The 57,671-nt window shown below is 63.8% G+C and carries 42 protein-coding genes and 1 pseudogene (1 of these 43 running past the window's edge); 32 read left to right on the forward strand and 11 right to left on the reverse strand.

The window, feature by feature from the left end:
* Positions 1 to 135 precede the first annotated feature (135 nt).
* Complete coding sequence (locus JS541_RS02200) at positions 136 to 1,866, reverse strand: aryl-sulfate sulfotransferase (RefSeq protein WP_214372788.1); 1,731 nt, start codon at positions 1,864 to 1,866, stop codon at positions 136 to 138.
* A 276-nt stretch (positions 1,867 to 2,142) separates the two neighbouring features.
* Positions 2,143 to 4,407 carry a glycosyltransferase gene (locus JS541_RS02205; protein WP_338023524.1) on the reverse strand — a complete coding sequence of 755 codons (2,265 nt, stop codon included), beginning with the start codon at positions 4,405 to 4,407 and terminating at the stop codon, positions 2,143 to 2,145.
* A 200-nt stretch (positions 4,408 to 4,607) separates the two neighbouring features.
* Here JS541_RS02205 and JS541_RS02210 point away from each other — a divergent pair, with 200 nt between their 5' ends.
* Complete coding sequence (locus JS541_RS02210; protein WP_236036769.1) at positions 4,608 to 8,111, forward strand: tetratricopeptide repeat protein; 3,504 nt, start codon at positions 4,608 to 4,610, stop codon at positions 8,109 to 8,111.
* 41 nt (positions 8,112 to 8,152) lie between these two features.
* Here the strand turns inward: JS541_RS02210 and JS541_RS02215 are convergent, their stop codons facing one another.
* Positions 8,153 to 8,377 (reverse strand): DUF6199 family natural product biosynthesis protein, encoded by a 225-nt coding sequence (locus tag JS541_RS02215; RefSeq protein ID WP_214372792.1) that lies wholly within the window; start codon positions 8,375 to 8,377, stop codon positions 8,153 to 8,155.
* Positions 8,378 to 8,543: 166 nt separating this feature from the next.
* Here JS541_RS02215 and ligA point away from each other — a divergent pair, with 166 nt between their 5' ends.
* From ligA to JS541_RS02230, 3 genes are all read left to right on the forward strand, one after another.
* Positions 8,544 to 11,243 carry an NAD-dependent DNA ligase LigA gene (gene ligA / locus JS541_RS02220; protein WP_214372794.1) on the forward strand — a complete coding sequence of 900 codons (2,700 nt, stop codon included), beginning with the start codon at positions 8,544 to 8,546 and terminating at the stop codon, positions 11,241 to 11,243.
* Between the two features lie 144 nt (positions 11,244 to 11,387).
* On the forward strand, positions 11,388 to 12,746 hold the full coding sequence (locus JS541_RS02225) for an RNA-binding domain-containing protein (protein ID WP_214372795.1): 1,359 nt from the start codon (positions 11,388 to 11,390) through the stop codon (positions 12,744 to 12,746).
* Between the two features lie 197 nt (positions 12,747 to 12,943).
* Entirely contained in the window at positions 12,944 to 14,086 is a 1,143-nt protein-coding gene (locus JS541_RS02230; protein ID WP_214372796.1) for a P-loop NTPase, read from the forward strand.
* Positions 14,087 to 14,092: 6 nt separating this feature from the next.
* On the opposite strand, the gene JS541_RS02235 is transcribed toward JS541_RS02230, so the two are convergent.
* A complete protein-coding gene (locus tag JS541_RS02235) occupies positions 14,093 to 15,481 on the reverse strand; it encodes an FAD-dependent oxidoreductase (protein WP_214372797.1) in 1,389 nt (462 codons plus the stop codon).
* Positions 15,482 to 15,713: 232 nt separating this feature from the next.
* Between JS541_RS02235 and JS541_RS02240 the strand changes: the two genes are divergently transcribed.
* The 13 genes and pseudogenes from JS541_RS02240 to JS541_RS02300 all read left to right on the forward strand — a co-directional run.
* Positions 15,714 to 17,003 (forward strand): PLP-dependent transferase, encoded by a 1,290-nt coding sequence (locus tag JS541_RS02240; protein WP_214372798.1) that lies wholly within the window; start codon positions 15,714 to 15,716, stop codon positions 17,001 to 17,003.
* A 92-nt stretch (positions 17,004 to 17,095) separates the two neighbouring features.
* Positions 17,096 to 17,980 carry an RNA methyltransferase gene (locus JS541_RS02245; RefSeq protein WP_214372799.1) on the forward strand — a complete coding sequence of 295 codons (885 nt, stop codon included), beginning with the start codon at positions 17,096 to 17,098 and terminating at the stop codon, positions 17,978 to 17,980.
* Between the two features lie 113 nt (positions 17,981 to 18,093).
* Positions 18,094 to 19,173, forward strand: a complete 1,080-nt coding sequence (gene pheS / locus JS541_RS02250) for a phenylalanine--tRNA ligase subunit alpha (protein ID WP_214373127.1) — start codon at positions 18,094 to 18,096, stop codon at positions 19,171 to 19,173.
* 8 nt (positions 19,174 to 19,181) lie between these two features.
* Positions 19,182 to 21,788 carry a phenylalanine--tRNA ligase subunit beta gene (gene pheT / locus JS541_RS02255; RefSeq protein ID WP_214372800.1) on the forward strand — a complete coding sequence of 869 codons (2,607 nt, stop codon included), beginning with the start codon at positions 19,182 to 19,184 and terminating at the stop codon, positions 21,786 to 21,788.
* A gap of 75 nt (positions 21,789 to 21,863) precedes the next feature.
* On the forward strand, positions 21,864 to 22,553 hold the full coding sequence (locus tag JS541_RS02260; protein ID WP_214372802.1) for a hypothetical protein: 690 nt from the start codon (positions 21,864 to 21,866) through the stop codon (positions 22,551 to 22,553).
* 204 nt (positions 22,554 to 22,757) lie between these two features.
* The gene (gene argC, locus JS541_RS02265) at positions 22,758 to 23,852 is read left to right on the forward strand and encodes an N-acetyl-gamma-glutamyl-phosphate reductase (RefSeq protein WP_214372804.1); all 1,095 of its coding nucleotides are present in this window, start codon (positions 22,758 to 22,760) and stop codon (positions 23,850 to 23,852) included.
* Entirely contained in the window at positions 23,849 to 25,021 is a 1,173-nt protein-coding gene (argJ, locus tag JS541_RS02270; protein WP_214372806.1) for a bifunctional glutamate N-acetyltransferase/amino-acid acetyltransferase ArgJ, read from the forward strand. The genes argC and argJ overlap by 4 nt, the downstream gene beginning before the upstream one ends.
* Positions 25,022 to 25,033: 12 nt before the next feature.
* On the forward strand, positions 25,034 to 25,987 hold the full coding sequence (argB, locus tag JS541_RS02275; protein WP_214372807.1) for an acetylglutamate kinase: 954 nt from the start codon (positions 25,034 to 25,036) through the stop codon (positions 25,985 to 25,987).
* A complete protein-coding gene (locus JS541_RS02280; RefSeq protein ID WP_214372809.1) occupies positions 25,977 to 27,272 on the forward strand; it encodes an acetylornithine transaminase in 1,296 nt (431 codons plus the stop codon). Before argB ends, JS541_RS02280 begins: the two co-directional genes overlap by 11 nt.
* A gap of 21 nt (positions 27,273 to 27,293) precedes the next feature.
* The gene (gene argF / locus JS541_RS02285; protein WP_214372810.1) at positions 27,294 to 28,259 is read left to right on the forward strand and encodes an ornithine carbamoyltransferase; all 966 of its coding nucleotides are present in this window, start codon (positions 27,294 to 27,296) and stop codon (positions 28,257 to 28,259) included.
* On the forward strand, positions 28,256 to 28,768 hold the full coding sequence (argR, locus tag JS541_RS02290) for an arginine repressor (protein WP_214372811.1): 513 nt from the start codon (positions 28,256 to 28,258) through the stop codon (positions 28,766 to 28,768). The genes argF and argR overlap by 4 nt, the downstream gene beginning before the upstream one ends.
* Positions 28,769 to 28,847: 79 nt before the next feature.
* Positions 28,848 to 30,086 (forward strand): argininosuccinate synthase, encoded by a 1,239-nt coding sequence (locus JS541_RS02295; RefSeq protein WP_214372812.1) that lies wholly within the window; start codon positions 28,848 to 28,850, stop codon positions 30,084 to 30,086.
* A gap of 104 nt (positions 30,087 to 30,190) precedes the next feature.
* Positions 30,191 to 30,757: pseudogene (locus JS541_RS02300) on the forward strand (restriction endonuclease subunit S); the annotation flags it as partial.
* On the opposite strand, the gene JS541_RS02305 reads toward JS541_RS02300, so the two are convergent.
* Positions 30,714 to 31,958 carry an ATP-binding protein gene (locus JS541_RS02305; RefSeq protein WP_214372814.1) on the reverse strand — a complete coding sequence of 415 codons (1,245 nt, stop codon included), beginning with the start codon at positions 31,956 to 31,958 and terminating at the stop codon, positions 30,714 to 30,716. The pseudogene JS541_RS02300 and the gene JS541_RS02305 overlap by 44 nt on opposite strands.
* 167 nt (positions 31,959 to 32,125) lie before the next feature.
* On the opposite strand from JS541_RS02305, the gene JS541_RS02310 reads away from it, so the two are divergent.
* Complete coding sequence (locus JS541_RS02310; protein WP_214372815.1) at positions 32,126 to 33,055, forward strand: site-specific integrase; 930 nt, start codon at positions 32,126 to 32,128, stop codon at positions 33,053 to 33,055.
* Here the strand turns inward: JS541_RS02310 and JS541_RS02315 are convergent.
* The gene (locus tag JS541_RS02315; RefSeq protein WP_214372817.1) at positions 33,038 to 33,796 is read right to left on the reverse strand and encodes a restriction endonuclease subunit S; all 759 of its coding nucleotides are present in this window, start codon (positions 33,794 to 33,796) and stop codon (positions 33,038 to 33,040) included. The genes JS541_RS02310 and JS541_RS02315 overlap by 18 nt on opposite strands.
* On the opposite strand from JS541_RS02315, the gene JS541_RS02320 reads away from it, so the two are divergent.
* The 13 genes from JS541_RS02320 to JS541_RS02380 all read left to right on the forward strand — a co-directional run bounded on the left by JS541_RS02320 (position 33,784) and on the right by JS541_RS02380 (position 51,599).
* Positions 33,784 to 33,993, forward strand: coding sequence for a hypothetical protein (locus JS541_RS02320; RefSeq protein WP_214372819.1), 210 nt, complete (start codon positions 33,784 to 33,786; stop codon positions 33,991 to 33,993). The genes JS541_RS02315 and JS541_RS02320 overlap by 13 nt on opposite strands.
* Positions 33,990 to 34,829 (forward strand): GIY-YIG nuclease family protein, encoded by an 840-nt coding sequence (locus JS541_RS02325; RefSeq protein WP_214372821.1) that lies wholly within the window; start codon positions 33,990 to 33,992, stop codon positions 34,827 to 34,829. The genes JS541_RS02320 and JS541_RS02325 overlap by 4 nt, the downstream gene beginning before the upstream one ends.
* Positions 34,822 to 37,383: a type I restriction-modification system subunit M gene (locus JS541_RS02330; RefSeq protein WP_214372823.1), complete on the forward strand. Its 2,562-nt coding sequence runs from the start codon at positions 34,822 to 34,824 to the stop codon at positions 37,381 to 37,383. Before JS541_RS02325 ends, JS541_RS02330 begins: the two co-directional genes overlap by 8 nt.
* 1 nt (position 37,384) lies before the next feature.
* Complete coding sequence (locus JS541_RS02335) at positions 37,385 to 38,614, forward strand: restriction endonuclease subunit S (protein ID WP_214372825.1); 1,230 nt, start codon at positions 37,385 to 37,387, stop codon at positions 38,612 to 38,614.
* Between the two features lie 14 nt (positions 38,615 to 38,628).
* Positions 38,629 to 38,820, forward strand: a complete 192-nt coding sequence (locus JS541_RS02340) for an antitoxin VbhA family protein (RefSeq protein ID WP_214372827.1) — start codon at positions 38,629 to 38,631, stop codon at positions 38,818 to 38,820.
* A complete protein-coding gene (locus tag JS541_RS02345; RefSeq protein ID WP_214372829.1) occupies positions 38,813 to 39,478 on the forward strand; it encodes a Fic family protein in 666 nt (221 codons plus the stop codon). The genes JS541_RS02340 and JS541_RS02345 overlap by 8 nt, the downstream gene beginning before the upstream one ends.
* 23 nt (positions 39,479 to 39,501) lie before the next feature.
* Complete coding sequence (locus JS541_RS02350) at positions 39,502 to 42,696, forward strand: HsdR family type I site-specific deoxyribonuclease (RefSeq protein ID WP_214372831.1); 3,195 nt, start codon at positions 39,502 to 39,504, stop codon at positions 42,694 to 42,696.
* Between the two features lie 124 nt (positions 42,697 to 42,820).
* The gene (gene argH, locus JS541_RS02355; RefSeq protein WP_214372833.1) at positions 42,821 to 44,314 is read left to right on the forward strand and encodes an argininosuccinate lyase; all 1,494 of its coding nucleotides are present in this window, start codon (positions 42,821 to 42,823) and stop codon (positions 44,312 to 44,314) included.
* 47 nt (positions 44,315 to 44,361) lie between these two features.
* On the forward strand, positions 44,362 to 45,171 hold the full coding sequence (gene thiF / locus JS541_RS02360; protein WP_214372834.1) for a thiazole biosynthesis adenylyltransferase ThiF: 810 nt from the start codon (positions 44,362 to 44,364) through the stop codon (positions 45,169 to 45,171).
* A gap of 35 nt (positions 45,172 to 45,206) precedes the next feature.
* Complete coding sequence (locus tag JS541_RS02365; RefSeq protein ID WP_214372835.1) at positions 45,207 to 46,379, forward strand: DsrE/DsrF/DrsH-like family protein; 1,173 nt, start codon at positions 45,207 to 45,209, stop codon at positions 46,377 to 46,379.
* A gap of 92 nt (positions 46,380 to 46,471) precedes the next feature.
* A complete protein-coding gene (gene dnaE, locus JS541_RS02370; protein WP_214372836.1) occupies positions 46,472 to 50,029 on the forward strand; it encodes a DNA polymerase III subunit alpha in 3,558 nt (1,185 codons plus the stop codon).
* 138 nt (positions 50,030 to 50,167) lie between these two features.
* On the forward strand, positions 50,168 to 50,599 hold the full coding sequence (locus tag JS541_RS02375; protein ID WP_214373128.1) for a DUF4186 domain-containing protein: 432 nt from the start codon (positions 50,168 to 50,170) through the stop codon (positions 50,597 to 50,599).
* Positions 50,600 to 50,705: 106 nt separating this feature from the next.
* Positions 50,706 to 51,599: an aldo/keto reductase gene (locus JS541_RS02380; RefSeq protein ID WP_214372837.1), complete on the forward strand. Its 894-nt coding sequence runs from the start codon at positions 50,706 to 50,708 to the stop codon at positions 51,597 to 51,599.
* Between the two features lie 87 nt (positions 51,600 to 51,686).
* Here the strand turns inward: JS541_RS02380 and JS541_RS02385 are convergent, their stop codons facing one another.
* On the reverse strand, positions 51,687 to 53,030 hold the full coding sequence (locus JS541_RS02385) for an amidohydrolase family protein (RefSeq protein WP_214372838.1): 1,344 nt from the start codon (positions 53,028 to 53,030) through the stop codon (positions 51,687 to 51,689).
* Between the two features lie 97 nt (positions 53,031 to 53,127).
* Positions 53,128 to 53,433, reverse strand: coding sequence for a YhbY family RNA-binding protein (locus JS541_RS02390; protein ID WP_214372839.1), 306 nt, complete (start codon positions 53,431 to 53,433; stop codon positions 53,128 to 53,130).
* Positions 53,434 to 53,632: 199 nt separating this feature from the next.
* On the opposite strand from JS541_RS02390, the gene JS541_RS02395 reads away from it, so the two are divergent.
* Positions 53,633 to 55,510 carry an oleate hydratase gene (locus JS541_RS02395; RefSeq protein WP_214372841.1) on the forward strand — a complete coding sequence of 626 codons (1,878 nt, stop codon included), beginning with the start codon at positions 53,633 to 53,635 and terminating at the stop codon, positions 55,508 to 55,510.
* Between the two features lie 146 nt (positions 55,511 to 55,656).
* Here JS541_RS02395 and ybaK read toward each other — a convergent pair whose 3' ends face one another.
* From ybaK to JS541_RS02410, 3 genes are all read right to left on the reverse strand, one after another.
* Positions 55,657 to 56,166: a Cys-tRNA(Pro) deacylase gene (gene ybaK / locus JS541_RS02400; RefSeq protein ID WP_214372843.1), complete on the reverse strand. Its 510-nt coding sequence runs from the start codon at positions 56,164 to 56,166 to the stop codon at positions 55,657 to 55,659.
* Positions 56,167 to 56,330: 164 nt separating this feature from the next.
* Positions 56,331 to 57,389, reverse strand: a complete 1,059-nt coding sequence (gene gap / locus JS541_RS02405; RefSeq protein ID WP_214372845.1) for a type I glyceraldehyde-3-phosphate dehydrogenase — start codon at positions 57,387 to 57,389, stop codon at positions 56,331 to 56,333.
* A gap of 188 nt (positions 57,390 to 57,577) precedes the next feature.
* Positions 57,578 to 57,671: the 3' end of a thiamine diphosphokinase gene (locus tag JS541_RS02410; protein ID WP_214372847.1), read on the reverse strand. It continues 632 nt past the right edge of the window; the window shows 94 of its 726 coding nt (coding positions 633–726); the start codon falls outside the window, past its right edge; it ends in the stop codon at positions 57,578 to 57,580.

Below are 57,671 nucleotides of genomic sequence, written 5' to 3' on the forward strand. Positions count from 1 at the left end.
CGGGGTGCACCAGGCGCGCGCCGGGGCGCGCTCGGGGGCGGGAAGGGGGGGAGGGCGGGGGGGGGGGGGGGGGGGGGGGGGCGGGGGGAGATGGGGAAGGGGGGGGGGGGCGGTGTGGCGGGGCGCTGGCGCGCGTTACGCGAAGTAGAAGCCCTTGAAGCTGTACTGGTACACGCGGTAGATGTACGCCGTGTTGAGCTCCATCCTGTACTGTGCGAGCAGCTCGCCGTCGGCCGTGTACGTGCCGAACAGGCCCTGCATGCCCGTGTCGATCAGGATGTTCCCGTTGCCCAGCTCTTGCGCCGAGCTCACATACGGCGAGTACGGTACGTCGAACGAGGCGACCTCGGCGTACGTGCCCGCGTTCTCATCCACCAGATAGCGGCGGTACTGCGAGCGCGAGTCCTTGTCCTTGGACGATCCGGCGGTACTGATGCCGTCGATCACGGTCCAGTCGTAGTCGGGGCGGGTCATCGCGTAGCCGTAGTTGTTGTCGAACATGTACAGGTAGTACTGGACGTCCGCCAGCGAGTCGTCGGCCACGTACGTGATGGAATGCTGACCGCCGGTGTCGCCGAAGTCGCCGTCCTTGGTGAGGAACAGGTCGGCGTATTCGGTGCCGTCCCACACGCTCTGCTCGCCGATCATGTACGCGAGCGTGGGCGTGCCCTCAAGGTCGTTGACCTTGATGATCGTGGACGTCTCGCGTGCGGAGAACAGCGCGGAGCCGTCGGGCAGCAACTGGATGGTGTTGCAGTGCAGCCAGTCCCAACGGTTCGTGGCGGTCGGGTCGGATTCGTCGATGCCGGAGTGGTCGGTGGTGGACTTGTAGTCGGCGAACATGGTGCCGAAGTCGAGCAGCAGCGTGGTTTTGCCGGTATCGGTGTCGAGTTTGACGACCTGATCCTGCACGGCGTGGTCGTCGCGGCTCAAGTCGGTGGCGAGCAGCACGATGTTGCCGTCCGAATCGAGCGCGTAGTCGTGGTGGAGGATGAAGTCGCCGCCGAGATCGTAGATCTTCTCGAGCTTGCCGAGCCGGTTCATGCCGACCATCGTGTGCGTGGACGCGGAGAACCACATGAGCCCGTCGTCGTCGAACAGCAGGCGGTGCGAACGGTAGTACTTGACCGGCACTTCGCCGCGCAGCACGCCGTACGCGTCGTAGTAGTACATGAAGTCCTGCTCGTCGCTGTCGTTGCCGAGGATCGCGTACAGGCCGTTGCCGAGCTGTTGCGTGATCGCGGATGCGGCGGCGGTGGACGACGAGCCGGCCGACGTGAACGCGGCGGTCGGCTCGAGGCTGCCGTCGGTCTGTTCGAGGCGCACGGCCTCGGTGCCGAGCAGCGACGGGCCCTGATGTGTGATCGTGTATTCGGTGCTCACGCCGCCCGAATCGGTGAGCGTGAACGTGATCGTGTTCTCCACGTCGGGGATGAGGCCGAGCACGAGGAACTCGTGTTCAGTGGTGTAGTCCTCGCCCTGGTTGGCGGTGGCGGTGAAGTCGGGGTAGCCGGCGGCGGAGACGGTGTACGTGACGGCGGTCTCGTAACGCGAGTTGAAGTAGACGTACAGCGACGTGGTGTTCGTGCCGTACGGATTGTCGGCGACGAAGATGTTGTCGACGTCGTGGGTCTCCTTGTCGCGCGCCTTGGCGAGGTTTTCGTCGGCCATCTGCTGGTAGTCGGCGGTGTATACGTTGGCGATCTGCGCGTTGAGCCGTTCGATGCGGTTCTGTTTGATCGTGGCGCTCACGTTGTCCTGCGTGAGCAGACACAGCACGACGGTGACGATGACGGCGACGGTGGCCGCGACGCCGCGGATGACATTGGTTCTGACGGTCGGATTGAGCCGGATGACGTTCTTCATGGGGACGGGTCTTCGTTTCGTAACAGATGATCGGATGATGCGCTATCGTCCATTAGTATGACTCGAGTCTTGGAAAACTTCCGGTGAACCGCAGGGAAACCGCCGGTGGTTTGCTGATGGTTCGCTGGATGCGTCGGTTTTTGGTTGTCTGCCTCTGCGTGTCATTTCGAGCGAGGCGGAGCCGAGTCGAGAAATCTTTCGGAACGGTTGCGGGAAAAGATTTCTCCGCTCGCTGCGCTCGGTCGAAATGACACGTCTTACTCAGGATATGTGACGTCAGTTCAGGCCGAGGAGCGTGAACCAGGAGCGGATGTCATAAAAGAAGCCCGGATTGTTGTGGTCGAGCGAATCGTCGCGCCCCGGCACGAAGCATGAGAGCACCGTCACGGCCAGCATCGCCGCGAGCACGAGCATAACCAGCAGACGGATGCCATGCCGCCAGATCGGCGTGCGGCTGTACGGCGAATCATCCAGATCGTCGTACAGCCACGGTTCGAACACGGCCCGGCCCTCCACCACGCGCAGCAACGCCGGCATCGCCGCGATCGCGATCAGCCAACCGAAATCGCACATGTACCGCCATCCCATGCCGCCCTCGACGATATCGACCACGACCAGCAGCAGTCCGATCACCAGCGCGCACATCAGCGTCGCCCAATACGGTCGGGCGACGCGCCGACGCATCCGCGGCAGCGCGAACGCCAGCAATGCCAGCGGACAGGTGATGAACAGGCCGCCGACCATCGCCTCGGTGAACCCCCATTCGGGCAGCGGCGTCGGCTGGATTGCCAGATACGGGAACACGCCGGTGAACCGCAACGGCAGGAACAGATAGTAGACGATCATGTACGGGATATCGGCTGCCGGCAGACGGAAGCTCGTCATGTCGGTGACCGTCATCTGATACGCGCTGCCGAAATCGAACAGACTGCCGAACCGCGCCTTGTTATAGGCCATAAGCGGGAGCACAACGATAATCGCCGGTGCGACGACCGCAAGCGGCGCGGCCAGCGCGTGGCGCAGCGTGATCGTGCGGCGACGCAGACCATCGGCCAGAGCGCGGATCTGCGGCCAGAACAGCGGGATCGCCAGCAATGCGGCAAGCGAGAACGGCGGCCGGCATCCGAAGTTGAGCGCGATGCACAGTGCGCCGCCGGCCAGATGCGGCAGCGACAGGGGAGCGGAGCCGCCGATCCGCCACAGCGTGCGACCGTCGCGCGGGCTTCGGCCCGTGCCCGTGTGCCGTTGCGGCCGGATCGCGCCCATCCACAGCCACAGACCGAGACAGGTGAACATCATCGACGCGGCGATCGGCACCGAGTAGAAATTCGTGCGGAACCACAGATAGCAGGCGTTCGAACACACCAGGAACAGGGCCATCGCCATCGACGTGCTCGCCACCGAGGCGCGCGGTGCGATCCGGTGCACGAGACGGACGACCATCAGGCATGCGAACACGAGGAACCCATACATGAGCAGCAGGTCGGCCGCGCCGGTCGGCAGCATCCGGCCGTTGACGCCCAGCGGATCGCCGTCCGCCATCCACGCGGTGACCATCTGGTACGGCACGAACAGCAGCAGCGCCGGCACCACGCCGAAATACGAATACCAGTGGCCGTCGTAGTACGCGTAGTCCCAGTAGATCGGCGTCACGCCGTCGGCCATGAGACGGCTGCGTGTGACGATGCTGTGCGGCGCGTCGGCGACTGCCAGCTCGGCCGGCACTTTGAGATCAAGCCAGATCCGGCCGTGCAGCAGCGCGTCGGCCACATGCGCGTACTGGTCGTAGTCGTACGTGTAGCCGTTCTCGTTGTGGAACACCATCGGCCCGAACACCGACACCATCCACACCACCGCGCTCATCGTCGGTATGGCCACCGCCGCCAATACCACGGCGAGCGCGATGCGCTGTCTGCGGTCGGACGGGTCGAGCGGCGTGCGCCACAGGCGCGAGCCTGGCCGCCACAGCAGCAACAGGAGCACTGCGGCGGCGAGCACGACCACGCGCGTCCAGCTCCACTGGAACGGCACGCGCACGTTCGCGCGCACCGCGTCGATCGGCACGAGCGTGCCCTTCGGCTCCTGCACCCATACGCGGATCGTGCCGCTCGCCTCGGTGCGCGGGTACAGGGAGCGCGGCGACCACAATGACATCGCCTGCGTGCGGCCGGCCGTGCCGTTCGCGTCGAACCGCAGGTGGAAGACGGCGGCCGGTTTGGCATCGTCGGTGAGCGTCTTGCTGTTCATGAGCCGCATCGTCTCGTCGGCCAGATCGACGCGCGCGTAGTGCGACGTGCCGTCGGACTTGACCTCGAGCCATGCGCCGGTCGGGTCGGTGACGCGCAGCAGGCCGTTCTCGGTGCGTTCGAGACCGGGGCCGAGCGTGTTCGCGGCGGCCGACGTGTCGGTGCTGGCGGACAGGGTGGCCCAGAACGGCAGGTTGAACGCGAAGCATTCGAGCAGCGCGATCAGCAGCATCGCCACGATGGTGACGAGCAGCGTGCGCGGACGGACGATGGGGCGGCGGAATGTTGAAGGCACTCCATTATTCTATAGGCTTCATGTCGGGCTGGATTGGAAGAATGTGGGTCATGTTCCAACGCACACCACACCACAGTCATGGCCGCGGCGTGCCGGCCGCGATCGGCAGGCTGGTGCGCTCGCTCGGCGACGCCGCATTCGGCGGCAGGACGCCGCTCGCGCCGTTCTCCGCGACGCATACGGCCGACGCGGGCAAGGATATGCCCAAAGTGCTGGCCGGCCATGCCGTCGAACTCGGTCCGCTCGTCAAACGGCACGTGTTCGACGAGCTGGTCTGGCAGGAGGAGGATTCGCTGCGGTTCGGCTGGGTGCAGCTGCCCGGCCGGCAGGGCAGCGTGCTTGCGCTCGGCGCGTTCAGCGACCGGGACCATTTCGCGCAGGTCGCGATAGCGGACGACAAGGGACGCGTGTTCGCCGGCGAGGATCCGGCGATGGACACGTACAACATGCAGGCGCGGTTCCAGTTCGGCAAGGAAGGATCGATCCGACTGCCGGACGGTCCGCGGTTCGGCCATCACGCGGCGGCGCGCGCGGAGTCCGGACACGGCTCGCACGGCTCGCACGGCGAGTCCGGCCCGCGCATGCTCGACTGCGTGCAGGGAGGCATCATCGGCCGCGACGACGCCGGCCGTATGAACTGGCTCGCCTCCTGGCTCAAGACCGGCAACCGGTACACGCTCGAACAGGTGCGCGCCGAACTGCCCGGCTCGATGCGCTACGATCTCGAATACCGCGACGCGATCGCGATCGCATTCTTCGCCACGTACTTCCTGCCGGCCATGAACGGTCTGCTCATCGGATTCGGTTCGGGCAACATCTTCCGCAGGCTCAACCGCGAGGCGCCGATCGGCGCGATCCGCCGCTGCCTGCGCGACACGCTCGACGCCCGCGCGCACGGCATGCGCGCATCCGGACTCGAGGATCACTTCTCCGACCTCATGCACGAGGCCGGCGCGCTCGACCCGGCCACCGGGCTCGACGCGGTGCACGGCGCGGAACCACTGCACCTGTACACGTCCACGTATTCGGGCAGCTACTTCCTGACCTGGAACGGCAACCTGCAGTTCCCCGCGATCCTGCAGACGCTGCGCATCGAAGGCAACCTCAACCGGTTCGCGAACGTGAGCGCATGGCTCGAACGCAACGCCCGGCAGGGGCTCACGCCGATCGAGGATACCGTCACGCGCGCGCAGGCCGCGCAGATCGACCGCATGCTGCTCGACAATCCGGCATTGGGCGTGCTCCAACCCGACCCGGCGTTCATCTTCGACGCGAACGGCAACGGCAACGTCGGCGGGCCGGGTCCTGCCGGAACGGCGGCCAGCGTTCAGGCCAGCGTGGGAGACCTCGACCTGAACGCCGTCGACCCGGCATCCGGCATGGGCGACGACCGCCACGCGGTGCTGCGGCTGGCCGACGAAGCGCGCGCGGTCAGCAAACGCCTCGCCGAACAGCATCCCGACCCGCTCGCCCGTACCGGCGAACCTTCCGAATGGCTGTACCGGCAGACCGTGTCGACGCTGCTGCGCCGCCTGCGACTGCCGTTCCGCTTCGACGTGGAATTCCGCTCGAACCTTGCGGACGGCCAGGCCGCGATCGGATTCACGACCTCCGGCCCGTCGATGATGCCGAGCAGCCGCTACGACGCGCAACGGCACATGTGGGTACCGCTCGACGAACATGACCGCGCGGCGATGAGCGCCGACTACAACCTGCGCGTCGGCCTGATGATGGCGACGCTGCTGTTCGGAGCGGACGAGCGTATCCGCCGCGTCTCGCTGCACATCGACTCGATCGGCCTCGAGGAGGCCGTGGCCGAACAGGACTCCGCCATCTCCGGCATGGTCGGCAAGATGCTGCGCACGTTCGAGCGCGTGCGCCGCGGCGACATCGGACTGGGCGGCACGAAGGCAGACCCCAAGGACGGCGACTTCCATGGAGACCCGTCGCTCAGCCTGCCCCGCCCCGTCGAGGACTCGCACGACGACGCGACCCCCGATCCCGCCTCGCAGGCCGCGACCGGCGCGACCTCGCAGGCCGACGGCGCCACTGACCGCATCGCGTCCGGCGACGGCATGGCCGAACAGACCCCGGCCGATGCGGATCGGACCGACCAGACCGGTCAGACCGGTCAGACAGGCCAGACCGGGCGCGACGACCAGTCAAGCGTCGACAGCCAGTTCGAGGATCTCATGCGCGGCATCGACCTCGACGAAGTGTCCTTCGCCATGCCGTCGACCAACACCGACGACACCGACTCTGCCGCGATCGCGGACGACTACAATCCCGACGATCCGATGGGCGCGTTCAACGACCTCGGCGGCGACACGTCCGGCAGTGCATCCGACGAATCATCCGACCCACTCAACGCGCTGCGCACCAGCCCGACCGTGCGCACGATGGTTACCGTCGAATTCGACCGCGACGACCTGCTGGCCCGGCTCTACGAGGACGGTCTGGAACACCCGGTCGACACGTACCGCGCGTTCGGTGCGAACCTGCGCTTCGACGAGCATGGTGCGCTCGCGCCTACCGAAGCCGGGTTCGACCTGCGCGACAGCCGGTTCGCGCCAGCCGGATCGCAGGAGGAGCCGGAACTGTCCGATGCCGCGTTCAGCCCCGAAGTCGCCCGCGTGTTCGGCACCGCGGACGAAACCGGACTGTCGATCCAGCGAGCCGACCTGCTGCAGCGCGGCGTCGCCGAATTCCACCGTCTGGCCGCCGACGCCGCCATGCCGTCCGTCGAGAAGGCGCAGCGCGCGATGCGCCTCATCGACCGCATCGGCGACCCCGAGCTGAGTTCGCTCGCCCCGCAGGTCACCAGCGCGCTCATCGACGGACGTGACACGCCCGACATCACCTTCCAGCTGGGAGCCGGCATCGACCGTGAACGCAACAAGGCGCACGACCTGCTGTTCTCCGGCCAGATGGACCGGGCGATGGACGTGATGGAGGCCGAGATCGAACGGCTCGACCTCATGTACGCGAACAATCCCGGCGTGCCGCGCTATTTCAACTCATATGCGGAACGCGTCGTCTACAACCGGCTGTTCGCCACGCCGGGCGAGCAGACCGTGCTCATCCCCGACGACCTGTTCTACGCGCACATGGAGGTCGCCGACATCCTCGCCCAGATCAAGGGCGCGAAGGCCGCCCTGCCGCATCTGAACGCGATGGTTTCGTACGCGCCGTCATACCCGTTGTCGCACCTGAAACTTGCCGTGCAGCTCGCACGGCTCGAAGACTGGGATTCGGCGCGCGCCGCCTGCCTGAACGCCCTGCGGGTGGCGCTCGACCGGGACGATGCGGCATTCGCCTACTACCGGTTCGCCTACTGCGAGTGGATGCACGACCAGTTCGCGACCGCGGCCGCCGCATACATCATGAGCGACCACATCAGCCCCGGGCAGATCGGCGCGCTCGAAGGCGAACTGCGCGAACTCATGGCGCGCGCCGACTCGCAATGCGTGCCCGTTCCCGACAGCGTCGAGGCGGCCAAATCCGTGCTCGCCGCACACGACCTGCCGGTCTGGCCGCGCACCGAGGTCGGCGGCATCATCCGCGACGCGGCGCGTGTGAGCGTGGACGAGGGCATGTTCGTGCCGGCCCGCACCCTGTCGGTGGCGTGGGCGCGCATGGCCGACGACGACGCGGACGGCATCGACGTGATCCAGGCCCAGTTCCTGCGCTCGCTCAACGCGTGAACGGCGGTGCGGCTGGCTCGGCGGCCGCACCGCCAAGGCCGTCAGTGAAGGATCATCGGCAGGAACGGCAGGATGACGGCGGCGGCCAACGCCACGACGCCGCCGATCCTGGTCATCGTGATATAGAAGTCGGTCGGCTCTCCGCCGCGCACGCTCAGGACATGTTCGATGCGCCACATCGTATTCGGTGCGAACAGGCAGACGATGCCGATCGCGATCAGCACGATCTCCAGCAGCACGAACAGCAGCATGGTGAAGATATCCATAAGAGCCTCCTTTGGCCGGTGATGTCAGTCTAGCCGATCTTTAAGGGGGCACACCGAGCGATTCCGTCGAACAGGACGCCCGCGAGTCCTGCGCTGACGGGCTCAGCGCAGCCACCGGTAGACTCCACCGGTAGACTGGTGTGCGATCGATCATTATGGAGGGTGCATGACGGACGAACAACTGGCATGGGATTTCGACACGCCCGCGGACGGCAACGGCGATACCGCCGCTGCCCCGGCCGTGGTGGAGGATACCGGTCTGAACCGGTTCGCGCCCGGCAGCGAGCCATGGATCGCCGCGTTGCAGCCGACCGACGACGACGCGATGCGACTCGACCGGCTCGATGTCGCCGCGATGTCGTCCGAGGCCGCCGCACGATTGTGGGCGCGAGTGGCCGCATGGGTCGAATCCGACCAGATCGCCTACTATATCGACGATGCGCCCGTCTCATCCGACGCCGCCTACGATGCTCGCCTGCGCTGCCTGCAACGGCTCGAAGCCGAATTCCCGTCGCTTGACTCGCCGCAGAGCCCCACGCATCGCGTCGGCGGCACGTTCTCCAACGACTTCGCATCCGTGCGTCATCCGTCGCGCATGATGAGCCTCGACGACGTGTTCTCGATCGAGGAGTTACGCGACTGGTACGATTCAGTTATCCGCGACCTCGACTGGCCCGAATCCAAGCCGCTGCCGATGAGCTGCGAGGTCAAAATCGACGGTCTCGCGTTGAACCTCATCTACCGCAACGGCGTGCTCGAACAGGGACTCACGCGCGGCGACGGCGTGACCGGCGAGGACATCACCCTGAACGTGCGCACCATCGGCTCCATCCCCGCGAACCTCGGAGGCCCGGCCGAGGACATCCCCGAATTCGTGGAGATCCGCGGCGAAGTGTTCATGCGCTGGGACGACTTCCGCACGTTGAACGACGAACAGGAGGACGCCGGCCGCGCCCCGTTCGCCAATCCGCGCAACGCGGCCGCCGGCTCCCTGCGTCAGAAGGATCCGCGCATCACCGCGACCCGGCGACTCAGCTTCTACGCGCACGGCATCGGTACGCTGCGCTGGGGCGCGGGGCGCGCGGCCGGCTCGCACGACGTGGTCAACGACCAGTCCGAGGCATATGAGCTGTACACCAAGTGGGGCGTGCCGGTCTCGCCGCACAACCGCACCGTCACGAACTTCCAGCAGATCCTCGACATGATCGACTACTACGGCGAGCATCGCGGCGACATCGAGCACGCGCTCGACGGCATCGTCGTCAAGGTCGACGATCTTGGCCTCCAACGTGCGCTCGGCGCGACCTCGCGCGCACCACGCTGGGCGATCGCGTACAAGTACCCGCCCGAGGAGGTCAACACCGAACTGCTCGACATCACCGTGCAGGTCGGCCGCACCGGCCGCGTCACGCCGGTCGCCGTATTGAAACCCGTGTACGTGGCCGGCTCGACCGTCGCGCGCACCACGCTGCACAACCCGTCCGAGGTCAAACGCAAGGGCGTGCTCATCGGTGACACGGTCGTCGTGCGCAAAGCCGGCGATGTGATCCCCGAACTTGTCGGTCCGGTGCTGGAACGCCGCAAGGGGCGCGAGGACACGCTGCGCGAGTTCGTCATGCCCGAGTATTGTCCGTCGTGCGGAGCGAAACTCGCGCCCGCCAAGGAAGGCGATAAGGACATCCGCTGCCCGAACGTGGAAAGCTGCCCCGCGCAGCTGACCGAACGCATCATCAACCTCGCCTCGCGCAAGGCGTTCGACATCGAGCATCTGGGCGACCAGTCGGCCATCGCATTGACCAATCCGGAGGAGAACCGGCCGGATTCGGTCGCGACCTACGCGCCGAACATCACCGAGATCCTCGTCAAACCGGGCGAGGAACCTGAACCGTACGAACCGGTCGCCGGGCTGCAACTGCCGCCCGTGCAGACGCCGGTGCTCTCCAGCGAGGCCGGGTTGTTCGATCTGACCGCCGCCGACCTCAAGGACGTGCGCGTGTGGCGTGAGGCCGCGATCATCGAAGTGCATGAGACGGTTGACGCCAACGGGCGCAAGAAGAAGGTGCGCAAGCGGATCGGCGGCTCGGGCCTGTGGCATCAGGTGCCCGCGTTCTGGACCGCGCCCACCGCGGCAAGGAAACTCACGGCCAAACAGCTGGCCGAACGTGGCGAAGCGAAGATCGAGGTCGATGCGGGTCGGCAGCACTACCCCGACTATGACGTGCCGGCCGACGCGGTCGTCGTGCGCGTCGACCACAAAACCGTGCGTGGAGTGGCGACCGGCGTGCCGGTCATCATCCGGCCCGGTGAGAACACGCGCAAGATGTTCGACGAAATGGACAAGGCGCGTCACGCCGACCTGTGGCGCGTGCTCGTCGCGCTGTCCATCCGCCGGCTTGGCCCGCCCACCGCGCGTCTCATCGCCTCCGCGTTCGGTTCGCTGGATGCGATCGAGCAGGCGAGCGCGGAAGATTTGTCCGCCATCGACGGCATCGGGCCGGAGATCGCCGAATCCGTGGTGACATGGTTCGCCGAGGCGCGCGAGCCGGGCAATTGGCGCGGCGCCGTGCTCGACGCGTGGAAGCGTGCCGGCGTGGGCGTGGGCTCGGCCGAGGTGAGCGACCTGCCGCAGACGCTGGTCGGCAAGACCGTCGTCGTGACCGGCTCGTTGGAAGGTTATTCGCGCGACTCCGCCAAGGAGGCGATCATCGAGCGCGGCGGCAAGGCGGCCGGCTCGGTGAGCAAGAAGACCGACTACGTGGTTGTCGGCGCGAACGCCGGTTCCAAGGCCGCCAAGGCCGAGGAGCTTGGCATCCCCATGCTGAACGAGGCCCAGTTCGCCACTCTGCTGGAGACGGGCGAGGTCTGATCCACGGTGCGGTGCAGACACACCGACTGCATGGTTTTCCAGTTGCTTGTGCTGTGCTTGCTGCCGGCAAAGATGCGTGCTGTTTTCTGCTACTTTTCTGCTATAGTGGCAGAAAAGTAGCAGAAAACAGCAGGAAGATAGCAGATGGAAGATCGCGAAGGCCAGTATCTCGAGTTCAAAACCGATTGGAATGACAGCGCGAAGAAAACCGCGATCGCGTTTGCGAATTCCGGAGGCGGAACGATCCTCGTCGGTGTGAATGATGACGGCAAGGCCGTGGGAGTGAATGACGTCGATGATTGCATGCTCAGGATCATGCAGTCGATCAGTAACGGAGTACACCCCGATCTGGCCCGTTTCACGTCGATCTATCCGGTCCAACGCGATGGGATGGATGTGGTGACAGTGGGCATCCGGCCGGGCACGAATCGTCCGTACTATCTCAGCGACAAAGGCCCTCGGCCTGCCGGAGTGTACATTCGCCTTGGTGCCGGCTCGATTCAAGCCAGTGAGACGGCCATTCTCTCAATGATCAGGGAATCCGCCGGCCTCTCGTTCGAGCAGATGGAAAGCGTGGAGCAATCATTGACGTTCGATAGGGCATCATCGGTGTTCGCGCAGACGGGTATCGCTTTCACTGAGCAGTCCAAGCGTACGTTGGGATTGATCAATGACGCTGGAACGTACACTAACCTGGCATGGCTGTTGTCCGATCAATGCGCGGCTTCCATCAAGGCTGCGGTGTTCGAGGGCACGGACAAGTCGACGTTCAACAGTCGTGAGGAGTTCACGGGTTCGTTGTTTGGTCAGTTCCAAGGAGTGGCCGAATACATAGGCCGTTTCAACTCGACCCGTTCGACGTTCGACGGGGCGCTGCGGCGTGTGGATCATCGTGACTATTCGCCGTCCGTGTTGCGTGAGGCATTACTGAACCTTGTGGTGCACCGTGATTACTCGCTGGCGGGTCCCGGATTGGTCAGTGTGTTCGATGATCGCGTGGAATTCGTGAACTTCGGTGGTTTGCCCGCGGGCATGACCAAGGATGATATGATGCTGGGCACCTCGTTGCAGCGCAACCCGAGACTCGCATCGATCCTGTACCGTCTGGGATGGGTCGAGGCGTATGGCACGGGGGTGCCGAAAATCATCGATGACTATCGCTCGGAACCCGTTCAGCCGGAATTTCAGATCAGCGATAACGCGTTCAGACTGGTGCTGCCATCCCATAATCCCAGTGCGCGTCCATATCCGGCAGATCGCGGCAGTCTGAGGACAGTCGCGGATGATCAATATCTACGATCGGGCGAAACGATTGATGAACGGCGACGAACCGTCCTATCACTCGTATCAAGGCAGGAAGGTGCCTCCCGCAGCGAAATCCAACAGGTGACCGGTCTTGCACAATCCAGTGCAGGCAAACTGCTGCGGGAGATGATTGACGCTGGGCTGGTTAGGAAGATTGGAACGGGCCGTGCGACTCGATACCATACAGCCAAGAAGTGAGAGAAACCAGATAGAGCATTAGACCGGATATCATGGCGTGGCTGGCGGGTATGTCTGATGAGACCATCCGCGGCATGTTGCATTACGCTTCCCGGCTCCTGCAACGTTTTTGCCCGGCCCCGGTTCCCGGGATGACTGCCTCTGGCATGCCGTGCGATCTCACGCTAGTCTAGGTGAGGCAATAAGGAGGACGACATATGACAGCAGACACCCGGCACATCGAAGCGGCCATCTACGAGCGGCTCAGCAGGGTCATCGACCCCGAACTCGGACGCTCGGTCACCGATCTGGGCATGATCGCGGCGATCAACGCGGTGCCGGCGGACGGCGATGCCGCATCCGACGCGACCGCCGACAGTCAGCCGGCCTACGACGTGACCATCCAGGTCGAACTGACCGTGCCCGGCTGCCCGCTCTCGGAGACGATCACCAACCAGATCAACGGCGCGGTCGCCTCCTATCCGGATGCCCGACTCACCCCGCATATCGAGGTCACCTCGATGAGTCACGACAAGCTCGCCGACCTCGTCGCCGATCTCAAGGCCGAACGCAAGCAGAACCCGTTCAACAAGCCCGGCATCAAGACCCGCATCTTCGCGATCGCCTCCGGCAAGGGCGGCGTCGGCAAGTCGTCCGTCACCGCGAACCTCGCCGCCACGTTCGCCGCGCTCGGCTACGACACGGCCGCCATCGATGCGGACATCTACGGCTTCTCGCTGCCGAAACTGTTCGGCGTGCACACGCAGCCCACGAACCTCAACGGCATGCTCATGCCGGTGACCGCGTGGGGCGTCAAACTCATCTCGATCGGCATGTTCGCGGGCGCCGACCGGGCGATCCTGTGGCGCGGTCCGCGCCTGCAGCGCTCGCTCGAACAGTTCCTCGCCGACGTGTGGTGGGGCGAACCCGACGTGCTGCTGCTCGATCTCGCGCCCGGCACCGGCGATATGGCGATCTCCGTGGCGCAGGCGCTGCCGAACGCCGAACTCGTGGTCGTCACCACCCCGCAGCCGAGCGCGTCCGACGTGGCCGTGCGCTCCGGCCTGGTCGCGCTGCAGGTGCCGATGAAGGTGCGCGGCGTGGTCGAGAACATGAGCTGGTACGAGCACAAGGGCGAGAAACTGCGCATCTTCGGCGAAGGCGGCGGCCTGCGCGTCTCCGAACAGCTGACCGACGCCCTCGGCTACGACGTGCCGCTCATGGCGCAGCTGCCGCTCGAACCCGAACTGCGCGAAACGGGGGAGGCCGGCCGGCCCGCCGTGCTCACCCCTGAGGGCGCGCTGCGGGCCGACGGCATCGGACGCGAGTTCCGCGCGCTCGCCGAACGCCTCATGGCCTGACTTGGTTCAGCTTTCGGCGACCGCCTGGATCGCCACCGCGCCGACGAAGTTGATCGGCTGGCTGAAGTTCGGCTGGAAGAACAGGTCCGCGCCGGCCAGCTGATCGATCGTAAACCCGGCCTGGATCGCCACGGACACGACGTTCGCGGCCTGCGAGATGTCGTGCCTCGACAGGAACTGCGCGCCGAGGATGCGCCGCGTGACCGGACTCCACACGATCGTCGCCGTCACCGGCGTGGTCGTGAGCATGAAGTCCGGGCGGTAGTCCTGCGTGATCGTCGTGGATCTGGCCGCGATGCCGCGCTTCTCGGCACCTCCCAGCGTGAGCCCCGTCGCGCTCATCGCCAGATCGTACAGCTGGACCGCGCTCGTCGCCTGCGTGCCCGGGTAGCGTTTCACGGCCGACACGATGTTCTCTCCGATGAGCAGGCCCTGCCGCACCGCGTTCGTGGCGAGCGGGATGTAGTCGTCCGCGCCGGTCGGATTGTAGCGCACGGTCGCGCTGTCGCCGGCCGCGAACACGTCCTCGAGCACCGTGTTGTCCGGCAGCGAGGCATGCATGTAGTCGTCGATCACGATCGCGCCGTTGCCCAGCATGCGCAGCTGATCGCGGAACAGCTCGGTGTTCGGGCGGAAACCGGCGCCGAGGATCGCCACGTCGGCCGTGTACTCGCCCTGCTCGGTCACGACGGTCACGCCGGAACCGTCCACGCCGTCCGAACCGGCGGCCGGATGAAACGCGACGACCTTCTGTCCGAGCGCGAGCGTCACGCCGTGGCTCTCGAACGCATGCTCGACCTCGTCGCTGATCGCGGCGTCGAAATTGTTCGCCAGCACGCGCGGCAGGGCGTCGACCAGCGTGGTCTTCACGCCGATCTCGCTGAACTGCTCGGCCAGTTCCGCGCCGATATAGCCCGCGCCGATCACCACCGCGGACTTCGCGCTCTTCGCGCGCTCCTTGATCGCCAGCGCATGGTTCCAGTTCTTGCACAGCATCACCGTGCCGGCCTCCATCGCCGCGTCCAGGCCGTCGATCGGCGGAATGACCGGCGCCGAACCGGTGGTGACCACCAGCTTGTCGAACGCGTACTCGGCGACCTCGCCGGTTCCCAGATCCTTCGCATGCAGCGTCTTGCCGGTCACGTCCACGTCAAGCACGTCATGGCGCATGTGCATCGTCGCGCCCGCCTCGGCCAGCGCCTCGGGCGACGAATAGAACATCTTCTTCGGATCGGATACGTGGTCGCCCACCCACAGCGCGATGCCGCACGAGAGGAACGACAGCGAATCGTTGCGCTCGAACACGTGCACGGTCCAATCGGGATGCTGCTGGAGAATCGATGTGGCGGCGAACGTGCCGGCATGCGTGCAGCCGACGATGGCGACGGTGGTCATGGAAATGCTCCTTTGCTTCAAGGCGACGTTGTCAGACACCATTGTGCCATCGATCGGCACGGATCCACGACCGGCGTGGCCATGGCACACTACCGGCCGACGGCGACGCCGAATAGGCGCGCGGCTGCGGTATGTGACGCGATTCAAGACGGATGCGGCGATGACGGACGCGATGACGCATAATATGGCGGTTGCCATCATCAGTCCACACCATCGGGGGAGAGCACCAATCATGACGGATCTGAGCACTGCGGCCATCCATGCGGGATACGACCGGGCGGACAACGCGCGCGCCGCAAGCGTGCCGATCTATGCGTCGGCCGCGTTCGATCTGGAACACGCCGACCGAGGCCGCGCGCTGGCCGCCGGCGACATCGACGGATTCGAATACTCCCGCGTGGCCAACCCGACCGTGGACGTGCTTGAACGCCGCCTCGCCGCGCTCGAGGGCGGCATCGGCGCCGTGGCCGTCTCCTCGGGCATGGCGGCCGTCTCGTACGCGCTGATGTGCGCGGGCGAGGGCGGCGGCCGCATCATCGCATCCAAGAACCTGTACGGCGCGTCGGTCGACGCGCTCGACGACTTCCTGCCGCAGTTCGGCATCCACGCCGACTTCGTACGCGACATCAACGACATGGCCGAGGTCGAATCGCTCATCGGGAACGACACACGCGCAATCTACACCGAAACGGTCGCCAATCCGGGCACCGAGATCGCCGACATCGAAGCCCTCGCTAAAGTCGCGCACCGCCACGGCGTCGCGCTGATCGTCGACAACACCGTACCGACCCCGTATCTGCTGCGCCCGATCGAATTCGGCGCCGACATCGTCGTGCATTCGACCACCAAGGGCATCACCGGCCACGGCAACGCGATCGGCGGCGCCATCATCGACGCCGGCCGCTTCGACTGGGCGAACGGCCGGTTCCCGCAGTTCACCCGTCTCCAGCAGGTCATCGCCGACGGCGACGGCACGCCGCGCAGCTTCGCCGACAAGTTCGGCTCCGAAGCGTTCATCCGCCGCATTCGCATCAAATACCTGCGCACGTTCGGCGCGGTGCAGAGCCCGTTCAACGCGTACCTCACGCTCGTGGGCCTCGAGACCATGCCCGAACGCGTCAGCCGACAGGTCGCCACCGCCACCGAGATCGCCCGCCACCTGACCCGCACGCCGCACGTCGTCAAGGTCAACTACTCCGGCCTCGGCGACACGCCGCAGTACGCGCTCGCGGCCAAATACCTGCCACACGGCGTCGGCCAGATCCTCTCGTTCCTCGTGGACGGCGACGCGAGCAACGTGCGCCGCATCCTCGACGGCACTGCATTGTTCTCGTACGTGCCCAACATCGGCGACGCGCGCTCGCTCATCGTCGATCCGGCGAACATCACGCACCGCGAGGTGCCGGACGACTACCGCCGCGCCGCGGGCGTGACCGACAACCTGATCCGCCTGTCGATCGGTCTGGAGGATCCGCGCGACCTGATCGCCGACCTCGACCAGGCGATCGCCGGCGCGTACTGATCGGCGGGCAAGCCGGAAGGCACGCCGGTCTCGCCCGGCAGGCGGCGTCCGGTCTTGGCCGCACATAGCGGGGATGGGGTAGGGTAACGGGTATGCCGATTTCCGCAGAAGTACTGGCCAACGTCAAGGCCGAACGAATCCGCCGTACCGCCGATCTGACGAACCGCCGCAGCCGCGAACGCGCAGGCCGGTTCCTCATCGAGGGACCGCAGTCCGTGCGCGAGGCCGTGACGTGGCATCCGGACGTGGTGCGCGACCTTTATGTCGAAGTGACCGGCGACCAGCCGGATTCGCCGTTCGCCAACCCGGTGATCGCGAAGATCGCAGGCAAGGCATTGCAATCCGGCATCTACGTGCATAAGGCCACGCGAGCGGTCATGGCGAAGATCAGCTCCGACGCGCAGGGCATCGCCGCCGTGGGCGACCTGCATGCCATGCGGGAAGCGCTGCGATACGACGACACCAGGCACGACGGCGACGGCGAACCGTTCGCCGCCGCATTCTGGCAGGTGCGCGACCCCGGCAACGCGGGCACGGTGATCCGAGCAGCCGATGCGGCCGGATGCGACGCGGTCGTGCTCGTCGACGAATGCGTGGATCCGTTCAATCCGAAGGTCATCCGTTCCACCGCCGGATCGCTGTTCCACCTGCCCGTCGTGACGATGGGAACGGACGAATTCCTCGCGTGGTCGCGCGGGCAGGGCATGACGGTGATCGCAGCCGACGTATATGGCACGGAACGGCGCAGCCCCGAATCCCTGCCGGACGTGCTCGCCGAACGCCGCGACACGCTGGCCGCCGGCGCGAACCCGGCCGGCGAGGCGATCCTGTTCGGCAACGAGGCGCGCGGTCTGCCGCAGGCCGTGCTCGACCAGTGCGACCGCATCGTCTCCATCCCGCTGTACGGCAAGGCCGAATCGCTCAACCTCGGCACCTCGGCCGCGGTGATGCTCATGAGCCTGGCCATGACCCGGTGACGCGGCGTCGACACAGCGGATGTGAACCCTCACGGGCCCCTATGTCGAGTCGTATAGGAACAATGTGAAGTTGGTTTAATGCTTGAAAAATGCATGTTTTCGAACATGCGATGATGCAAGTCAAGGAAAGGGTGCTCGTGGCAGAAGTGCAATTCGATGCCCAGGCGGTGACCGACGCGGTCAACGACGGCATAGCGAAAATCGAGAACGCCTCCAGCTCGGAGGAACTGAAAGCCATCAAAAGCGAGGTCATCAGCGCGCTGACCCAGTCCAGCAAGGCCATCGGCTCGCTGCCGGTCGACCAGAAGAAGGACGCCGGCAAGCTCATGAGCAAGCTGCGCGCCGACTTCGGCCGCGCGTTCGGCGCCAAGGAATCGCAGGTCAAGGCCGACGAGGAAGCCAAGGCCCTGGCCGCCGAGACCGTGGACATGACGCTGCCGGTCGAGCGCAAGCCGCTCGGCGCGCGCCACCCGATCTCCCGCGTGATCGAGGACATCGAGGACTTCTTCACCTCGATGGGCTGGCAGATCTCCGCCGGCCCCGAAGTGGAGACCGAATGGTACAACTTCGACGCCCTGAACTTCGGCCCCGACCATCCGGCCCGCCAGATGCAGGACACGTTCTACGTCAAGGGCAACCAGGCCAAGGACGCCGCCGGCTTCGTCGGCAGCAACATGGTCGTGCGCACGCAGACCTCGTCCGACCAGGTGCGCGCCCTCATCACCCGCGGCGTGCCGCTGTACATCGCGTCCCCGGGCCGCGTGTTCCGCACCGACGAGCTCGACGCCACCCACACGCCGGTCTTCCACCAGTGTGAGGCGCTCGCCGTCGACAAGCACCTGACGATGGCTGATCTCAAGGGCGTGCTCGACAAGCTTGCCGTCGCCATGTTCGGCCCCGAGGCCAAGACCCGCCTGCGCCCGAGCTACTTCCCGTTCACCGAGCCGAGCGCCGAGCTCGACCTGTGGTTCCCCGACAAGAAGGGCGGCCCGGGCTGGCTCGAATGGGGCGGCTGCGGCATGGTCAACCCGAACGTGCTCAAGTCCGCCGGCATCGACCCGGACGTGTACACCGGCTTCGCGTTCGGCGTCGGCGTGGAACGCACGCTGCTGCTGCGCCACGACATCAACGACATGCACGACCTCGTCGAAGGCGACGTGCGATTCAGCGAACAGTTTGTGATGGGGGAGTGAGATAGCCCATGCCCATGATTGATATCGATTGGCTCAAGGACCACGTCGAGGTTCCCGCGGACCTGACCTACGAGCAGCTCGCCAAGGATCTCGTCAAGGTCGGCCTTGAAGAGGAGGAGATCCACTCCTCGCAGGTCACCGGCCCGATCGTCGTCGGCTACGTGGTCGATGCGACCCCGGAACCGCAGAAGAACGGCAAGGTCATCAACTGGTGCCACGTCGACGTCGGACCCGAGTACAACGAGACCGACGAGAACGGCAACAAGGTGCCGCGCGGCATCATCTGCGGCGCGCCGAACATGGCCGCCGGCGAGAAGGTCGTCGTGACCCTGCCGGGAGCCGTGCTGCCCGGCGACTTCAAGATCGAGCCGCGCAAGACCTACGGCCACATCTCCAACGGCATGTGCGCATCCGAACGTGAGCTGGGTCTGGGCGACAACCACGACGGCATCATCCTGCTGCGCAACTACGGCTTCACCCCGGCCGAATACGAGTCCCTGAAGCCCGGCGACGACGCGATGCACCTGCTGCACCTCGACCAGCCGCTGCTCGAGATCAACATCACGCCGGACCGCGGCTACGCGTTCTCCTACCGTGGCGTCGCCCGCGAATACCATCACTCGACCGGCGCGACCTACGTCGATCCGGCGATCGAACTGAACGAGAAGGCACCGGCCGTCACCGGCGACCCGAATGTCACCCCCGACATCGAAGTGCAGATCGAGGACGACAACCCGATCCACGGCGTGCCCGGATGCGACCGCTACTACGCGCGCGCCGTGCGCGGCTTCGACCCGTCCGCCCACACGCCCAACTGGATGCGTCGCCGCCTCGTGCGCGCCGGCATGCGTTCGATCTCGCTTGCCGTGGACGTCACCAACTACGTGATGCTCGACCTCGGCCAGCCGATGCACGCCTACGACCTCGACAAGATCGAAGGCCCGATCGTCGTACGCCGCGCCCGCGAAGGCGAGCAGCTCACCACGCTCGACGGCAAGAACCATGAGCTGAGCACGGAAGACCTGCTCATCACCGATTCGCCGAACGGCGAACGCGGCTCGCGCATCCTCGGCCTGGCCGGCGTGATGGGCGGCCTGTACGGCGAAGTCACCGCGGACACCAAGAACATCCTGCTCGAAGCCGCGCACTTCGACCAGGTCACGATCGCCCGTTCCGCGCGCCGCCACAAGATCCCGTCCGAGGCGTCCCGCCGATTCGAGCGCGGCGTCGACTCGCAGCTGCAGCCGGCCGCCGCCCAGATGGCCGCCGAACTGCTGTCGCGCTACGGCGACGGCGAGCCGAGCGAACATCCGGCCGACGTCAACAACGTCGTGTTCCGCCGACCGATCCACTTCAAGGCGAGCGAGGTCGCCCGCGTGGCCGGCCTGAACCTCGACGTGAACCGCATCAGCGACATCCTCACCGACATCGGCTGCCGTGTGGCCGGCGGCGGCAACGGCGAGTTCTCCGTGACCGCGCCGAGCTGGCGTCCGGATCTCAACGAGCCGTGCGATCTGGTCGAGGAAGTGGCCCGCCTCGTCGGCTACGACGAGATCCCGGTCACCGTGCCGCCGGCACCGGTCGAAGGCACGGTCGGACTCACCTCCGAGCAGCGCCATCGCCGTGAGGTCGCCAACGAACTCGCCGAATACGGCATGGTCGAAGCGCTGAGCTACCCGTTCATCGGCGACGAGGAATACAAGGAGTTCTCGTACGATCCCGAGACCATCAAGCCCGTGAGCGTCGAGGTCGCCAACCCCCTGGCCGGCAACCGCCCGTACCTGCGCCGCGACATCCTGCCGACCCTCGCCGGCACCGTGCAGCTCAACCTGCGCCGCGGCCTCGAGAACATCGCCCTGTACGAGATCGGCCACGTCTACCTGTGGGATCCGAACGCGCCCGCCATTCCGGCCCTGCCCGGCGGCATCAAGCCGACCGACGAGCAGCTCGCCGCACTTGATGCCGGACTGCCCAAGCAGCCGATGCACGTCGCCGGCATCCTGACCGGCCTGGCCGAGAACGCCGGCTGGCTCGGCGGCAAGCGCGCCGTCGACTGGAGCGACGCCGTCGAGGCGGTGCGCCGCATCGCCGACCGTCTGGGCGCCGACCTGACCTTCGACCAGCCGGCCGCCGCCGACGTGCCCGCCCAGTGGCATCCCGGCCGCGCCGCACGCGTGATGGCCGGTGACACGTTCGTCGGCATGGTCGGCGAACTGCACCCGCACGTCAACGAGGCGCTCGGCTTCCCGGCACACTCCGCCGCGTTCGAGCTCGATCTCGACGCGCTGTTCGCCACGCTCGACGGCAAGCCCGTGCAGGCCAAGCCGATCTCCACGTTCCCGCCCGTCAAGCAGGATCTGGCCTTCACCGTGCCGACCGCGGTGAGCGCCGCCCAGCTGGAGGCCGTGATCCGCGAGGCCGCAGGCGACGCGCTCGAATCGATCGAACTGTTCGACGTGTTCACCGGCGACCAGATCGGCGAGGGCCTGAAGTCGCTCGCGTTCGCCGTCGTGTTCCGCGCCCCCGACAGGACGCTGACCGCCGACGACAGCGAGGCGATCCGCAAGGCGATCGTCGACAAGGCCGGCGAACTCGGCGCGCAGCTGCGTGCGTGATCTTCGATGAGGGATGGGGCTGCCCGCAAGACGGGAAGCCCCATTTTTCAACCAACAGTAAGGACCTCCCAGACCATGACCGATTCCCAGACCAACAACGGCGACCAGCCGGACGAGCAGCCGCAGTACGGGCAGTACCAGCAGCCGGAATACGGTGCGATGGCAAACCAGTATCCGGCCGGATACGACCCCTACGTCTACGGCAAGCCGCAGGAGCAGCCGGCGGCCCAGCAGCAGTCCGCAAACGGGCAGCAGCAGGCCACACCTGCGCCCAACCAGTATCAGGGCGAACCCACCGGCAAATACATGCCGTTCGGCGGCCCCGCACAGATCGGCACCCCGTACGAGCCGGCACAGCAGAACGGCGGGCAGGGACAGCCGTACGGCAACGCATACCGGCAGCAGCCGGTGCCGCCGCACACGCCGCGCTACATCAACGGCATCGACGTCGAGGATCCGAACCAGAACCCGCTGTACGGGCGCTGGGACATGCTGTCGATCTTCTCGCTGGTGTGTGCGCTGCTGTTCCCGCTGCCCGTGCTGCCGGCCATCATGGGCGCAGCCTCGATGCGGCGTACCCGGCTCTTCCACATGAAGGGGTTCTGGCTGGGCTTCGCGGCCGTGTTCATCAACGTGTTCTACACGATCATGGTGATCTGGCTCGCGGTCAACGGCATGAGCATGTTCGACTACTACCAGCAGATGCTCGACATGCTCGAAAGCCAGACCGGCGACGGCGGCACCGGCGGCACGGTCAGCGCGTGACGCGGCGGAACGGAACCTGTGCCTGAAGCGCCTCTCCCGATCAGGGGAGGCGCTTCGTCGTATTCGGGGGCGTGCCGTCGTGCTCACCCGCCCCTGCGGCGTGGTTTCGCATGCCGATACCACAACACTGCATAGTTATGCAATGTACTGCATAAAGTGTATAGTGACTGCTTGTTCGTGATCGTCAAGGAAAAGAGCAACGATATGGCGAAATATACCGTGGCCGTGGCGGGGGCGACCGGATACGCCGGCGGCGAGGCGCTGCGCATTCTCGCCGCACACCCCGACTTCGAGGTGACGTGCGTCGCCGGCCATTCGTCGGTGGGCGACAAGCTCGGCAAACACATGCCGCACATCCCGCAGCTGGCCGACCTGACCGTGGAGGACACCACCGCCGACGTGCTGAACGGGCACGACGTGATCATCCTCGCCCTGCCGCACGGCGCGTCGGGCGCCCTGGCCGCGCAGCTCGACCCCGAGGCCGTGGTCGTCGACCTCGGCGCGGACCACCGTCTCGAGGAGCGTGCCGCATGGGACGCCTATTACGGCGGCGACTTCTACGAGCACTGGACGTACGGTATGCCCGAACTGCTGCTCGGCAAGGACGCCTCCGGCGAGTATCGCCGCCAGCGCGAGCGGTTGGCCGGGGCCAAGCGCATCGCCGGGCCTGGCTGCAACGTGACCGCCACGACACTGGCCATGCAGCCGGGCGTCGCCGAAGGACTCGTGGAGACCAAGGGATTGGTCGCCGATCTGGCGGTCGGATACTCGGGAGCCGGCAAGAACCTCAAGCGCACGAACCTGCTGGCCGCTGAGGCGTTCGGCTCGGCCGTGCCCTACGGCGTGGGCGGCACGCACCGCCACATCCCTGAGATCCTACAGAACCTCGCGCACGCGGCCGGCCTCGGCGCCTCGGCCGCCAATGGTTTCGCACTCGGTTTCACGCCGATCCTCGTGCCGATGTCGCGTGGCATCCTCGCCGTCGTTTCCGCGCCGATGACCGACAAGGCCGTTTCGATGTCCGACAACGAGATCCGTGATATCTGGCTGAACGCCTATGCCGGGCAGGAATTCATCAACGTACTGCCGCAGGGCGTTTTGCCGGCCACCGCCAACGTCATCGGGTCGAACGCCGCGCACGTCCAGGTCGTCACCGACCGCAACGCCGGCCGCCTGATCGCGTTCGCCGCCATCGACAACCTCAACCGCGGCACCGCCGGCCAGGCGGCGCAGTCGCTGAACATCGCACTCGGCCTGCCGGAGGACGCGGGCCTGACCAAGATTGGAGTAGCACCATGAGCGTCACATTCGCACAAGGATTTTCCGCGGCAGGCGTGGTGGCGGGCATCTCCGCCCACGCCGGCAAGAAGGACCTCGCACTCGTCGTCAACAACGGCCCGCTGGACGCGGCCGCAGGCGTGTTCACCTCGAACCGCTTCTGCGCCGCCCCGGTGCAGTGGTCGCGCAAGGCGGTCGCCGACGGCCGGCTCAAGGCCGTGATCCTCAACTCCGGCGGCGCGAACGCATGCACCGGCGAGGCGGGATACCGCCAGTCCGAAGCCACCGCCGAAACCGTGGCGGCACTCGTGAACGCCAAGGCCGCCGACGTCGCCGTATGCTCCACCGGCCTGATCGGCGAACTGCTGCCGCTCGACCATGTGCTCGCCGGCGCCAAGGCCGCCTACGGCGCGCTGGCCGCCACCGCCGAGGCCGGCGCCGACGCATCCCACGCCATCATGACCACCGACACCAAGCCGAAGACCGTGGAGCTCGAAAGCAAGGCCGGCTGGCGCATCGGCGGCATGGTCAAGGGCTCGGGCATGATCGCCCCACAGCTGGCCACCATGCTGTGCGTCATCACCACCGACGCCGTCGTGTCCGCGGGCCAGCTGCAGGCCGCGCTGAACGCCGGCGTGAACACGTCGTTCAACCGCATCGACGTGGACGGCTGCATGTCCACCAACGACACGGTGCTGCTGCTCGCCTCCGGCGCCTCCGGCGTCGAACCCGACCCGGACGAATTCAACGACCTCGTCGCCTCCGCCTGCGCGTCGCTGGCCCGCCAGATCGTCGGCGACGGCGAAGGCGCGAGCCACGACATCCGCATCAGCGTCACCGGCGCCACCACCGAAGCCGCCGCACTGGCCTGCGGCCGCGCGGTCGCCGCATCGAACCTGCTCAAATGCGCGATCAGCGGCAACGACCCGAACTGGGGGCGCATCGTCTCCTCGCTGGGCACCGTGCCCGCCGACGTGGCGCCCTACGACGTGGCCAAGGTGACCGTCGACGTCAACGGCGTGCGCATCTGCGAGAACGGCGGCGCCGGCCGCGACCGCAGCGAGGTCGACATGACCCCGCGCGAGGTCCACATCGACATCGACCTCAACGCCGGGGACGCCGAAGCCACCGTTTGGACCGACGACCTGACCCACGAATACGTCCACATCAACGCCGACTACGAAAGCTGACAGACAAGACCAATGGCTGATATCAAGGGACCTGGTTTCCACTTCGACGTGCACACCGACCTGCGCGCCGACCAGAAGGCCGAAGTGCTCATCGAGGCGCTACCGTGGCTCGAGGAGTTCGCCGGCCAGCGCATCGTCGTCAAATACGGCGGCAACGCGATGATCGACGACCACTTGAAGCAGTGCTTCGCCGAGGACATGGTGTTCCTGCGGCAGGTGGGTCTGCACCCGGTCGTCGTGCACGGCGGCGGCCCGCAGATCTCGCAGATGCTCAAGGCGCTCGGCATCAAGTCCGAGTTCAAGGGCGGCCTGCGCGTCACCACTCCCGAGGCGATGGACGTGGTGCGCATGGTGCTCACCGGCAAGGTGTCGCGCGAGCTCGTCGGCCTGATCAACGCGCACGGCCCGCTCGCCGTCGGACTGTCCGGCGAGGACGGAGGCCTGTTCTCCGCCATGCAGCGCAGGCCGGTCATCGACGGCAAACCTACCGACGTCGGCCTGGTCGGCGACGTGGTGAGCGTCGACGCGTCGGCCGTTGAGGATCTCATCGCGGCCGGTCGCATCCCGGTCGTCTCCTCCGTCGCCCCGAACGAGGACGACGCGACCGAAGTGCTCAACGTCAACGCCGATTCCGCCGCCGCGGCCCTCGCCGCAGCGCTCGGCGCACGCAAGCTTGTGGTTCTGACCGACGTTGACGGCCTGTACGCCGACTGGCCCGACCGCAATTCGCTGATCGGCCGCATCGGCGTGGAGAACCTTCGCGACATGCTGCCCGACCTCGAATCGGGCATGCGCCCGAAGATGGAGGCGTGCGTGCGCGCCATCGACGGCGGTGTGCCGCAGGCGCACATCATCGACGGCCGCAAGCCGCATTCCATCCTGAACGAGATTTTCACCAGCGCGGGCATCGGCACGATGGTCGTGCCCGAGGACGGTGTCGAAATGAGGAGTTCGTATGGCTACTGAGCAGAAGGAAACGTTGGGATCCGAGGATTCCAAGTGGCTGGGGGAGTACTCCCAGGTGCACATGAACGTGTTCGGCACGCCGCTGCGCGTGCTCGACCACGGCCAGGGCGCGCATGTGTGGGACGTCGACGGCAACGAATACCTCGACTTCCTCGCCGGCATCGCCGTCAACTCGATCGGTTACGCGCATCCCAAGTGGGTGGAGGCCGTGAGCCGCCAGGCCGCGAAGGTGGCGCACACCAGCAACTACTTCGCCACCGAACCGCAGATCACACTCGCCGCCAAGCTCGTCAAGCTCGCCGGTGCGCCGGAAGGCTCGCACGTCTACTTCGGCAACTCGGGAGCCGAAGGCAACGAGGCGGCCATCAAGCTCGCCAAGCTCTACGGCCGCACGCTGCCGGGGGCAACCCCCTCGATCGGCGGCAAGCCGGCGCGCATCATCGCGCTCACCCACGGCTTCCACGGCCGCACGCTCGGCGCGCTGTCCGCCACTTGGAAACCCGCCATCCGCACGCCGTTCGAGCCGCTCGTGCCGAACATCGAATTCGTCGAGGCCGGCGACCCGGTCGCCCTGTACGAGGCGTTCGCCCAGACCGGCCAGGGCCACTACGGCAAGGGGCCGGTCGCCGCGGTGATCATGGAGCTCATCCAGGGCGAGGCCGGCGTGCGCCCGCTCGGCGCCGACTACGTGAAGAAGGCACGCCAGATGTGCGACGCGAACGGCGCGCTGCTCATCATCGACGAGGTGCAGACCGGCATGGGCCGCACCGGCGCATGGTTCGCCTTCCAGCGTGAGGACCTCTCCGGCGGCATCGTGCCCGACATCGTCACGTTCGCCAAGGGCGTCGCCGGCGGCTTCCCGATGGGTGGCATGATCGCCTTCGGTTCCAAGCTCTCCGCTCTGTTCACGCCCGGATCGCACGGTTCGACGTTCGCAGGCAATCCGCTGGGTGCCGCCGCGGCGCTCGCCACGATCGGCGTGATCGAGGACGAGGATCTCGTCTCCAACGCCGAGGAGCGTGGCAGGCAGCTGCGCGACGGCATCATGGCCGCCGACAACCCGCTGTTCGAATCCGTACGCGGCCGCGGCCTGCTCGACGCGATCCAGCTTGGCCATCCATGCGCCCACGCGGCCATGAACTGGGCGCTCGAACACGGCCTTATCGTCAACGCGGTCGCCGCCGACGCGCTGCGTCTCGCGCCGCCGCTCAACGTCACCGCCGAGGACATCGACCAGGCGGTCGCCATCCTCGCCCGCATCCCCAACGATCTTCCCAACGACTGAAACGACTGATAGGAGTATCCAATGACCGGTCAGCTTCGCCACATGCTGCGCGACGACGATCTCAATCATGAGGAGCAGAAGCAGGTCCTCGAACTCGGCATGAAGTTCCGCGAGAACCGCTTCTACAAGCAGCCGTTCGCCGGCCCGCAGGCCGTCGCCGTGCTGTTCGACAAGCCCTCCACCCGCACCCGCTCCAGCTTCTCCATCGGAGTCGCCGAGCTCGGCGGCTATCCGCTCGTCATCGACAAGTCCGGATCCCAGCTCGGCCGCGGCGAGCCGGTCGCCGACACCGCGCGCGTGCTCACCCGCATGGCCTACGGCATCGTCTGGCGCACCTTCGGCCAGGACCGCGTCGAGGAGATGGCCAAATACGCCACATGCCCGGTCGTCAACGCGTTGACCGACGACTTCCACCCCTGCCAGGTGCTCGCCGACTTCCTGACCATCGCGCAGTTCCGCGGCGGCGTGGATGCGCTCGCCGGCAAGACCATCGCCTACGTGGGCGACGCGGCCAACAACATGGCCAACTCCTACCTGCTGGCCGGTGCGGTCGCCGGCATGCACGTGCGCGTCGCCGGACCGTACGGTTACCTGCCGCGCAAGGACATCGTGGAGGACGCCGAACGCATCGCCGCCGAGAACGGCGGCTCGATCCTCGTCACCACCGATCCGCGCGAGGCCGTAGCCGACGCCGACTGCGTCTTCACCGACACATGGGTCTCGATGGGCGAGGAGGCGGAGTACGCGATTCGCTCCAAGCCGTTCTGGGACTACCAGGTCAACGACGAGTTGATGGCGCTCGCCAAGCCGGACGCGCTGTTCCAGCACTGCCTGCCCGCCTACCGCGGCAAGGAGGTCACCGCATCGGTGATCGACGGCCCGCAGTCCGTGGTGTGGGATGAGGCCGAGAATCGTCTGCACGCGCAGAAGGCGCTCCTGACCTGGCTGGTCGGCCAGCAGCGCGGCGACGAAAGCCTGCTCGCATGAATGACTCCAATACGCCGGTGCAGCGTCCCGCGACGCGAGCCGCGCGGTTGAGCGTGATCGAGGAGATCCTGCTCAACCACATCATCACGTCGCAGTCGCAGCTCTCCGGCATTCTCTCCGATGAGGGCATCGACGTGACGCAGGCCACGCTCAGCCGTGATCTTGACGAGATAAACGCGATGAAGACGCGGCTCAAGGACGGCACGATCGCCTACACCGTGGGCGATCATGCCGTGCACGAGGCCGCCGGCATCGGGGAGAAGGCCGAACAGCAGATGGCGAAGGTGCTGGGAGGCCTGGTCACGTCGGTGGCCGCGGCGAAGAACCTGATCGTCGTGCACACGCCGTCCGGCGCTGCGCAGTACGTGGCCAGCGTGGTCGACAAGCAGCCGATCGACGGCGTGCTCGGCACGATCGCCGGCGACGACACCGTGATGGTGATCTGCTCCGACGACGAGACGGCCGAGGCCCGTGCACAATGGCTGTTGTCCATCGCGTCCAAAAACTGATACGCCCGCCACGCCGAATGCATAAATATACAAGCATGTGCATATACTTGCATCAGCTGACTTTTACAGAAAGGCAATCATGAGCGATAACAAGCGCATCGTACTCGCATACTCGGGCGGCCTGGACACGTCCGTCGCCATCTCATACCTCAAGGAGCGCACCGGCAAGGACGTCGTGGCGGTCTCCCTCGACGTCGGCCAGGGCGGCGAAAGCCTCGAGACCATCAAGCAGCGCGCGCTCGCCTGCGGCGCCGTGGAATCCTACGTGGTCGATGCCCGCGACGAGTTCGCCAACGAGTACTGCATGATGGCCCTCAAGGCCAACGCCATGTACGAGGGCGTGTACCCGCTGGTCTCCGCCATCTCCCGCCCGCTCATCTCCAAGCACCTCGTGCGCGCCGCCCACCAGTTCGGCGCCGACACGATCTCCCACGGCTGCACCGGCAAGGGCAACGACCAGGTCCGCTTCGAGGTGTCCATCGCCTCGATCGACCCGACGCTCAAGGCCATCAGCCCGATCCGCGACCTGTCGCTGACCCGCGACGTGGAGATCGCGTTCGCCAAGGAGCACAAGCTGCCGATCACCCAGACCGAGAAGTCCCCGTACTCCATCGACCAGAACGTGTGGGGCCGCGCCATCGAGACCGGCTTCCTCGAGGATCCGTGGAACGCGCCGACCAAGGACTGCTACTCCTACACCGACGATCCGGCCTTCCCGCCGGTCGAGGACGAGGTGACCATCGAGTTCAGGCAGGGCATTCCGGTCAAGATCGACGGCCGCGACGTCACCCCGCTGCAGGCCATCGAGGAGCTCAACCGCCGCGCCGGCGCGCAGGGCATCGGCCGCATCGACCTCATCGAGGACCGTCTTGTCGGCATCAAGTCCCGCGAGCTGTACGAGGCGCCGGGCGCCGTGGCGCTCATCACCGCGCACCAGGAGCTCGAGAACTGTTGCCTCGAGCGCGAGCAGCACCGCATCAAGCGCGACATCGACAAGCGCTGGGCCGAGCTGGTCTACGACGCGCAGTGGTTCTCCCCGGCCGTGCGCTCGCTCAACGCGTTCATCGAGGAGACGCAGAAGTACGTCTCCGGCGAGATCCGCATGACCCTGCACGGCGGCCGCGCGGTCGTCACCGGCCGTCGCTCCGACGCCTCGCTGTACGACTACAAGCTCGCCACCTACGATTCCGGCGACACCTTCGACCAGAAGTCCTCCAACGGCTTCATCGACATCTACGGCCTGCCGTCCCGCGTCGCCGCCGCCCGCGACGTCCGCTTCGGCAACGGCATCGAAGTCCCGGACAACGCCGTCGAGTGACGTTTCCCGCGCGCTGACCGACCGTACGTAGCGTCAAGACCTCTTCGCACCATGCGAAGAGGTCTTTTGCATATCCGCGCAGCCAGCCTTCCCCATCTGCTTGGGAACAGCGTAAGTTGGGGGATTGCGGAACGACATATTCGGGGTTGTCGGGCAAGGCGAAGGAAGATTTCGGACATGGCGAGGCTCGTTTTGTTCCTTACACGAATGTATTTGATAACCCGGTTGCGGATGCAGATCGTCTAGAGGCAATCGAGATCGACCATCGTCAGAACGAGGTCAGACGAGGTGATGCCTTGTTTACGGTGTCTTCGGAGACGCCCGAGGAAGTCGGCATGTCTTCTGTTTGGCCTGTCAATAAGCCGAATGTCTACTTGAACAGCTTCTGTTTCGGTTATAGGCAAGATGGCACTTTTGATTCAAAATACTTGGCGTATATGTTGAGATCGTCCGAGGTCAGAGCGCAGATGACGTTGCTGGCGCAGGGCATTTCGCGGTTCAATATATCAAAGAGCAAGGTGATGGAGCTGTCCGTCCCGGCTCCTGGTCTTGCCGAGCAGCAGGCCATCGGCCGGTTCTTCTCGCGGCTCGACGCCCTCATCACCCTTCATCAGCGTAAGCTGATATTTACCACTCGTCCGATAACAGGAAATCGGCGACATGCATGGTGATGATGCCTTCGTAATTGCCTTCCGCATATTCGTCGGTGCACAGTACGTATTTCGGATGGTTGTCGCGGATGCTCAGCAGTCGTCCGTATTCGCGATCCCGCGTGCTCTGGTCTCCTAGTGTCTGCGCGATCTGAATGTACATCACGCGATCCTGTTTACTGGCGACAAAATCGATTTCAGCGGTTCCGATTTTACCAATGCACGGCTGCCATCCACGGCGCAGCAGTTCGACATACACGAGGTTCTCCAGCATGGCGGCGACACTGTCCGGACGATATCCGAGCACCGCATACCGCAACGAGGTGTCGGCCAGATAGAACTTCTCCTGCGTTTTCAGAATCTCCTTGCCTTCCAGATCGTATCTGGAACAGCGATGGAGAATATAGGCCGATTCGAGTTTCCTCAGGTAGGAATAGACGGTTTCCGCATCGATGGAACGGCTCTGGCTCTTAAGATATTTGGTTATGCCCGATGCCGAGAATGTTCGCCCGATATTGTCGAAGGTGTATCTCACGATGCGTTCCAGCTGGTCGACCTTGCGAATGCTGTTGCGGCGCACAATATCGGTGAAGATCGTCGAATTGTAGATGTCGCGGACGATCGCATACACCTGGCCGTCCGTATATGCGGTGAGACAGGTCGCGGGGAATCCTCCGCGGCGTATGTATCCGCCGAGACGGCGGTGCGTGTCGCCGTCTCCGTCTCCCGTTCCGTATTCGTCGCAGAATCCCAGATACTCTCGGAACGACAAGGGAAACACGCGGAAGGCGATGTATCGGCCGGTCAGGTACGTCGAAATTTCCGACGACATCATCCTTGAATTGGATCCGGTGACATAGATGTCAACGTTGTGCTCCGACATCAGAGAGTTGACCACGCGTTCCCAGCCGTCGATTTCCTGCACCTCGTCCAGAAACAGGTAAGCACGCGCGGGTTCATCTGCATCCGCTGACGGCAGGGCATCGGACAGCTGACGGTACAGCTCCGCCGCGCTCCAACCGTCATATTGCATGGAGTCGAAGGAGTATCTGATGATGCGTCGCGGATCGACGCCGCGCTGCGTCAGTCTGTCTGCTATCTGCCCCATCAGCGTGGATTTGCCGCAACGACGGACTCCCGTAAGGATTTTCACCAGCGGAGCGTCGATATAGGGTTCGATCACGGCAAGATAGTCCGGGCGAGGCAAAGTCAGGTGGGACATAATGGTAGAGCCCTTTCTTTCATCCCGCCAGGATTGACGGTCATAAACCAGTATAGCTATAGTTTAAGGTTACTTTTCCGATTATAACCTAATAAACTTTCTCCATTGCCATTTTTCTTAGGTTATAACCCAATTTTAGTCGAAATATCCATAACGAAGGACTCATCATGACCGACACCAAGCAAGAAACACTGTTCTGCGACTACTACGCGCAATGGGTCAGCGTCTACAAAGAAGGCGCGATCCGCGACGTGACGATGAAGAAATACAGGATCACGCAGGCATGGCTCGCCAAACTCATCCCCGATCTCAAACTGTCCGATTTCGACCGAGTCAGCTATCAGAAACTCATCAACGGCTATGCCGAATATCACGAACGGCAAACGACCATGGACTTTCATCACCAGTTGAAGGGCGCCATTCTCGATGCCGTCGACGAAGGATTCATCCAGCGCGACCCTACCCGTAAGGTCATCATCAAAGGGAAGCAGCCCCGGCAGAAGAAGCAGAAGTATCTCAACCAGTTCGAATTGCACGCGATCCTCGCCGATCTCACGCTTGGCGCGGAGCCAAGCTGGGATTGGCTGATACTGCTCATCGCGAAGACCGGACTGCGGTTTTCGGAAGCGCTGGGTCTGACCCCGAATGATTTCGATTTCGTGCACCAGACGCTTTCCGTGAACAAGACGTGGGATTACAAGAACGGCGGTGGATTCGTCCCGACGAAGAACGCCTCATCCGTTCGCAAGGTGCAACTTGACTGGCAGCTCATCATGCAGCTGTCGGCGCTGCTGAAAGCATTGCCGGAGAGCAAGCCCATTTTCGTCAAGGATGGCGGCAAAGTATACAACTCAACGGCGAACGGCATTCTCGCCAAGCATTGCGAACGAGTCGGCGTGCCGGTGATCTCGATACACGGGCTTCGGCATACGCATGCGTCGTTACTGTTGTTTGCCGGAGTCTCCATTGCCAGCGTTTCCAAGCGGCTTGGGCATGCGAGCATGAACACGACTCAGGATACGTATCTGCATGTCATCCGCGAATTGGAAAACAAGGACGTGGATATTGTGATGCGGGCGTTATCGACGTTGATGTAAGGTATCGCGCTGCGCGCGATGCTGTGCTGTTGGCGGCGCGTTTCGCGCCGTGACGCTCCCCCAGTCAGCTTCGCTGACAGCGTCCTGCAATTGCGGGCGGCCTGCGGCCGTGCTCTGTCGGCTCGCTGTCGCTCGCATCTCGCCTACAAACACCGCCGGTGTTTGCTTCACGGCTCGGCCCTCAGCCGAGGGGACCGAGGCTCCGCCAGCTTCAACGCCGTCGAACGGTTTCTGGCGCTTACGCTGATGAAGGGTGATGAGGGCGTCGAGCCGCGAGAAGAAGGAACCTATCCGTTTCTGCTCCCCAGCTGAGCAGACAACGACCTCTGACTCATTGATTGCCTGCTTAGACAGACTCGGCAATCCTGTCGATTCATCCTTGCTTTTCCAGTCAGTATTCAGGAAAAGACAGAGCGCAAAATTCAAATCAACATCGTTGCACGGAATCGCATAAAACAGCGTATCCACAGTCCAAAATGGCGCGATAAGTTTATACGGACGGTCGATAGTGCCTTTTCTTCCGATGCCAATGGCGTCCACGTCATACGACAACGCCTCACTGACACTCGTCATGTAACCGCCTGTTCCGTAAACCGGAATATCACCCTCGGAAAGATGTTTGTAGTCACGGCCACTGCAAACATCAACTATTTCCTCCAACTTACGCTGTTCCCAAGCAGACGTATAATGAATGCATTTGTATTGCAGTTTGAAAGTGCGGCGAGGCGATGACTTATTCAAACCTCATAGAAAAGGGCGCTGGGGAAACCGAGATACGAGCGTACCTTGTCGATGGTGATACGGTTCCTGTCACCATGCGTATTCCCGCGAATCTCCGGGATTCCGCCAAGGAGGCCGCAGCGCTTCGCGGCATGAGCTTCTCGGCATTCGTGAGGGTCTGCCTCATCAATGAGCTGATCAAGGATGGCGAGCGATGATTCATCTCACCACCATGACCATGCAGCTTATCGACAATGATCCGGATGGCATTCGCATTTGCCGTGTGGAAGGCGAGTCGTTGGTCACCATCGTGGTTCCAAGAGATAAGTTGGCTGAAGCAAAGAGACTGCCAAATGTGCCGGAACGGGGCGTGTACTACCTGTTGGATGAGGACCACGGCGTGCTCGGCCGCGTGTATGCCGGGCAGACCACGCAGGGGCTTGCCCGTCTTGAAGACCATAAGGCCAAGAAGGAGTTCTGGAACAAGGCCGTCATGTTCCTTGACGGCGACATCAACATCGACAGGGATGTGTTGGACGCCCTGGAGGCGAAAGCGATTGACTTTGTCCAGCGAAACGGCTCATACGAGACGGATAATACGTATCTTCCCAGTCCGCATGTGAACCCGTATAAAGAGCAACGGGTCGAGAAGCTGCACGAGAGCATGCTGTTTCGCATGAAAGTCCTCGGTTATGATCTCAATCGTTCGGAAACCGCGGCGCATGTGAGCGAAGGATTTCACACCAAGAAGAACGGAATCTCGGCAACCGGGAAATACGATAAGGTAACCGGGCGGTTTACCGTCCTTGCCGGTTCCGAGGTTGAACTGAGACGCGGCATTATCAAGAACCGAGGAGCTATCGCCGCCCGCGAGCAGCTCTTCGGCAGTCAAAAAGGCAAGGCGAAGCTTGACCATGACGTGACCTTCGCCAGCCCGTCCACGGCCGCAGTGTTCGTTCTCGGTGGTAGCCAAAATGGCTGGACCGAATGGGTGAACGATCAAGGCAAGACTCTCGATGAAGTGTACAGGAACAAGGAGCATATGAATGAATAAGCAGCAGCTCGCCGCGAGGATTTGGGAATCGGCCAATCGGATGCGCTCGAAGATCGAGGCGAACGAGTACAAGGATTACATTCTTGGCTTTATCTTCTACAAGTTCCTCTCGGAAACGCTGGTGGCACGGTTGCATGAGGATGATTGGACCGATGAGGACCTGCCCGCACTGGTCGAGGACGATACCGAAACCGTGGAGGATGTGCGCCAGCTGTGCGGCTACTTCATCTCCTACGACAACCTGTTCTCCACATGGATCGCCTCAGGCTCCGACTTCACCATTGCCGATGTGCGTGAGGCGCTGTCGGCGTTCGAGCGCAACATCAACCCTGCGCACCGGCGTGTGTTCGCCGGTATTTTCGAAACGCTCCAGACCGGTTTGTCGAAGCTTGGCACCGACGAGCGCAGCCGTTCCAAGGCCGCCCGTGACCTGATCTACCTCATCAAGGACATTCCGATGGACAGCCGCGAGGGCTACGACACCCTCGGCTACATCTACGAGTACCTGATCGACAAGTTCGCCTCCAACGCAGGCAAGAAGGCCGGCGAATTCTACACGCCGAGCGAGGTCTCCCAACTGATGAGCGAAATCATCGCATGGCATCTGCAGGGCCGCGACGAGATCGAGATCTACGACCCCACGTCCGGTTCCGGCTCGCTGCTCATCCACATCGGTCAGGCCGTCGCCCGCCGCAACGGCAATCCGAACGGCATCAAGTACTATGCGCAGGAACTCAAGGAAAACACGTACAACCTCACGCGTATGAACCTGGTGATGCGCGGCATCCTGCCCAGCAATATCTTCGCCCGCAACGGCGATACGCTCAAAGCCGACTGGCCGTGGTTCGATTCCGATGAGACTCGCGACGAAACGTATACGCCGCTGTTCGTGGATGCGGTCGTCTCGAACCCGCCGTATTCGCAGAACTGGGAGCCGCCGGCACCAGGCGAGGACGTCCGCTTCGAATACGGCATCGCACCCAAGTCCAAGGCCGATTATGCGTTCCTGCTGCATGACCTGTACCATCTGCGCGACGACGGCATGATGTGCATCGTCCTGCCACACGGCGTGCTGTTCCGTGGGGGAGAGGAAGGCGCGATTCGCAAGAATCTCGTGGAGCATCACCATATCCAGGCCATCATCGGTCTGCCGGCGAACATCTTCTTCGGCACCGGCATCCCCACCATCGTGATGGTGTTGCGCAAGCATCGCGACGACGACCATGTGCTTATCGTGGACGCGTCCAAAGGATTCGCGAAGGACGGCAAGAACAACCGGCTTCGCGCGTGCGACATCCGACGCATCGTGGACGCGGTGACCGGCTCGAAGACAGTCGACAAGTTCAGCCGTTTGGTGAGCATCGACGAGATTCGCGCGAACGACTACAACCTCAACATTCCGCGTTACGTGGATTCGTCCGAACCCGCCGAGCAGTGGGACATCTACGCCACGATGTTCGGCGGCGTGCCGGCGCAGGAGATCGATGCGCTGCACCGGTACTGGGACGTGTTCCCAAGCCTCAAGTCGCAGCTGTTCGCCATGAAAGATGGTCACATCGCGCGCGTTTCCGGCGGCTCGGTGAAGGATGCGGTGTATGGCAACGCCGAAGTGCGGCAGTACGTCGAGCAGTACAAGCAGCGTTTCGCCGATTACCGTGCGTTCCTGAACGGCGAGCTGATCGACGGATACGCCGACGTGGATATCGCCAGCAAACCGGAGCAATTGGCCGATGATCTGTTCCGTCGTCTGCATGACGTGCCGTTGGTGGACGCGTACGCCGCGTACCAGGTGTTCGTGGACGGCTGGAAGATGATCGCCGACGACTTGGAAACGCTGCATAACGAGGGATTCGACGCGGTGCGCAAGGTCGACGCGAACATGACCGTCAAGAAGAAGGGCGGCAAGGACGTCGAAGTGCAGGACGGCTGGCGAGGCCATATTCTGCCGTTCGCGCTCGTGCAGGAACGTCTGATGATGGCCGATCTGGCCGAAATCGCTGCTCAGGAGCGTCGTCTGAGCGAGATCGGGCAGGAACTGAACGATCTGCTGGAGAGCGTGGACGAGGACGACAAGAGCTCGGATGCGATCAACGAGGACGGCGACGCGTTCGTGCCGGCCGAAGTGAAGAAGGCCGCCAAGTCGATCGGCAAGCATCCCGACACTGAGTTCGACCGTACGATTGTGGCCGCGAACCGGCTGATCGACGAGGAGAAGACGGTCAAGAAGGCCATCAAGGAACTCAATGCTGCGCTGGAAGACAAGACCGCGACGGTCATCGAGCATCTGACCGACGAACAGACGACCGAACTGCTGAGCGCCAAGTGGATCGAACCGTTGCAGACCAAACTCGAAGCGCTGCCGACCGCCGTACTCGATGAACTCGTGGCGAAGGTCGCGGCCTTGAACGAGAAGTACGCGACCACGTACGCCGACGTGTGCGGTCAGATTCATGACGCCGAGCGCGAACTTGGTTTGATGCTCGACCAGCTGACCGGCGACGAATTCGACATGGCCGGCATCGCCGAACTCAAGGCCCTGCTGGGAGGTGAGTGAGATGGCTGATTCGAACGTACCTTCGATTCGTTTTCAGGGTTTTACTGACCCTTGGGAACAGCGTAAGTTGGGTGATGTTGCTGAAATTGTTGGAGGTGGCACACCCGACACGAGCAATCCTGATTACTGGGATGGTGATATTGATTGGTATTCGCCCGTCGAACTGGGAGAACAAATCTACGCCGATGGCAGTGTAAGACGGATCACCGAGCAAGGGTTTAAGAATTGCTCTGCGAAGATGCTACCGAAAGATCAGACGATTCTTTTCACAAGTCGTGCTGGGATTGGGAATACGGCTATACTACGCCGATCTGCATGCACGAATCAAGGATTCCAGTCTCTTGTTATCGGTGCAGATGCAGATGTCTATTTCATCTATTCGATGAGTGCTCGTATTAAGAAATGGGCGGAAGAGAAAGCATCCGGATCGACCTTTCTTGAGATATCCGGCAAGCAGCTTGCTGCTATGCCTATTCAGTTGCCGTTGCTCGCCGAGCAGCGGGCCATCGGCCGGTTTTTCTCCCGCCTCGATTCCCTCATCACCCTTCATCAGCGTAAGTACGACAAGTTGGTTGTGCTGAAGAAGTCGATGCTCGAACAGATGTTCCCTCGAGAGGGTGAGTTGGCGCCGCGTATTCGTTTCTCCGGTTTTACTGACCCTTGGGAACAGCGTAAGTTGGGGGATTGCGGAACGTTTCATCGTGGTGAACGATTCACTGCCGCTGATTATGTGGATGAAGGCATCCCTTGTATTCACTATGGCGAGATTTACACAAGTTATGGTGACACTGCTTATGATGTCTTTTCTCATCTTCGCATCGATATGGCAAAATCTCTTCGATACGCCCATCCGGGAGATTTGATAATTGCCGCAACGAGTGAAAATGTTGAAGATGTATGCAAAGCTGTTGCGTGGCTTGGCGATTGCAATGTCGCGATTCATGATGACAGTTACGCCTTTGCGCATGATGGCGATCCGGTTTTCTACTCGAGTCTGTTCAAAACGAAACATTTCTATGATCAGAAGGCTCAAGCGGCGTATGGCGTGAAGGTAATGCGTGTCGGTTCCGTGGCTCTGGAACGCATGTCTGTATCTGTACCGTCGCTTGCCGAGCAGCGGGCCATCGGCCGGTTCTTCTCTCGTCTTGATGCCCTTATCACCCTTCATCAGCGTAAGTTGATGTTGCTACAGAATATCAAGAAATCCTTGCTCGATAAGATGTTCGTTTAGGAATCGGAGGAATCATGGATCGCAAACGCATCATGGAAGAGGCCATCCATTCCGGCGAAATGGAAGGTGCCTACGTCTCCGCCGAGTTCCGGCGTGATGCCGAACAGTATGTCGACGGCGACTTCACCATCGAGGAGCTTATGACCAGAACCAAGCGCCGTTGGAAGGTCGACAAGCACGAGCCGGAAGCCGCCGCTCATGCCTGACCGGTTCGTCGACCCGTATGTCGATCGGCGGACCGGCATACTGCGTAATCTGGTCGGCGCGACGACCTACGACGAACTGCAGAACGCCGAAGGCGAATTCGTCGCGTTGCGCATGAACGAGTTCTTCACCAGACCGATTCCGCACATGAGCGGATCGTTGGACGACTTCCGTATGCTGCATCGCATCCTGTTCCAGGACATCTATGACTGGGCCGGTGAGATCCGCACCGTGGAAATCCGCAAAAACGTCGAGGGTGCCGAATTCTTCCTGCCGTCGACGAACATTGACATGGGCGTCGGCTGGGCGCAGGGAGAACTGTGGAAAGACAACATGCTTGCCGGTCTTGATCCGCCGAGATTCGCGCAACGGCTGGCCTACCATTACGACAACTACAATTTCATCCATCCGTTCCGTGAAGGCAACGGCCGCGTGCAACGCCTGTTCTGGACGCTGTTGTGCCATGATGCCGGATACGATCTCGACTGGCGTCTCGTCAGCGGCGAGGAGAACGACGAAGCCAGCAGACTCGCGGCGGAAGACCAGAACTACACGATGCTGGAAGCGATATTCCGGCGTATCGCGTCGCCATGCGATCCCGCCGTGCCGATCAGCAACGAATCGCTAGCCGCAGGTCATCTGCGCACCGACGCGCAATAAGCAATACGAAGAAGGAATCGATCATGATCTTCGACAATGAAGCAGACTTCGAGGAGAACGTCATCGCCGTGCTGCAACAGCACGGATGGAAGGACGGCGTGCTCAAGTATCCGACCGAACATGATCTGCTCGAGAACTGGAAATCCATCCTCTATCGCAACAACTGCGGCATCGACCAGCTCGGTCAATATCCGCTGACCGACGGCGAGATGGCGCAGATCATTGAACAGATCGAAACCTTGCGCACGCCGCTCGCGCTCAACTCGTTCGTCAATGGCCGCACCGTTTCCATCAAACGCGACAACGGACAGGACAAGGCGCACTTCGGCAAGGAAGTCAGCCTCTACATCTACGACCGGCAGGAGATCGCCGGCGGCAAAAGCACGTACCAGATCGCGCAGCAGCCGGTCTACCCGGCCAAGAACGCGATGCTCCACTCACGCCGTGGCGACCTCGTGCTGCTCATCAACGGCATGCCGCTCATCCACATCGAATTGAAGCGCAGCGGCGTGCCCGTCAGCCAGGCGACCAATCAGATCGAGAAATACGCACACGAAGGCGTGTTCGCCGGACTGTTCCGGCTCGTGCAGGTATTCGTCGCCATGAACCCCGACGATGCCGTGTACTTCGCCAATCCGGGCGCGGACCGGTTCAACCCGAGCTACTACTTCCACTGGGCAGACTGGAACAACGAGCCCATCTGCGGCGGCAAGCACCCCGGCGAAGACGAATGGAAGCGATTCTGCGCGAAACTCCTGTCCATTCCGATGGCACACCAACTCATCGGCTTCTACACCGTGGCCGACTCGGCAGACGGATGCCTGAAAGTGTTGCGCAGCTACCAGTACTACGCCGCATCCGCCATCTCCGACGCGGTACGCAAGTGCGACTGGGATGCCCGACCTGCCGTGCCGGGCCGACCGGGCGGCTGCGTGTGGCACACCACCGGTTCAGGCAAAACCATGACCAGCTTCAAGTCGGCGCAGCTCATCGCCGACTCCAAGGACGCCGACAAGGTCATCTTCCTCATGGACCGCATCGAACTCGGCACGCAGTCGCTCAAGGAATACCAGTCCTTCGCCGACAGCGAGGATGACGTGCAAGGCACCGAAAACACGGGCGTGCTGCGTGACAAACTTTCCAGCGACGATCCCAAGGACACGCTCATCGTCACGTCCATCCAGAAAATGAGCAACGTGAAACTCGGCGAACGCGGCGTCACGCAAGCCGAACTCGACCGGCTTGCCGCCAAACGCGTCGTGTTCATCGTCGACGAATGTCATCGCTCCACGTTCGGCGACATGCTGCAGGACATCCGCCGTTCATTCCCGAACGCGATGTTCTTCGGCTTCACCGGCACGCCGATCCTCGACGAAAACCAGAAGAAGCATGCCACCACCGCGATGATCTTCGGCGGCTGCCTGCACCGCTACAGCATCGCCGACGGTATCCGCGACCACAACGTGCTCGGCTTCGACCCGACCATGGTCACCACCTACAAGGACGCCGACGTGCGGCTCGCCGTCGCATTGCACCAGGCAAAGGCCTCGAGCGTGGAAGAAGCGCTCAACGACCCGGACAAGGCCGACGTATACAAGCATTACATGGACAAACGCCAAATGCCCATGGCGTCGGCGGTCGATGCGGCCGGAAACCAAGCACCCAGCATCGAAGGATGCCTCGGAACGGGCGAATACGGCATCGGCAAACCGCACGCCGGCATGGTCGTCAAAGACATCATCGAACAATTCCCCGTGCTCAGCCACGGCGGCAAGTTTCACGCCATGCTTGCCACCAGCTCCATCCCCGAAGCGATCAACTACTATCACCTGTTCAAACAGCAGGCTCCGCAACTACGCGTCACCGCCCTGTTCGACCCAAACATCGACAACAACGACGGGGCGACCGTCAAAGGCGACGCGCTCGCCGAAATCATGACCGACTACAACACGACGTACGGCAAACATTTCGGCATCGTGGACTGGCCGGCGATGAAGAAGGACATCTCCTCGCGACTATCGCACAAAGCCCCCTACGGCACCATCGACGCGAACCGCGACGCACGGCTCGACCTGCTCATCGTCGTCGACCAGATGCTCACCGGTTTCGACTCAAAATGGGTGAACACGTTGTACCTCGACAAAATCATCAGATACGAGAGCATTATTCAGGCCTTCAGCCGTACCAACCGACTGTTCGGACCCGACAAGCCATTCGGCACGATTCGCTACTACCGCGAGCCGCACACCATGCGCGAGAACATCAAAGCCGCGGTCAAACTGTATTCAGGAGACCGTCCGCTCGACCTGTTCGTGCAAAAGCTTCCCGACAACGTCAAGGCCATGGACGAGCGTCTCGCCGAAATCCGCGACGTCTTCGCGTCGGCCGGTGCGGGCGATCTTGCACAACTGCCTCAATCCGTGGAAGCGAAACGCAAGTTCGCCAAGGAGTTCGTGGAACTCAACAAGGCGCTCGAAGCGGCCAAAATACAGGGATTCACATGGGACACGCCGACATTCGAGTGCGTGGACGAAGACGGCAAGACCACCACGGTTCAGCCGCAGATCGACGAACGTACGTACCTGATCCTCGCACAGCGGTACAAGGAACTGTTCGACGACCATGACAACGAAGACGGGGATGACCCAGGCTCCGAGGATACGGAAGCTCCGTACGAGTTGGAAGGCTATCTCACCGAAATCGACACTGGACTCATCGACACCGATTACATGAACGCCAACTTCGACAAATGGCTCAAAGCGCTCGCCGAAAACAGTCCCGAGCTGGAGGCTGCATCGCAGGAACTGCATCGTTCGTTCGCCGCACTATCCGCCGACGAGCAGCGGCTCGCCGAACTGTTCCTGCATGATGTCGAACGTGGCGACGTGCACCTCGACCCCGGCATGACCTTGCGCGACTACATCACCCGGTACGCACGGCGCGAGAAAGACGAACAGATCGACAAGCTCGTGGATCGCACCGGCGTCGACCGGTCGCTGCTCGACGAACTTCTCATGCAACATGTCACCGAACTGACGCTCAACGAATATGGGCGGTTCGACGCGCTGGTCAAATCCGTCGACAAGAAGCGAGCGAAAGCCGCGCTTGAGCAGATGCGGCACACGGTTTTGACGCAACCCAAGGCGAACCGCGAAGTACGCCGCATACTGACCAGGTTCGTGCTCGGCGGCGGATACGACATCGACGCGGATGAGTAAGCGCGTGATCGCACTCGCATGAATGGTTACGGAGACTGGTAGGCTTTTCATGGTTTACGAGCATGAGAAGCCTACCCGCTTATCCACGCACAGCAACAGCACCAGAAGCTAAGGAGCAACACGCATGGCTGACAGCGCCGAGCAGAACACCGAGCATCTCGCCCTGTGGGGCGGTCGTTTCACCTCCGGTCCGTCGCCGGAACTCGCCCGACTGAGCAAGTCCACCCAGTTCGACTGGCGCCTGGCCGACGACGACATCGCCGGATCGCGCGCCCACGCGCGCGCCCTCGGCCGCGCGGGACTGCTCACCGCCGACGAGCTGCAGCGCATGGAGAACGCGCTCGACGAGCTCCAGCGCCGTGTCGACTCCGGCGCGTTCGCCCCGATCGAGGACGACGAAGACGAGGCCACCGCGCTCGAGCGCGGTCTGCTTGCCATCGCCGGCGACGAACTCGGTGGCAAGCTGCGCGCCGGCCGCTCGCGCAACGACCAGATCGCCTGCCTGATCCGCATGTGGCTGCGCCGCCACAGCCGCGTCATCGCGAAGCTCCTGCTGGCCCTCGCCAACGCGCTCATCGAACAGTCCGTCGCCGCCGGCCGCACCGTCATGCCCGGCCGCACCCACATGCAGCACGCCCAGCCCGTCCTGCTCGCGCACCAGCTCATGGCCCACGTCTGGCCGATCCTGCGCGACGTGCAGCGCCTCGCCGACTGGGACAAGCGCATCGACGCGTCCCCGTACGGCTCCGGTGCGCTCGCCGGCAACACACTCGGCCTTGAACCGGTCGCGGTCGCCCGCGAGCTCGGCTTCTCGAACGTGACCGCCAACTCGATCGACGGCACCGCCTCGCGCGATCTCGTCGCCGAATTCGCGTTCATCGCCGCCATGACCGGCGTCGACATCAGCCGTCTTTCCGAAGAGATCATCATCTGGAACACGCAGGAATTCGCGTTCGTGCGCCTCGACGACGCGTATTCGACCGGTTCGTCGATCATGCCGCAGAAGAAGAACCCGGATATCGCCGAGCTTGCGCGCGGCAAGTCCGGTCGCCTCATCGGCGACCTGACCGGCCTGCTCGCCACGCTCAAGGGCCTGCCCACCGCGTACGCGCGCGACCTGCAGGAGGACAAGGAGGCCGTGTTCGACCAGGTCGACACGCTCGAGGTGCTGCTGCCTGCGTTCACCGGCATGGTCGCCACCATGCAGTTCGACCACGACCGTCTTGAGGCCGAGGCGCCGACCGGCTTCGCGCTGGCCACCGACATCGCCGAATGGCTCGTCAAGAACGGCGTGCCGTTCCGCCATGCGCACGAGCTGTCGGGCGCGTGCGTGAAGATCGCCGAAGGCCGCGGCCAGGAGCTGTGGGACCTGACGGACGAGGACTTCATCGACGTGTTCAAGGACTTCCTGCCGGCCGACAAAGCGCCGCAGGTGCGTGAGGTGCTCTCCACCGAGGGTTCCGTCTCCGCCCGCAACGGCAAGGGTGGCACGTCGCCGCTGCGCGTACGCGAGCAGATCGTCGCCGCGAAGACGTCGATTGAAACGCTGCGCGCGTTCGCGAACTCCGTGTCCGACGGCCCGGCGTACAAGTCGCCCGAATCGCTGCTGCAGAAGTAGGATTCGCTGATTGCGGCCGGCCTGACCGGCGGAAGGGGAGCGCGGATATGGCGATGAACGACGAACAGCTGGAACGCTACGCCCGGCATCTGATCCTCAAAGGGGTCGGCGCGAAGGGGCAGAAGCGGCTGCTGGCCGCCAGCGTGCTCATCATCGGCGCGGGCGGCCTCGGCTCGCCGGTCGCGCTCTACCTCGCCGCCGCCGGCGTCGGCCGCATCGGACTGGCGGACGGCGACGTGGTCGACCTGAGCAACCTGCAACGCCAGATCGCCCACACCACCGCCCGCATCGGCCAGCCCAAAGTCGCGTCGGCCGCCGCGGCCATCCGTGCGCTCAACCCCGACGTGACCGTCGACGAACACAATGAACTCGTCGACGCCGGCAACATCGCCGCGCTCATCGAACCGTACGATCTCGTCATCGACGCGACCGACAACTTCGCCACGAAATTCCTCATCAACGACGCATGCGTGCTCGCCGGCAAACCGTTCATCCACGCGGGCGTCGTCGGATTCGCCGGCCAGCTCATGGACGTGGTGCCCGGCGAAGGCCCCTGCTACCGCTGCATCTTCGAGGAAATGCCGCCGGCGGGCGAAGTGCCGACCTGCAAGGAGGCGGGCGTGCTCGGCGCGGTCGTCGGCGTGATCGGCAGCCTCGAGGCCACCGAAGCGGTCAAGCTCATCGTCGGCGTGGGGGAGCCGCTCATCGGCCGCATGCTCACCGTCGACGCGCTCACCATGAACGTGCGCCGCGTGCCGCTGCCCGAACGTGTGCCCGAATGCGCGGTGTGCGGCGAGCATCCGGGCATCACCGCGCTCGACCCGGCACGGTACGTCCAGCCGGCCTGCGCCATCTGAGATACCGCATACGACAGTCAAGGAAGGGGAATGACATGGCCATCGCATTGCACGGGGGAGACGAATCAGGCGACGAATACCGGCACATTATGCCGGCCGAATTCGCCGCGCTCGACCATAGCACGGTCACGCTGCTGGATCTGCGCGAACCGGACGAGGTGATCGTGCATCCGGTCAGGGACGCGATCAACATCCCGTTCGACCAGATCGGCCAGCGACTCGGCTCGGTGCCGGCCGGCAAACCGGTCGTCGTGTTCTGCCGCGTGGGCGACTGGAGCGAGCAGGTGTGCGAGATCCTGACCGACCGCGGCTATGAGGCGATCAACCTGGACGGCGGATTCGCCGCGTTGCGCGACGCCGGATACGCGGACGATGCGACGGTCGACAACGCGGTTGCGGATACGACTGTGCCCAAGACGGCTCCCGCCGCAAACGCCGCGCCCAAGATGCTGCACATCGACGCGAAGGGCCTCAAATGCCCTGGCCCGATCGTGGCCGTGGCCGACGCGCTGCGCCCCGAACCGGTCGGCACCAAGCTCGCGGTCGAGGCCACCGAGGACGCGTTCTGCTCCGACATCGCGGTATGGGCCGAACGCACCGGCAACACGCTGCTCAGCCTGACGCGCGAGGGCGGCGACGGCGTCATCCATGCCGAACTGGAGAAGGGCGCTCCGACCGGCGACACGACCGCCGCCGTGCCGCAGTCCACGGCATCGGCGTCCGCCGGCGGCGACGTATTGCACGACAAGACCTTCGTCGTCTTCAGCGGCGACCTCGACAAGACCATCGCCGTGTTCATCATGGCCAACGGTGCGGCCGCGATGGGCCGCAAGGTCACGATCTTCTTCACGTTCTGGGGTCTGAACATCCTGCGCAAGCCCAAGCACATGCGCGTCGCCAAGAACCTCGTCGAGCGCATGTTCGGCTTCATGATGCCGCGCGGCACCAAGCAGCTGGGCCTGAGCCGCATGAACATGGGCGGCATCGGCGCGAAGATGATCCGCTGGATCATGAAATCCAAGAACGTCGCCTCACTCGAGGAACTCATGAAGCAGGCCACCGACCACGGCGTGCGGCTCGTCGCCTGCCAGATGTCGATGGACATCATGGGCATCCGCAAGGAGGAGCTCATCGACGGCGTGGAACTCGGCGGCGTGAGCACGTTCCTCGGCGCCGGCGAGACCAGCGACATGAGCTTGTTCGTCTGAGCCGCCGCCCCAACACAGCCCCAGCGCCGGTTCATCTGGCAGCGAAGCCGTGCCGCCATGCCCCGCCAAGGGCATGCGGTATGGTGGAACGCATGACTGAATCGGGAAAGAGCTTCGTCCATCTGCACAATCACACGCACTACTCGCTGCTCGACGGTGCGTCGAAGATCCCGAATCTGGTGAACCGGGTCAAGGAGCTCGGCATGCCCGCGGTCGGCATCACCGACCATGGCAACATGCACGGCGCATACGAATTGTGGAGCACCGCCGTCGGCGCCGGGGTCAAGCCGATCATCGGCATCGAGGCGTACGTGACGCCGGAGACCGCTCGCCAGGACAAGTCGCGCGTGCACTGGGGCACCGAAGCCCAGCGCAGCGACGACGTGTCGGGCGGCGGCCTGATCACCCACCTGACCATGTGGGCCGAAAACGACGAAGGCCTCGTCAACCTCATGAAGGCCTCGTCCGTGGCCAACCTCGAAGGCCGCGTGGCGCGCTACCCGCGTATGGACAAGGAGGTGCTCTCTACGTACTCCAAGGGCGTGATCGCGTCATCCGGCTGCCCCTCGGGCATCATCCAGACCCGTCTGCGCCTCGGCCAGTTCGACGACGCGCTGCGCGTCGCCGGTGAATTCCAGGACATCTTCGGCCGCGACAACTTCTTCATCGAGATCATGGACCACGGCCTGAAGATCGAGACGCAGGTCACCAACGACCTGCTCACCATAGCGAAGAAACTCAACGCGCCGCTGCTCGCCACTAACGACTCGCACTACGTGCTCGAGGAGGACCGCGACGCGCAGGACGCGATGCTGTGCATCAACTCCGGCAGCCGGCTCGACGACCCGGACCGGTTCAAGTTCGACGGCTCCGGCTACTACATCAAGTCTGCCGAACAGATGCGCGAACTGTTCAAGGACTTCCCGGAGGCGTGCGACAACACGCTCGAGATCGCCGAACGCTGCAACGTGATCTTCGACGACCACGAGGACGGCGCGTTCATGCCGCAGTTCGACTGCCCCGAAGGTTGGGACGAGACCTCGCTGTTCCTCAAGAAGGTCGAGGAGGGCCTCGAGAAGCGCTACGACGGGCATCCGCCGATGGAGGTGCTCAAGCAGGCCGACTACGAATGCGGCGTGATCTGCCAGATGCAGTTCTGCGGCTACTTCCTCGTCGTGGCCGACTACATCAACTGGGCGAAGTCGCACGGCGTGATGGTCGGCCCGGGCCGAGGCTCCGCGGCAGGTGCGATGGTCGCTTACGCGATGGGCATCACCGAACTCGACCCGTTGAAGCACGGTCTGATCTTCGAACGCTTCCTTAACCCGGAACGCGTCTCCCTGCCCGATATCGACGTGGACTTCGACCCCGACGGCCGCGCCAAGGTGCTCGAATACGTGGCCGACAAGTACGGCCACGACAAGGTCGCGCAGTGCGTGATCTACGGCACCATCAAGACCAAGCAGGCGCTCAAGGACTCCGCCCGCATCATGGGATACGAGTTCTCGATGGGCGAGAAGGTCACCAAGGCACTGCCACCGGCCGCCACCGGCGGCAAGGACATCAGCCTGCACGACATCTTCGACCCGAACGCGAAACGCTACGCCGAGGCGCGCGAGTTCCGCGAACTGTACGATTCCGATCCGGACGCCAAGCGCATTACCGAGGAGGCCAAGGGCATCGAGGGCCTGATCCGCCAGACCGGCGTGCACGCGTGCGCCACGATCATGGGTTCCGAGCCGATCACCGACACGTCGCCGCTGCTCGAACGCGTCGACGGCACCGTCACCACCACGTTCGAATACCACACCTGCGAAACGCTCGGCCTGGTCAAGATGGACTTCCTCGGCCTGTCCAACCTTACGACCATCCGCGACACGATCCGCAACATCGAGCTCAACGGCAAAGGCAGCATCGACCATACCAAGATCCCGCTCGACGACAAGGCCACCTACGAACTGCTCTCGCGCGGCGACACGCTCGGCGTGTTCCAGCTCGATGGCGACGGCATGCGCTCGCTGCTGCGCACGTTGAAGCCCACCAACTTCAACGACATCTCCGCACTCATCGCCCTGTACCGACCGGGCCCGATGTCGATGGAGTCGCACACCAACTACGCCAAGCGAAAGAACGGCCTGCAGAAGATCACGCCGATCCATCCCGAGCTCGACGAACCGTTGAAGCAGGTGCTCGACGAGACCTACGGTCTGATCATCTACCAGGAGCAGGTGCAGTCCGCCGCGCGAATCCTCGCCGGATACTCGCTGGGCAAGGCAGACGTGCTGCGACGAGCGATGGGCAAGAAGAAGCCCGAGGTGCTGGCCAAGGAGAAGGTGCCGTTCTTCGCCGGCATGAAGGAGCACGGCTACTCCGAACAGGCCGCCGAGGCCATCTGGGAGATCCTGGTTCCGTTCTCCGGATACGCGTTCAACAAGGCGCATTCGGCCGCCTACGGCCTGATCTCGTACTGGACCGCGTACCTCAAGACCCACTATCCGGTCGAGTTCATGGCCGCCCTGCTGCAGGGCGCGTCCACGAACAAGGACAAAACCGCGCTCTACCTTGGCGAGGCGCGCCGCATGGGCATCCAGGTGCTGTCGCCGGACGTCAACGAATCGGTGTACGAGTACTCCGCCGTCGGCGACGTCGTGCGCTTCGGCCTCGGCGCGATCCGCAACGTCGGCGAGGCCCCGGTCAAGGACATCATCGCCGAACGCGAGGGGCCGCGCGGCAAGTACGTCAACTTCATGGACTTCATCCGCCGCGTGCCGCTGAGCGCGCTCAACCGGCGCATGGTCGAGTCGCTCATCAAGGCCGGCGCGTTCGATTCGATCGACCCGAACCGCCGTGCGCTGTTCACCGTGCACGAGGCCGCGATCGACTCGGTCGTCGGCATCAAACGCAAGCAGGCGGAAGGCCAGTTCGACCTGTTCGCCGATGACGACGACGGCGGTGCGGCGGCGATGGGCGACGCGGTCGTCAACGTGCCCGACATCGACGAATGGGACAAGAAGACCAAGCTCAACTTCGAACGCGAGATGCTCGGCCTGTACGTGTCCGACCATCCGCTGTCCGGCATGCAGTCGGTGCTCGCCAACCTGCGCGAGATGTCGATCGCTCACCTGATCGACCGTGCGAAGACGATGGGTGACGGCCAGCAGGTCACGATCGCCGGACTGATCACCGGCGTGGACCGACGCGTGTCCAAGAAGGGCAACGCGTGGGCGATCGTCACCGTTGAGGACATGGAAAGCTCGATCCAGTGCATGTTCTTCGGCAAGGTGTACGAAGCCGCGTTCGCCGACCTCGCCGTCGACCAGATCGTCCAGATCCGCGGACAGGTCGAGGTGCGCGACGAAACGGTGAGCATGCGCGCCACCGAAATGCAGGTGCCAACCCTGGAGGCCGCCGACGAACGGCCGCTATTGATCACCCTGCCGCAGATGGCGCTGGGCCGCAACAACGTGACCCGGCTGGCGCAGGTGCTGCACGCGCATCCGGGACTGTGCGAGGTGCGTCTCGCCGTGCTCGACGACGACGGCAACGCGCAGGTGCTCACGTTCGGCGACCGGTTCCGCATCAAACGCGACACCGCGCTGTTCGCCGACATCAAGATGCTGTTCGGTCCCAGCTGCCTGCCCGCCGCGTGACGGGCGGTCCGGTTTCGTCGTCCGGCGATGTTTCCCCGCTCGTGACGGTTCGCGCGGGGGAGCGCGACTATGGCCTGCGCCCGCGTTGACCAGAGGCGGCGATATGCCTGAACTATGGCAGATGGCATGGATGACGATATGGACGGCGTAAACGGTACGAACGGCGCAAACGGCCGGTCGTATGGAACGAACGGCGACGAATCGCGCTGGATCGGGCAGACGCTGGAACGACTGTCGAAGTCGGCGTTTCGGGCGAAGTTCGTGCTGTCCGACAAGGACCGGGCGTACGCGCGAGTGAAGGGCAAGGAGGTGATCGACCGGCATGCGCGTGAGATGCTGCGCGCGCGGGTGGGCGACGCCGAGCCGAGGAACGACGGACGGCAGACGCCGTGGCGCGGGCATCCGGTGTTCACTGCGCAGCACGCGACCGCCACCTGCTGCCGCGGATGCATCGAGAAATGGCATCACATCCCGAAGGGCCGCGCGTTGAGCGACGACGAGGTGAACCGTCTCGCCGATCTGGTGATGGCGTGGATCGAACGTGATCTGATCGAGCATCCGGTGCGGTGATCGTTGCCGTGGGGGTTCAGCCGGTCGCGTGTTCATCCGATTGTTTTGTATGCCATATTGGGTATAGCATGGTGATTGCATAGGACATGTCATGCTGAAAGGGGCAATGATGGCTGAGGATAACGGCGTTGCGGCATCGCCTGAGATCACGTTGAACGACAAGTTCCATTCGGTGATCCCGCAGATCGGTTTCGGTACGTTCCAGATCCCGCCCGAAGACACGCAGCGCGCGGTCGAGGAGGCGTTGGAGATCGGCTACCGCCACATCGACACCGCGGCGGCCTACTACAACGAGGAACAGGTTGGCGACGCGCTCAAGGCCACCGGCATGGCCGGCAAGGTGTGGGTCACCACCAAGCTGCGCAACTGCGACCAGGGCTACGATTCCGCGATGGTCGCGTTCGACGAGTCCCGCCGCAAGCTCAAGGTCGATGTGGTCGACATGTATCTGATCCACTGGCCGTTCGCCGCGGCCGGCTTCTACAGGGAGACCTGGCAGGCACTGCTCAAGCTGCGCGACGAAGGCGCGATCCGCGTGCCGGCCGTCAGCAACTTCCTGCCCGAGCATCTGCGCGGCGTGATCGACGACTCCGGCGAAACGCCGGCCGTCAACCAGATCGAAGTCCACCCGCGCTTCAGCCAGCCCGGCAACCTCGCGTTCTGTAAGGCGCACGGCATCGTCGCGGAAGCCTACAGCCCGCTCGGCCACGGCAAGGACATCGAATCCGAGCCGGTCGTCGCGGCCGCCAAGGCGCACGGCGTCACCCCGGCGCAGGTCGTACTGCGCTGGCACACGCAGGAGGGCCGTATCATCATCCCGAAGTCGAAGCACGCGGAGCGCATGAAGGCGAACCTCGCCAGCGCGGGCTTCGACCTGACCGACGCCGAACTCGCCGCCATCGACGCGCTGCACGATCCGCACGGCAACGTGAGCGCCGACCCGGCCACGTTCACCCACTCCCAGTCGTGGGCGGACCAGCACGTACGCGGCAACATCTGATCCGGCCCGTCGATCGAGACGTCGATACGGAAATCGCCCGCACTCCGGCAAGGAGATGCGGGCGATTCCCGTATTCCGGCCGATCGCCTACTCGCGGTAGGCGCGGTCGAGCAGCGCGTCGATGTCGTCGAAACGGCGCACCTTCGGGTGCCAGACCGGCGAGCCGTTCGCAACGACCAGCACCGGCTCCTTGAGCACGCGCAGATCGAGCAGCGGATCGCCCTCCAGCACGAGCAGATCGGCCGCCTTGCCGATCTCAATCGACCCGGTCACGTCGCTCACGCCGAGGATCTCCGCATTGCCCAATGTCGCCGCGTGCACCGCCTCGGCCGCCGTGAACCCGGCCCGCTTGACCAGCAGATCAAGCTCGCGCCACGTGTTGTACTGCGTCACGAACGTCATCGCCGTGTCCGTGCCGACGCCCACGCGCAGATCCTCGTCATGTGCGTCGTTCGCGCCGGCCAGCATGCCGGCCACCACCGTGCGCGCGTTCGACAGTTGAATATCCGTGATGCCGGTCGTCGCCTGATCGAGCAGCGTCATCGGCAGGCCGGCGGATATCGTCGGCACCAGCGCCGACCATCCGCGCAGCGCATGCGGGTTGTGCCGGAACAGTTCGATCATCGACGGATCGAGCTCGCTGCCGTGTTCGATCGTGTCCACGCCAGCCAACAGCGCGCGCTTGACGCCTTCCGGACTTTGCGCGTGCGCGGCGACGATCACGCCGGCCTCATGCGCCACGTCGCAGATCGCGCGCATCTGATCGACGCTCATCTGCGGACTGCCGGCCTCACCCAGCCGCTGCGCGTCGGTCACGCCGCCGGTCGCCGCGATCTTGATCGCATTCACGCCGTGCTCGAGATTCTCCCGCGTATTGCGGGCCATGTCATCCGGGCTCTCGCCGGTCAGTGCGATCAGCGGGGCGCCGTGGCCTTCCGGAATCGCCAGCAGCGGGCCGGAGGCGAGGATACGCGGGCCGGTCATACGCCCGTCGCTGACCTTCTCGCGTAGTTCGACCGCCTCGTACCCGACGTCGCCCAGCGTGCGGATCGTGGTGACTCCCGAATTGAGCAGCGTCATGACGCTCGCCTTGGCCCGGGCCTTGAGATACGGTTTGCCGACCGGCGAATGCATGATCGCCGCGGTGATGCGCTGGCCGCGTGGCGTGGCCATCTTCGGGTTGAGCGGGCGACCGTCGGAGAACAGGTGGACATGCGCGTTGATCAGGCCCGGCATCACGGTTTTTCCGGTCGCGTCGAGCATGCGGTAGCCGTCCGGGATCGGCGTGGCGATGCTGGGGGAGACCTGTTCGATGCGGCCGGTGCCGCCGACAAGGATGGTGGTGTCGTCCAGCGTGGTGCCGGCCTTGTCGCCGGTGACGACCTGGGCGTGGGTGATGGCGAACGGTTCGTGCGATTGGGTGATGGTCATCTGATGCTCCTTTGCGGTCAGATTATAGGCCGGTGGGCTGGCGGATATGGTTCGGCTCCCGGCATGGCGCACGGGAGCCGCATGAATGGTGCGAGGATTACTCGCGCACGAGCTGGATGTGCTCGATGTCGTCGCGCTTGGAGCGGCGGAAGAGCACGAAGCGGTTGCCGATGACCTGCACCACTTCGGCGCCGATCTGGCCGGCGAGGCTCTCCGCTGCCTCCTTCGCGGTCAGGCCGGAGCCGTCCTGCACGGCGATCTTGAGCAGCTCGTGGCTGTCCATCGTCTCGGACGCCTGCTTGACGGCCGCGTCGGTCAGATCGTTCTTGCCGATGAACAGCAGCGGCTTGAGCGGGTTCGCCAGCGCGCGCAGCTGCTTGGTCTGCTTCTTGGTCAGTGCCATGGGATTCCTTACTGTCTGAAGATCCGTACGATTGCGATATCGCATACGAGCATACCGGTTCGGCACGATGAACCGGGCAACCTCTGGATTTTCGACACAACACGGGCTAGTGTCTATAGCGGGAGTCGAGAAAATGCGACATCATGTCTATCGAGTCAAGGTTGACGTGATGTCAACTCCACCGTCAAGGAGGCGGAACATGTACTATTCCAACGGCAACTACGAAGCGTTCGCCCGCCCGCGCAAGCCGGAAGGCGTCGATCACAAGTCGGCGTACATCATCGGCACCGGACTCGCGGCACTGTCCGCCGCATGCTATCTCGTGCGTGACGCGCAGATGCCCGGCGAGCATATCCACATCTTCGAAAAGGACTCCGTGCCCGGCGGCGCGTGCGACGGCGCCGAAATCCCCGGTCTCGGCTACGTGATGCGCGGCGGCCGCGAAATGGACAACCACTTCGAGGTCATGTGGGATCTGCTGCGCTCCATCCCGTCCATCGAAACGCCGGACGTCTCCGTGCTCGACGAATACTACTGGCTCAACAAGCGCGACCCCAACTACTCGCTGTGCCGCGCCACCAAGGATCTCGGCCACGACGCCGAAACCAACGGCAAGTTCGGGCTTTCCGACAAGGCGTCGATGGAGATCATGAAACTGTTCTTCACGCCCGACGAGGACCTGTACGACAAGCCGATCACCGACTTCTTCGACGACGAGGTGCTGAATTCCAACTTCTGGATGTACTGGCGCACCATGTTCGCGTTCGAGAACTGGCATTCCGCGCTCGAGATGAAACTGTACATCAAGCGCTACATCCACCACATCGGGGGACTCCCGGACTTCTCCGCGCTGCGCTTCACCCGTTACAACCAGTATGAGTCGATGATCCTGCCGATGGTCAAGTACCTCGAGGCGCACGGCGTGCAGTTCCACTACAACACCAAGGTCGAGAACGTCGAGTTCGCGATCGGCGGCGGAGACGGTCCCAAGCGCGAGCATACCGGCGTCGGCCAGGACACGATCCTCAAAATCCAAGCCACGTCCGGCGTGTTCAAGCGCAACCCGTACTCCACATCGACCAAGAAGATCGCCGTGCGCATTGACCTCGACCACGACGGCGACAAGTCGTCCGTCGACCTGACGCCCGACGACTACGTTTTCATCACCAATGGCGGTTGCGTCGAGAACTCCACGATGGGCTCGCAGAACGCGCCGGCCCCGTGGAACCCGGACATCAAGCCTGGCGGAGGCTGGGACATGTGGCGTCGCATCTCCAAGCAGGACCCGAGCTTCGGCCACCCCGACACGTTCTGCTCCGACCCGCAGGCCACCAAGTGGATGAGCGCCACCGTCACCACCTTGGACAAGGAGATCCCGCCGTACATCCAGCGCATCTGCAAGCGTGACCCGTTCTCCGGCAACGTCGTCACCGGCGGCATCGTCACCGTCACCGACTCCAACTGGCTGATGAGCTGGACGCTCAACCGCCAGCAGCAGTTCCGCGACCAGCCCAAGGACCAGCTGTGCGTGTGGGTGTACGGCCTGTTCCCCGACAAGCCCGGCAACTACGTGAAGAAGCCGATGACCGAATGCACCGGCGAGGAGATCTGCGAGGAGTGGCTCTACCACATGGGAGTGCCGACCGACAAGATCGAGGCGCTCGCCAAGCGGCACGCCAACACGGTGCCGGTCATGATGCCCTATATCACGGCCTTCTTCATGCCGCGCGCGGCCGGCGACCGCCCGGACGTCGTACCGGACGGCGCGGTCAACTTCGCGTTCCTTGGCCAGTTCGCCGAAACGCCACGCGACACGATCTTCACCACCGAATACTCGATGCGCACCGGCATGGAGGCGGTCTACACGCTGCTCGACGTGGACCGCGGCGTGCCCGAGGTGTGGGGTAGCGTCTACGACGTGAGGAACCTGCTCAACGCGACCGTCAAGCTGCGCGACGGTGCGCCCGTGACGGACATGAAGCTCAACTTCGTGGAACGTGCGGTATTGGGCAAGGTGTTGAAGAAGCTCGACGGCACCGACATCGCCACGCTGCTCAGAGAGTACGGCGTGATCTGACGGTTGCCGGTAAACCCGAGTGGCGGTTTTCTCTCACTGATCGACGATCAGTGAGAGAAAACCGCCACTTGAGCATCATGGGTGGAGGATATCGCTCGCTGACGGGGTCTGAGCGAGTGATATCCGCCACCCATGGAACGGAGCTGTCACCACGTGCCGATCGGGGCGGCGACGGCGTTCAATACCTTGATGAGATCGGCCGGCGCGATGCCGATGGAGAAGCCTCGCTTGCCGCCCGACAGCAGGATGCGATCGTACTGCATCGCGCTCTCGTCAAGTACGGTCTTGTGATGCACCTTCTGGCCGAGCGGGGAGATGCCGCCGACCACATACCCGGATTCGCGCATGGCGACCTTCGGATCGGCCATCGCGGCCTTCTTTGCGCCGACCGCCGCGGCCAGGGCCTTCAAATCCATGTGCCCGCTCACCGGCACCACGCCCACCACGCGTTCCGGCCCGGTGTCGGCCATCAGCGTCTTGAACACCTGATGCTCGTCGAAGCCGAGCTTGGTGGCGGCCTCCACGCCGTAGCCGTCGTCCATGTGATCGTTGGAATGCTCGTATTCGTACGTCTCGAACGGCACGCCGGCCTTCTCCAGCTGCACGGTCGCCGGAGTTGAGCCCTTGCCCTTCTCGTTCTTGGATTTCTTGCTCATATCGCCCCACTATAGAGTCGTCGTGCTACAGCGCGAGTCGAACACGCCGCCATACGGCCGGTCATGTGTCATCATGCAAAAAAGCCCCGCTCCGCACGAAGCGGGGCGAGGCTTTCCTCTACCAGATCGATTCGTTATGAATCTGCGGGCGAACCCGCACGGATTCACTCGGAGATCTCAGCGAAGTACTCGAGGGTACGAACCATGTTGGAGGTGAAGCCGTACTCGTTGTCGTAGAAGGCAACGGTGCGGGCCATGGTCACGCCGTCAACGGTGTTGACGTCGGTCTGGGTCGGATCGAAGACGCCACCGTGGGTGTCGCCGATGATGTCGCCGGAGACGATGCCATCCTCGTTGTAGCCGTAGTACGGGGTGTTGGAGAAGGCTTCCTTGAACGCGGCGTTGATCTCGTCAGCGGTGGTCTCGGTGTTCAGGACGGTGGTCAGCTCGGTGATGGAGCCGTCCGGAACCTGAACGCGCTGGGCGTGGCCCTGGAGCTTGCCGTTGACCTCCGGCACGACCTTGCCGATGGCCTTGGCGGCACCGGTGGAGTGCGGGATGGTGTTGATGGCGGCGGCGCGCAGGTCGCGGCCGGACTTCTTGCCACGCGGGCCGTCCAGGATCATCTGGGTGCCGGTGTAGGCGTGGACGGTGGTCATGAAGCCGACCTTGATGCCGAACTTGTCGTTCAGCAGCTTGACCATGGCGGCCATGGAGTTGGTGGTGCAGGAGCCGGCGGACACGATGTTGTCGGTCGGCTTCAGGATCTCGTGGTTCACGCCGAACACGACGGTCGGGGTGGTGGCGTCCTTGGCCGGGGCGGAGATCAGGACCTTCTTGGCGCCGGCGTTCAGGTGAGCCTGGGACTTCTCGGCGGAGGTGTAGAAGCCGGTGCACTCGAGGACGAACTCGACACCGTCGTTCTTGACCCACGGGATGTTGTTCGCATCCGGCTCGGCGTACACCGGGTACTCCTTGCCGTCCACGACGATGGCGGAGTCGGTGGCCTTGACGTCGACCGGGGTGCCGTCAGCGTGCTTGAAGGTGCCGTGAGTGCTGTCGTACTTCAGCAGGTAGGCGAGAGCGGACGGGGAAGTCAGATCGTTGATAGCGGTGACTTCGATATCGGCGGCCTCGCCACCCTTCTGCTGCAGATCGAAGATGCGGCGGAAGGCAAGACGACCGATACGACCGAAGCCGTTAATACCAATCTTAACTGTCATGTAATTCTCCCTTGTAGGGTGACCCCGCGCGCGAACACACGCAAGGCCATTGTTTACCAACATGACCCACTCTAATGCGTCGTCTGTACTATTGGCAACGATTCGCGGGCGTGTTTTCGCTTATTGGGCAAACATTTCGTGAACGCTCACATACCATTGCTCCCATGGCGAGTGACCGGCTGCCGAGCTCACTTCACGAGGATGGGGGAGACATGCGTGTCGAGCGCGCCCAGATCGCCGCCGAACTCGCGATAGCGCGTCACCGAAGGCGTCGGAGCCTCG

This window comes from Bifidobacterium sp. SO1, from assembly GCF_018555335.1.
In the GTDB taxonomy this organism is placed as follows: Bacteria; Actinomycetota; Actinomycetes; order Actinomycetales; family Bifidobacteriaceae; genus Bifidobacterium; species Bifidobacterium simiiventris.

Coding starts and splice junctions, on each gene's coding strand:
- JS541_RS02325 (WP_214372821.1), top strand. CDS start 33,990: ATGATTCATCTCACCACCATGACCATGCAGCTTATCGACAATGATCCG.
- thiF (WP_214372834.1), top strand. CDS start 44,362: ATGGCGATGAACGACGAACAGCTGGAACGCTACGCCCGGCATCTGATC.
- JS541_RS02215 (WP_214372792.1), bottom strand. CDS start 8,377: ATGGATATCTTCACCATGCTGCTGTTCGTGCTGCTGGAGATCGTGCTG.
- JS541_RS02240 (WP_214372798.1), top strand. CDS start 15,714: ATGACGGATCTGAGCACTGCGGCCATCCATGCGGGATACGACCGGGCG.
- argR (WP_214372811.1), top strand. CDS start 28,256: ATGAATGACTCCAATACGCCGGTGCAGCGTCCCGCGACGCGAGCCGCG.
- gap (WP_214372845.1), bottom strand. CDS start 57,389: ATGACAGTTAAGATTGGTATTAACGGCTTCGGTCGTATCGGTCGTCTT.
- JS541_RS02340 (WP_214372827.1), top strand. CDS start 38,629: ATGGATCGCAAACGCATCATGGAAGAGGCCATCCATTCCGGCGAAATG.
- JS541_RS02295 (WP_214372812.1), top strand. CDS start 28,848: ATGAGCGATAACAAGCGCATCGTACTCGCATACTCGGGCGGCCTGGAC.
- JS541_RS02200 (WP_214372788.1), bottom strand. CDS start 1,866: ATGAAGAACGTCATCCGGCTCAATCCGACCGTCAGAACCAATGTCATC.
- JS541_RS02350 (WP_214372831.1), top strand. CDS start 39,502: ATGATCTTCGACAATGAAGCAGACTTCGAGGAGAACGTCATCGCCGTG.
- JS541_RS02210 (WP_236036769.1), top strand. CDS start 4,608: ATGCCCAAAGTGCTGGCCGGCCATGCCGTCGAACTCGGTCCGCTCGTC.
- JS541_RS02225 (WP_214372795.1), top strand. CDS start 11,388: ATGGAAGATCGCGAAGGCCAGTATCTCGAGTTCAAAACCGATTGGAAT.
- JS541_RS02230 (WP_214372796.1), top strand. CDS start 12,944: ATGACAGCAGACACCCGGCACATCGAAGCGGCCATCTACGAGCGGCTC.
- argC (WP_214372804.1), top strand. CDS start 22,758: ATGGCGAAATATACCGTGGCCGTGGCGGGGGCGACCGGATACGCCGGC.
- JS541_RS02385 (WP_214372838.1), bottom strand. CDS start 53,030: ATGACCATCACCCAATCGCACGAACCGTTCGCCATCACCCACGCCCAG.
- JS541_RS02305 (WP_214372814.1), bottom strand. CDS start 31,958: ATGTCCCACCTGACTTTGCCTCGCCCGGACTATCTTGCCGTGATCGAA.
- JS541_RS02330 (WP_214372823.1), top strand. CDS start 34,822: ATGAATAAGCAGCAGCTCGCCGCGAGGATTTGGGAATCGGCCAATCGG.
- JS541_RS02380 (WP_214372837.1), top strand. CDS start 50,706: ATGATGGCTGAGGATAACGGCGTTGCGGCATCGCCTGAGATCACGTTG.
- JS541_RS02260 (WP_214372802.1), top strand. CDS start 21,864: ATGACCGATTCCCAGACCAACAACGGCGACCAGCCGGACGAGCAGCCG.
- argH (WP_214372833.1), top strand. CDS start 42,821: ATGGCTGACAGCGCCGAGCAGAACACCGAGCATCTCGCCCTGTGGGGC.
- JS541_RS02390 (WP_214372839.1), bottom strand. CDS start 53,433: ATGGCACTGACCAAGAAGCAGACCAAGCAGCTGCGCGCGCTGGCGAAC.
- pheT (WP_214372800.1), top strand. CDS start 19,182: ATGCCCATGATTGATATCGATTGGCTCAAGGACCACGTCGAGGTTCCC.
- JS541_RS02245 (WP_214372799.1), top strand. CDS start 17,096: ATGCCGATTTCCGCAGAAGTACTGGCCAACGTCAAGGCCGAACGAATC.
- JS541_RS02365 (WP_214372835.1), top strand. CDS start 45,207: ATGGCCATCGCATTGCACGGGGGAGACGAATCAGGCGACGAATACCGG.
- JS541_RS02235 (WP_214372797.1), bottom strand. CDS start 15,481: ATGACCACCGTCGCCATCGTCGGCTGCACGCATGCCGGCACGTTCGCC.
- JS541_RS02310 (WP_214372815.1), top strand. CDS start 32,126: ATGACCGACACCAAGCAAGAAACACTGTTCTGCGACTACTACGCGCAA.
- JS541_RS02335 (WP_214372825.1), top strand. CDS start 37,385: ATGGCTGATTCGAACGTACCTTCGATTCGTTTTCAGGGTTTTACTGAC.
- argJ (WP_214372806.1), top strand. CDS start 23,849: ATGAGCGTCACATTCGCACAAGGATTTTCCGCGGCAGGCGTGGTGGCG.
- argF (WP_214372810.1), top strand. CDS start 27,294: ATGACCGGTCAGCTTCGCCACATGCTGCGCGACGACGATCTCAATCAT.
- JS541_RS02345 (WP_214372829.1), top strand. CDS start 38,813: ATGCCTGACCGGTTCGTCGACCCGTATGTCGATCGGCGGACCGGCATA.
- JS541_RS02395 (WP_214372841.1), top strand. CDS start 53,633: ATGTACTATTCCAACGGCAACTACGAAGCGTTCGCCCGCCCGCGCAAG.
- JS541_RS02320 (WP_214372819.1), top strand. CDS start 33,784: ATGACTTATTCAAACCTCATAGAAAAGGGCGCTGGGGAAACCGAGATA.
- pheS (WP_214373127.1), top strand. CDS start 18,094: ATGCAAGTCAAGGAAAGGGTGCTCGTGGCAGAAGTGCAATTCGATGCC.
- argB (WP_214372807.1), top strand. CDS start 25,034: ATGGCTGATATCAAGGGACCTGGTTTCCACTTCGACGTGCACACCGAC.
- JS541_RS02375 (WP_214373128.1), top strand. CDS start 50,168: ATGGACGGCGTAAACGGTACGAACGGCGCAAACGGCCGGTCGTATGGA.
- dnaE (WP_214372836.1), top strand. CDS start 46,472: ATGACTGAATCGGGAAAGAGCTTCGTCCATCTGCACAATCACACGCAC.
- ybaK (WP_214372843.1), bottom strand. CDS start 56,166: ATGAGCAAGAAATCCAAGAACGAGAAGGGCAAGGGCTCAACTCCGGCG.
- JS541_RS02280 (WP_214372809.1), top strand. CDS start 25,977: ATGGCTACTGAGCAGAAGGAAACGTTGGGATCCGAGGATTCCAAGTGG.
- ligA (WP_214372794.1), top strand. CDS start 8,544: ATGACGGACGAACAACTGGCATGGGATTTCGACACGCCCGCGGACGGC.